Here is a 57,671-nt window from a genome sequence, read left to right on the forward strand (position 1 = left end):
TCTCAAAACTTCTTTTTCTTACTTTCCTTCCGAAAGCGGATGCAAAGGTAAGAAAACTTTCAACTAACTTCCAAAACAAATTTTCAAAAACTTTTCAGGAGGAAAATCAGATGATTTTGTGGATAACAAATTGCTCCAAAGAGCGTGTCCCATGACCTGAATTGTTGTGGCCTTCCGTTTGAAGGGGATGCAAAAGTGTAGGTATTTTTTGGATTATGCAAATGGAATAGTGCAATTATTCAGGGATATAATTATAAGAACAACTAACTCTCTCAATTAGTGGAACTTCAATGAATGTTAATATTAAATTATATTTTCTTTAACCTCAATTACAGCGTAAATAGTTCTATGCTGAGCTAAAAAATGCTAGATATAGTCATCTTATACAAATAAACTACATCTAGCATTTCTATTATAAAGACACTTTCCACTTACAAAGTGATAAAAGGTTTTATTCCTTCAGAGATGTGAACACTTAAACTATCTCCATCGGCATAAATAAGCAACACTTCTATTTCTGGATTCTCATCTGCAATCTTAATAGCCGTATCTACTCCTAATACCATAAATGAAGTAGCATATGCATCCGCTGTCATACAATCCTTGGCAAACACGGAGGCACTTAATAGGGAGTGCCTTACAGGATAACCTGTTCTAGGGTCAATCGTGTGTGCATATTTCTTACCATCCTTAATATAGAAATTACGATAATTACCTGATGTTGCTATCGCCTTATCATCTAATGCAACAATCGCCGAAGCTCTTTCTCCTCCCTTTTCATTATATAAAGGATTATCTATCCCTATTCTCCAAGGTTGCTTATTTTCATTGACTCCCTTACAAACAACCTCTCCGCCTATTTCCACCATATAATTTGTAATACCTAAACCCTTTAGGTAATCTGCTACTACATCTGCTCCATATCCTTTTGCTATAGCACTAAAATCTAGTTGCACATTAGGTTTAGCTGCTTTAACACTTTGTTCGTTATATTCTATATAATCAAAGCCAACCACATCCAATAATGAGTCTACTTTCTGAGTCGCTAAAGAATCACGGCGAGCAGGTCCAAACCCCCATGCCTGTACCAATGGCATTACAGTAGGGTCAAAAGCGCCATCAGTTACCTTATATACTTCTGCACTTTTTTCTAGAACAGGATAAAAATAAGGTAGCTCATAAGATAAATTTCCTCCTTTATTGAAACGACTGATTTCTGAAGTCGGAATATATGTAGACATTGATTGGTTAAATGTCTTTAATAATTCATCTATGTCCTCTTTTAGCTTACGACTTTCCTGATCAATATACTTAATATGGTAAGTCGTTCCCATCGTTTGGCCCTCTATATAAAAATGTATGGCTTTCTCTCCATAATATTGGCGATATAACCATACCGTCCCCATTAAACCAAAAAGTACGATTGAGTAAATGATATTTTTTGTGCGATTGCTCATCTTACAGTTATTTTATTTTTTGAATGAATTGCTGATTAGATTGTTTTTGTAAATATTTTAATATTCACGATATTAAGATGATCTGTTCAATGAATAATTCTAATATCAAAGTATCAGCTTACTTATACTTTTGTTCTATTTACATGCAATAGCAACTACATACCATGGGTATTCATGAACACTATTTTCTACTAATTCTTTTCCTATCGTGCAAAAAACACTGAAGGTCTTCCAAAAAAGGCTAACCCACTTAAATGGCCGAAATAAGTCAATCACTCTCTTAAGAACAAGTAAAAGTCAACACTTAGACTTCAAAGAGCTTGATTATGTTGGTGACGAGGCTGCAATGACAATGCTTTCAAAGCTTTTGTTCAAGCAGCAGCCCGTAAGTGTTTGTGCTATTTCGGATAGCCGTCATGCTCCCACCAACGAGATGAGTCAATACTTGCGGAATATCCAACGCACTAATAAAAGAATCGTAGAAGAAAGCGGACATCAAGACTTATTCTTGGGTTATCTTTTCGTTGAGGGTAAATTACATAATGGACAAATCATACGGTCTCCATTATTATTGATCCCTGTTCGATTATTTACTCAGGAAAATAACTGGTACTTGCAAAAAAGGGAAGACATTGATATGTCCTTCAATAAAACCTTACTTCATGCATATGCTTATCATAATAATATCCGATTGGAAGATGACTTTATAGATACACATTTCGGACAATTTCCCTCTGAAGTATTACCTTTTTTGACAGAGTTATATGAATACTTAGAAAACTCTTCCTTATCCATTCACTTCAATCAGAATACACTTAGTGAGTCCTTATTACCTTTTACCTCCTTACAAAAGGAAGATATCAATACAGAGTACAAAATAGGACAACTTAAAATACAGCCTCAAGCAGTCTTGGGGATATTTCCTCAAGCAGATTCTCACCTTATACCCGATTACGAATTTCTAATACAGCAGAAACAACTAAATGCCGTAGAGGATCTTGTCTCTACAGAAATAGATGTTGCGCCTCAAGGAGAAGAGAAGCTTTACAATCCTTACCCTATTGACACCTCTCAGGAAGAATGTATGATCAGGATTAAAGAAGGTAGTTCAATGGTTATACAAGGCCCTCCTGGTAGTGGTAAATCTCAGCTCATTTGTAATCTCGTAGCGGACTATATCAGTAGAGGTAAAAATGTATTAGTCGTTAGTCAAAAAAGGGTTGCACTGGAGGTTGTCCTTAAGCGATTACGTAGCAAAAACCTAGATAAATTCACGGCTATTGTACATGACCACAAAAATGACCGCCCTGGCCTTTATCATAAAATAGAACAACAAATTGAGGCGATAGATACCTATCAGCAAAGAAACAATAGCTTAGATAGTATCTTTATGGAACGTGAGTTTATACGTCTTTCGAGAGAGATACAAAAAAATGTAGAAACACTGGATGCTTTTTATGAAGGTCTCTACTCCACAACTGAATGTGGACGTAGTGTCAAAGAGTTATACCTCAATTCTTCTCTCAATGCGCCTCATATTGATCTAAAAAATCATTATCGACAGATTCACTTCAATGATTTTGAAAGCACTTGTCGGGTCATTAAAAAGTGGATTCGTTATTATCAAAGATTTGACAAGCCTTCCTATATATGGTCCAAAAGAAAGTCTTTTGCATTTCTTCAAGTCAAGGATTACAAAAAGATCACTTCTCTTCTAGAGCAAATCCCTGCCTATAGAGATCTTTTTATTCAAGAGTTTGAAGACCTTTTAAAAATTAAACTTACCATCAAGGAGTGTGAATGGCTTTTTGATAAAACACCTCTTATTGAAAAGTTTCTTGAACTGGTCAAAGACCAGGAGACCTTCCGATTATTCAAAGCTTGCTTGCCTTATTATACCTCAGAAAAGGAATTAGAGGATTATGGCTTTAAACTCATGATGGCTTTTGATCATCATGGAATAGAAAGTACACTAGACCGTATGGATCTAGACTATTGGATGGAACAGGTCTCTAAAGTATTAGGCACACATCATAATTGGCTCAATAAGCAAAAGTGGAAAATTCTAGGAAGCAAAAAGCAAGAGCTCCAAAGTCTATTCGAAAAAAATGAACTGGATATCAATAATGAAAAAGACTGTAAAACACTTATCCGGAGAATTGAGAATAGAGAGAACTACGAGCATTATGCCTCTGAGCGCTCATTAATTCCTTGGTTAGCTCCGCTACCTGAGGAAATCAATTATGTACCGGTTGAAAAATGGCTTGTCAAACATGAAAATGCCCTTGCAGCCCGAAATCTCTACGAAGAGCTACGCATAGGCTTAAAATTCATTGATATACGAAGTGTCTCTTTCGAAAGACTATCCCATATCTTTGAACGTATTATCGAAAGAGCTAAAGAACTGCATGTCAAAAAAACAGAATGGAAGCAGTACTTTAGTGACAATATGCTCTCTAAGCTTCTGGACAGTTCTATTAATACACAAAAACTCGAAAACACCTTAGAGAGTGACTTCGAGCAACTTTGTGAATACGATCAGCTCAAAAGCGATTACCCTACTTATGTTTCTGATATTATTGAGTTATTGTTTAACTATAAACAAGACATACAAGAAGATGAAGCCGTTGAGTTGTTTACCAATAGCTTACACCTTCATTGGATCAATGATATAGAAGCCAAATACCCTGCCCTTCGTATTGTTTCAGGAAATACACTAGAAGAAACCGAAGCACAACTTCAACAAGACCTGAAAAGCAAACGTGCACTCTGTGAAGATATCGTTCTCATGAATGCAAGAGAACGTACCTATAAGTATATTGAGTATAACCGTCTGCAAAATATGGTGACCTATCGGGACCTCAATCATCAGGTAAGCAAGAAGCGTATGGTTTGGCCTTTGCGGAAGTTAGTTTCTCAACATCTAGAGGAGCTTATGGATTTACTACCTTGCTGGATTGCTTCTCCTGAAGCCGTTTCTAATATTTTCCCGATGCAAAAGGTCTTTGATCTAGTTATCTTTGATGAAGCTTCCCAATGTTATGCTGAAAGAGGACTTCCCGCAATGTATAGAGGAAAACAAACCATTATTTTGGGAGACTCTAAGCAACTTTCTCCTTTTGACCTCTATCAGACAAGATGGGATACCTCCGAAGAGGATAGTGAAAGTATTCTGGAAGTTGACTCATTGCTAGAACTCGGTAGGTTATTTCTCCCTGAAAAAATGTTAAAAGGGCATTACAGAAGTGAAGCATTGGAGTTGTTAGATTTCTCCAATCAGCATTTCTATCAAGGGCAACTATCACTTATTCCGCATATTCAAACAATACAACAACGACAACCTGCCATCTCTTTTGAATATATACCAAATGCTATATGGGAAAAACAAACCAATCTGAAGGAAGCCGAAAAGGTGGTAGCTATTGCTGAAAGCATCTATTGGAAAGATGAGGTCAGTATAGGGATCATCACCTTTAATTACCATCAACAAGAACTGATTGAAAACCTTCTGGAAGAGAAAGGTATTTATACCTCTGAAAAGATTTTCGTGAAAAATATCGAAAATGTACAAGGAGATGAAATGGACTTGATTCTATTCTCCATTGGTTATGCTCCAAATGAAGAAGGAGAAATTAAAGCACACTTTGGCAGTCTTAATGCTGTAGGGGGAGAAAACCGTTTGAATGTTGCGATCAGTAGAGCTAGAAAAAAAGTAATTGTGGTGAGTAGCCTTATGCCTGAGGATCTAGATGTAGAGCAAGTCAAGAATGATGGTCCTAAACTTTTGAAAGCTTACTTGCAATATGCCTTAGATGTGTCCAAAGGGAAGTATCAAAGTGTTCTTACACCGTCTTCTGAAGTTCCTTTCTTGAAGCAGTTAAAAGATCAGTTCCAAACTATTGAGGATGCTAGTGCCAACCTCACTTCAAGCCTTCCTTTTGCAGACCTATCCATAGAAACCAATCGTATCGAAGGGATTGTCAATACAGATGACCTTTATTTCTATAAACAACCGTATGCCAAAGGGCGACACGCTTACAATATCATGGAACTGGAAGATAAAGGCTGGAAGCAAAAACGTTTTTACAGTAGAAACTATTGGAAGAATCCTGAAAAGCTGATCGCTAACGTAAGAGATTATGTCAATCAGGTTTGCTTGGTCAATGCGAATGGAGAAAAATAAAGTTTATTGCTTATCGCTTATCGTTTAAAACGATAAGCGATAAGCAATAAACGATAAACTAGTCTAATACCTTTGGTACTCTGAAATAATCAGAATCCTTACGAGGAGCATTCTTCAATGCTTGCTCATGAGAAATACTGTGCTTTTTCTCATCCTCTCTCCAATTATTCTCCTCCTCTGTCATATGCGTTAAAGGCTCTACTCCCTCTGTATCTACCTGCTCCAACTGAGCCACCCAATTGACTATATCGTTCATGCTCTTCACCATTTTTCCTTCGTCTTCCTCATTAAAGTAAAGACGAGAAAGGTGCGCCATTTTTTCAACTATTTCCTTATCGACATTCATATTGTACAGTTTTTTCTTTCGATTGAGCAAAAATAAAAAAAATCTCTTGCAAAGGTACAAGAGAATTCGGATTAAAATCCTTTGTCAGGATATCTTTATACCGGATAACTTTTCTTTTCTGCAATAAAATATTCCGGTGCGTATGTTTCTATACCTCCGGCAATTACCTGATATACTTTTTCCATCAATAAAGGAATATCTGCCTCCGTCATTCCTTTGGTTTCAATAGGAGCATGCTGTACTACCATTACGGGGCACCAGCATAAGTACGGTGCTAGCTTAGGCCATACCTTCCAATGATTAATAATAGAAACAGGTACGATCGGTACTTGGTGTTGTATTGCTATTAAAAAAGCCCCTTTTTTGAAACGGGCAGGCATAGGAGGTTTTTTATTCATGGTTCCCTCAGGAAAAACCCCTAGGCTATGTCCTCTAAGTATAGCTTCTCCTGCTGCCTTAAAAACTAACTCCCAGTTTCCTCTCTTCCCTCTATATACCGGAATATGCAGATTTCGGAACATCCACCCAAATAGGGGTGGTTTAGCCAGGTCATCTTTTCCTAAAAAAACCATAAAGCGGTTCGCAATCGTTGCTAAAACAGGAGTATCTAAATAGGACGTATGGTTGGCACAATAAATATATTGTTGTGTTCTACATAACGGCTTTGTCCTTACGATCTTTACAGGAATACCTATTAATATATAGATTAACCAAGAGTTGGCCCAATGGGTATAATAGGCCATAAAGTGGAGTTTCTTCTCAGGGAAGAAGATAATGAAGGCATTCAGGGGTAGAAAGACTAAAAAAAGTAGTCCAAAAACACTTAGCCCCCACAGAAGATATATTTTCTGCAGTAGTTTTTTCATGGATTTTTGATATTAGCTAGCACAATGGTCGGTTTGTCGGGTATATTACTAAAATACAAAAAAACATTCATATTCTTAAAGTATATACGAGCATTATTCATAGTCTTTATTCCACATAATCACTTACCTTTGTACAACATTACGATCCTATAAAGCACTAAAACGTATGTCTGTTACTGTTGAACATCTAGATCCCAAAGAATATATCATCGTTAAAGGCGCTAAAGTCAATAACCTGAAGGGTATTGATGTCGCTATTCCCAGAAATAAATTTGTGGTCATTACAGGAGTTTCAGGTTCCGGTAAATCCTCTCTTGCTTTTGATACGCTATTTGCAGAAGGACAAAGAATGTATGTCGAAAGCCTTAGTTCCTACGCTCGACAATTTCTGGGACGTATGGAAAAACCAGAAGTGGAATACATCAAAGGGGTATGTCCTGCGATTGCTGTTGAACAAAAGGTAACGACTAAAAACCCACGTTCTACCGTAGGAACCACCACAGAGATTTACGACTACCTGAAATTACTATTTGCTCGTATAGGGCAAACTATTTCCCCTATCTCCGGAGAAGCTGTGAGTAAGTCCAGTGTAACCGATATCGTCAACTTTATTCAAGAAAAGGAAGAAGGCACTCGCTTTATGGTGTTATGTCCTTTACCTATCAAAAGTGATCGTACCCTTCATGACGAACTCAAACTTCTTTTGCAAAAAGGATTTAGCCGTGTGGAGATTAATGGTGAGCTTTTTCTGATTGAAGAGGCACTGGAGAATGATGCTTACAAAAAAATCAAGCAAGACAATAAAGAGACCAATGTATTTATCCTGATTGACCGTAACTCGGTCATCAAAGAAGATGAGGATAATATTTTCCACATTGCAGACTCTGTACAAACGGCCTTATTTGAAGGTATAGGAGATTGCTATATTGAAATTATTGATCAAGATAGAAATAAACAAAGATATCATTTCTCAGACCGCTTCGAGGCTGATGGGATGATTTTTGAAGAGCCTAGCGTCAACCTTTTCAGCTTCAACAATCCTTATGGGGCTTGTAAAAAGTGTGAAGGATTTGGAAGGGTGTTAGGTATAGATGCTGACTTGGTCATTCCTGATAAAACCTTATCGGTATTCGAAGGGGCGATTGCCCCATGGAAAGGTGCCACCATGAGCAAATGGAAAGACACCTTGGTGAAAAGTGCTCATAAATTTGATTTCCCTGTACACAGACCTTTCGAGGATTTAAGTGAGGAAGAACAAGGGCTTTTGTGGGAAGGAAATGAATACTTTAAAGGAATTAATGCCTTTTTTGAACACTTAGAATCTAAAACCCATAAAATTCAATACCGGGTAATGCTTTCGCGTTACCGTGGACGAACCGTTTGTCCAAAATGTAAGGGTACCCGACTGAGAGAAGACGCCAGCTACGTCAAAATCAATGGAAAGTCGATTATGGATATCGTTCTACTTCCATTAGACGAAGCGATGGTCTTTTTTGAAAACCTTGAGTTAACACATTACGAGCAGCAAATTGCCAACCGCCTTCTTGCTGAGGTTCGTAACCGTCTAGGTTATATGAATCGTGTCGGCTTAGGATACCTTACACTAAACCGATTGACTTCTACACTATCAGGAGGAGAATATCAACGAATCAAGTTAGCGACTTCTCTAGGTAGTGCCTTGGTAGGTTCCATGTATATTTTGGATGAACCTAGTATTGGACTTCACCCTAGAGATACCGAAAACTTGATCAGTGTATTGCAAGAGCTGAAAAGAATGGGAAATACTGTTATTGTTGTGGAGCACGAAGAAGATGTAATGCGTGCTGCAGATCAATTGATTGATATTGGCCCAGATGCAGGTATCTATGGAGGGAAGCTAATTTATCAGGGAAGTATTGCTGATATGAAAGATCCTGAAACCAGTCATACTGCCAGATATCTTCACGGTATCGAGCGTATCCCGATTCCTACTATCCGAAGAAAATGGAATGAATACATTGAGGTAATCGGAGCTAAAGAAAATAACCTGAAGAATATCAGTGTTAAGTTTCCGTTGAATACCATTACCTGTGTGACGGGTGTTTCTGGCTCAGGAAAATCTACCTTAGTCAAAAAGTGTTTACAACCAGCTTTAGGAAAGCTGCTTGGTTCCTATAATGAGGAAACCGGAAAGATGGAAAGACTTGATGGTATGGTTAAATCCATTCAACATATTGAGTTTGTAGACCAAAACCCTATTGGAAAATCTTCTCGCTCCAACCCGGTAACCTATGTCAAAGCATATGATGCCATCAGAGAGTTATTCTCTAATCAACCATTATCACAACAAAGAGGGTATAAGCCTGCCTTCTTCTCCTTTAACGTAGATGGAGGACGTTGTGAAGCCTGTAAAGGGGAAGGAACCTCCAAGATAGAGATGCAGTTCATGGCAGATATCTATCTTCCATGTGAAAGCTGCCACGGCTCTCGCTTCCAAAAAGAGATCTTGGATGTTACTTATAAAGAAAAAAATATTTCAGATGTCCTAGCGCTCAGTATTGATGAAGCCATGGAGTTCTTTAGTGATCATAAGAAGATCATCGACCGCCTTCGTCCACTACAGGAAGTTGGTTTAGGATATATCAAGTTAGGGCAGTCATCCAACACTCTCTCAGGAGGAGAAGCTCAAAGGGTGAAACTAGCCTCTTTCTTAGTAAAGGGAACCATCAAGGAAAAGGATCGTGTACTGTTCGTTTTTGATGAGCCAACCACAGGATTACATTTCCACGATATCAACAAGCTTATGACTTCCATTAATGCTCTGGTAGAGAACGGACATTCTGTGATTATCATTGAGCACAATATGGAAGTTGTCAAAACGGCCGATTGGGTCATTGACCTAGGACCAGAAGGGGGTAAGAATGGTGGTACAGTAACTTTTGAGGGAACACCGGATGATATGGTGAAGCTGGAAGGGAATTATACGGCGAAGTACTTGAAGGAAGTTTTAGAGTTATAAATGATGAGTTATGAGTTATGAGTTTGAAATTTTGACTCATAACTCATAACTGCTCACTGCAACAATGCATTGACCATATGGAGCAAACAGAAAAAGCCTGATAAATACATCAGAAAGAAGTACAATAAGCCTATTTGATTGTTGTAACGTATTCGATTGGTATCGATCATGATACTAAAGAAGATATAGGCTGTAAAGAAGAAACTGAGATATACCCTCAAAAAGGCCTGATGACTTTTATAGAGTATCACCTGAGTGGGGGTAGGCTCTTTGGGAGCGGGCTTCACTAAAGCCAGGGTCATCTTCGTAATGCTATCCATTTCATAGACATCCCGTATCAGTAAAGGAAAAGCGAAAATATTGAAGCTAAAAAAGAATAGGAATAACAATGCCGTATTCTTAAAAATCAAGTCCTTTCTAAAACCATAGTCCCACCAATATCTACTGACAAAGTTTAATATACTTCCTAATAGCTGTCCATACTCTTCGGTATACATCAACTGCTTATACTCCCGCATTACTTTTTGAAGTCCTGTAGTAAAACCATAGTACTCCTGCATTTGTATAATCTGCCCGTAAATAGCCTTTTGCTTCTCAAATCTCCATTCAGGTAAGAAGGTCAGTTGGAAGTATTGATAATCCAGCTTGATCTTGCTCAAGTCTGTATTATGCAAATTGATATGACATTGTTCTTTTACTATCACATTACTTAGATCAATCACCTCCTTGGTTTTGACATTCTCCATATTGAGGTACTCTGGTAGATGTGCATCCGTAAAGTCTACTTTCCGCTCAAAACGAACGTTGGAATAATCTGCCAAGAAGTCAAACTTCACTTGAGAAAAATTAACGTACTCCTTAAAATGCGCTCCTTCAAAATAAGTAAGGGAATCGAAGAGTGCGCCAGAAAAATTCACTTCCTGCTCGAACTTGGTATTATAAAAATAGGCTTCCGACTCAAAGTGACTCTTTGCAAAGAAGGCTTCTCTTTTAAATACCGTATGATAAAAATAAGCTTGCTGCATAAAGGCCGTCTGCTCAAAGAAGGACTGCTCTTCAAAAATCGCTTTATTAAAATTCACCTGATTCTCAAAATGAGTCCCCAATAAGTACAATTTGTCACCAAATCGGGTAGAGTGAAAGGATACCAAATCATTAAAAATAGTACATGTCCCATGTACCTCTTTTTCAAAGTAAGCTTTTTCAAAACTCAGTTTAGAAGAATAATCGGTTGCCTTCAGATAGTACCATTTCACCGTTTTCTTATCTAGGTTCAGCCAATGAGTAGACTCCAAATGGGGGATAGGCAAGTGCTTTACGCCAAGAATAAAGGGTTTTCTGAAATGTACGGAATCCAATGAAACTTCCTTTTCTATTACTTTTTGCTCATGAAGGCGATAGGCCCACCAAGGGTCATACTTATACCCCTGTGCTTGCGTAAAGCCAGCCACGTAGAAGCATAAAGCTATTGCCATCATCAAACGATACAGTAAAGGGTCTCTCATCAGGGTGATTTGCAAGGTGTAATTTTGGTCATCAGGTTATCTTAATGGAAGAGCGCTTAATAAGTAAGTTCATCATCCATTGTGTACTTATTCAATATATAAAGTATTCAAAGGGAAGACAAAATAATGCTAAGCGAGACCTTACATCACCTTACACGAAAAAAGCCTATACACCAAGATGGCGTACAGGCTCTTATCAAAAAATGCTAATCAACTTATATTAGAATGATGTATCCGTAGCTACTGCTTTGGACTGACCATTACCATTCTGATAAACCGGAGTAGGCGTTGGCATTGATGCCTCACCTTCATTTATTCCTTCCTTGTTATTAGGAGAGAAGTGGTTTTTCATTCTGACTACGATCATATACATCGTTGGCACAACGACTAGCGTCAGGAAGGTAGCAAAAGTCAAACCATAAATTACAGCCTTCGCCATTGGTCCCCAGAAAATGGCATTATCACCACCGAAATAGATTTCTGGACTAAATGAAGAGAATAGTCCAACAAAGTCAATATTCAGTCCTACTGCCATAGGGATCAAACCAAGGATTGTCGTGATTGCTGTCAGCAATACTGGACGAAGACGGGTATACCCTGCCTTTACAATGCAATGGAAGGTTTCCTCATTTGATAGGTTATCATCTTCATCTAACCCTAACTCTTCCTTGCGACGCTTCACCAATAGATCCGTATAGTCAATCAATACAATGGCGTTGTTTACGACAACCCCTGCCAAAGAGATAATACCGATCATGTGCATGATGATCACGAATGGGTCTCCTGTAATGGTCAATCCCATAAATACCCCAACCAAACTCAGTACTACTGAAGTCAAGATGATGAATGGTTTCGAGAACGAGTTGAACTGTGATACTAAAATCAAGAAGATCGTAGACATCGCAATCAACATCGCTGTGGTCAAGAACTCCATAGACTCCTGTTGCTCTTCTTGCTGTCCGGTAAACTTATACTCTACCCCTTGAGGTACTTCGTAACCTTTCAATACTTTCTTCACGTTAGCCACTACCTCATTGGCATTGTACCCTTCCGTTACGTTAGAGCTGACCGTAATTACCTTGTCTAAGTCTTTACGTTTCACCTCACCTACAGTAGACGTATACTCAATAGTTGCTACTGAAGAAATCGGCACCTGATGCATACGTCCTTTATTATCCCTGAACGTAATACGTTGATCGGCCAATGATGAAATATTGTAACGGTAATCATCTTTCAAACGAAGCATAATCGGATATTCATCCTCTTTCTCCTTAAACTTAGAGATTTCCTTACCGTAGATTGCCGTACGCAATGCCATCGCTACCTGAGCAGTTGACAAACCATAACGACGTGCCTTATTTCTATCAATATGCATCATCAACTCTGGTTTGCTCACATTGATATCCATACCAAGATTATCAATACCTGTTACCTCAGAAGTTTCAATTCTTGCCTGAATATCATCCGCTACTTTAATCAACTGTGCATAGTCATCTCCAGAAACTTCGATATTCACCGGCTTTCCTTGAGGAGGACCGTTACGCTCTTTATCCGTTGTTACGGTAACTCCAGGAACTTCTTTCACAATCTGTGCGCAAAGCTTTAATACTTCCTGAGTGTTCACGCCATCTCTATCCTCAAACGGAACAAAGGCTACCGTAATCTTACTCTTGTGAGGAGTCGCTCCTCCACCTCCACTCATATCCTGAGGATCGTTGGTATTCTCACCTACGTTGGTTACTACAGACTCAATAATATTGCTATAAGGTTGTAGCTCCTTGTACAAGCGCTTCTCTAGTTCAACCGTCAATTTATTCGTTTGCAATACGTCTGTACCCAAAGGTGCCTCTACATACATATATACATAACGTGGCTCGTTATTCGGGAAGAACTCTACCAATGGTTTACTACCAAAGTATGCTGCAATAGAAACGAATAGTAGTACGATAGTACCCGCTACTGCGATATAAGGACGGCTGCCCACTAATGCGTATTTCAAGGTTACTAGGTATAACTTCTCAATACGTACCAATAATTTATCCTGGAACCAATATGCAGCTGTTTTCAAGAACGTTGCGTTTGCTAGTACGATTAAGCCCAGTACCATCATGATATTCGGGAATGTATAAGAAGCTACTTCAGTACCTTCTGATGTGGCATTCATCACGATCGTTACGATATAAGCGATCACTGCTAATCCTACACTCGCAAACCCGAAGAACAACTTAGATTTCTTACCACGGTTAGGATCTCTGTCATCCAATACCATAAAGCGCTGTGCGACTACTGGGTTAATTACCAAACCAATAAATAAAGATGAAGCCAATACGATAATCAGGGTAATTGGAAGATATTTCATAAACTCACCCATCATACCTCCCCAGAATGCCAATGGCACGAAAGCGGCCAATGTTGTTGCTGTAGAAGAAATAATCGCCATCGCTACCTCACCAGCACCTTGCTTAGCAGCTGCTTTATTACTAAAGCCTTCCTCTCTCAAACGGTAGATATTCTCAATAATCACAATCGCATTATCCACCAACATACCCAATGCCAGAATCAAGGCGAACAATACAATCATGTTCAAGGTAATCCCCATAAAGCTCAAGATCACAAATGACATCAGCATAGACAATGGAATCGCCATCCCTACGAACAAGGCATTTCTTAGCCCCATGAAGAACAACAGTACCAACGTCACTAGAATTACCCCTGTAATGATGTTGTTCTCTAGATTGGACAACTGGTTTTCCATATCTCTTGCCTGAGACTCCGTAATCGTGATATCCAAGTTGCTTGGTAACTGACGGCTTTCTCTCGCCTCTTCCAAAAGGTCATTAATCTTATCTGTTGCAATGATCAGGTTTTCTCCTCCTCTCTTCACAACCTTCAACGATACTACCGGATTGGCAATTGCCTTAGGAAAATCTTGTGGTCTAGCCAAACGTGCAAAACTCTTACGCTCTACGTAAGCGTCTTTTACCTCCGCAATATCTTTCAGGTAAATGGTATTCCCATCTTCTGACTTTACGATGATATTTGCCATTTCTTTGGCGCTCTCAAACTCACCAGAAACACGTAGTGAACGACGGTATCCATTCGTTAATACCTCACCTCCAGAGATCGTTACGTTTTCTGCATTGACTGCATTTTCGATATCCTGGAAAGATACCATCATTGCATCCATCTTGAAAAGATCTGCATTGATCTGGATTTCTCTTTCCAATGCACCTGAGATACTTACCTTAGATACCTCTTGCAATTCTTCAATCTCATCTTGCAGGTACTCTGCATAATCGTTCAATCGATCGATCTCAAAATCACCTGACAAGTTGATGGTCATTACCGGAATCTCCGTCATGTCCATCTCCATGACGTTAGGATCCTGATCCAAGTCCTTCGGAAGATCTTTCTTAGCCTTGTCTACCGCATCTTTGGTATCTTGAACGGCCTTGGAAACTTCAACATCGTCCTCAAACTTCAGGATAATCACAGAGTAATCCTGCGCAGAAGTAGAGGTAATCTCGTCGATTCCCTTAATAGATTTCAGCTCCTTCTCAATCGGTCGAGTCACCAGGTTTTCAATATCCTCCGGAGAGTTACCCGGGTACACGGTATTGATATAAACCATCGGAATACGGATTTCCGGAAACTGTTCCTTCGGCATCGAACTATAAGAGATAAAGCCGAAGATGACTACAATCGCCGTCAGGATGAAGATACTGGTGCTGTTGTTGATCGCAAAGCTACTCAGTCCAAACTCCTTTAGCGGCTTTTTATTTGACTTATTGTCCATTGTATATACGTTGGATGTAAATTCTTGATATTATTTATGGGGCGTGATGAATCACGCCCTTACACATGCTTCTTATTGTACATTCATGGAAAGCTGCTCTCTAGTAGGGTCTGCTACTACCTTCACTTGCTCTCCATTAATCACCTCGCTATAGCCTTTATCTACAACCACTACTCCGTTACTAATACCTGAAGTGATCATGGTGTTTCCATTGTAAGACTTTCCTGTAGTGATTGTCACCTTCTGAGTAACCTGCTTTCCTTCTTTACTCTCAACGATATAAAGGAACTTTGATCCATCGGAAGAATTCTGTACCAAGTTTGTTGGAACAACCAATGCTTGCTCTTTTACATAATCCTGAATACGTACCATGGCCATTGTATTTGGCTTAAGCTGTGCTTCACGGTTATTCATTTGCATCTGAATCTTAAAGGTTCTGTTTGCAGGGTTGATGTATTTTCCTACACGTTGTACCTTCAGGTCTTCTGATAGATTTAGCATTGGGAACGTTACCGTTACCTTGTCTCCTCTTTTCACTGCGCTGCTATAACGTTCAGATACATCAGCAGAGATTTCAACGTAGTTTAAGTTTACTATTCTAGCCAATGGTTGTCCTGCTGCAGCCATCTCTCCCAAGTTAGGGAAGATCTCATCAATCGTACCGCTAATTGGCGCTACCACATAGCCTTTACTCATCTGTGTCTGCAAGCTTTCCAAGTTTGCTTTCAATGATTTCACATTATTTTTAGCCTGAAGGTATTGTACTTCTGAGCCAATGTTCTGTTTCCAAAGACGCTCCTGCTTTTCGTAAAGCGTCTCCGCCAATGAAAGGCGCGTTTCCAACTCATTGATCTGCTTCTTGATCAGCTCTACGTCAATTGCCGCAATTTTTTGCCCTTTCGTCACATAATCACCCTCGTTGACAAAAGTCTTGATCAACTTTCCTGAGATCTCAGGAGCTACCATAATATTTTGGTTGGAAGTCACATCTCCCGGTACGTCTACGTAGTGAGCAAACGTTCCTTCCTTAATCGTCAAGGTCGTAATACGCTTTAGGTTATCGCTTACCTCTTTATTTCCTGCCTTGGCAATTGCAGTCTCCAACTCATCAATCTCAGCACGAATGGCAATTAACTCCGTTCTTTTCTCTTCCAATAATGCCTTCTTTTCTTCCAGTGTTGCTTCTCCTCCACAGGCTGTTAATGTTGCTGAGGCTGCAGCCAATACAATAAGACGATTTGCTATATTTTTCATTTCTGTATTTATATCTATTTCTATGATGTCTTCTCTGATAAATGTGCCAACCAAATATCTGTTGGCACGGACACGCCAGTGGCGTGTCCCTACGGGATTGTTCTTATACCAAGGTATAGGAATAGTTCGTGATTACTCTGTGTAAAGGACGCCGTTGGCTTTGTCCAGATTTACTTTAGCCGTTAGGGCATCATATATCGCTGCGAAATAGCTATTCGATGCTTGTGTATAGGCTTGCTCTGCGTTGGTCACTTCCAAGGAAGAACCAACTCCTTCTTTAAACTTCACCTGTGCTATATCATAAACTCGCTTAGCTACCTCCATGTTTTTTCGCTGAATGCGCAAGGTCTTCAAGTTAGTCTCATAAGCAATTTGATATTGGCTTCTTTCTACCTCAATCGACTGATTCAATAAGGCTCTGCTGTTTTCAATTTGTAAAGAAGCTAGTTTACTTTGCTGTGCTTTACGATACATCATCAATCCGTCAAATGGAGTCCATTTAATCGTCGCTCCTACCACTGCAAATCCAAACCAGTTATCACTATTTGAGAACTCACTAAAGTCAGCCTCAAAGGTCATTGGGTTTCTACCAAATCCCTGATACCCTGCAGAAGCAAATGCAAAAACCTTTGGCGCATATCCTAACATATGAGACTTACGCTCCATGTCATTCAGTCTATATTGTGTATCCAGAATATCAAGCTCAATTCTTCTGTTTACCTCATTATTATCCGAGCTAACAATCTTATCTCCTAATTGATATAGGTCTTCCGACAGGGTCAATTCGTCTTCCTGATCCATACCAATCTGTAGTTTCAGTAGATTCTTAGTCACCACAAACATCTGCTCTACACGCTCTTTCTGTACCTTAATATTATTGAAGGTCACCTCGATACGATCCTGCTCTATTTGCTCTACCATCCCTGCTTCATACATTGCCTTAGTTTCTGTATAAAGCTTTTCAATAGTAGTATAGTTTTGCTCGAGAATTTTGAGATTCTCTTGTGTAACCAATACAGTATAATAAGCAGATGCTACTGCAGCCACTCTCTCTACTTTTGATTGTGTTAATTGCTTACTTGCTAAATCCTTATATACCTGTGCAGCTTTTAACCCCAAGAAAAATGTCCCATCGAAAATCAATTGATTTGCCGTCACATTCACATCCGACTTGTACTTAGGATTGAATAATTCGTTGATATTTGGCCCAGCTTGTTCCTCTCCTGTAGCAGGTTGATCCGCACCACCAGCTCCCATACCTCCTAAAGCGGAAGAAGGAATTGTTTGAGGAATCACTGGATTCACCATCAGGTTTCCTTCTGCACTAATTTGAGGAAATCCTAGTCCTGAAATTTCCCGAACTCTTGCCTCTGCAATTTTTACCGAAAGCTCCGCATTCTTCACATCTGCCTGATGATTCAAGGCATACTCCACACACTCTTCTAGAGAAAATGCATTCGTGGCTGGTTGTTCCTGCGCTTGCAGGTATCCCCCCGATAGTAATAAGGCTAGAAGGGAGATATAAAAGTTTCTACTCATTTCAGATCGTTGTTTGCTATTGTTCTATTTATTCTGGAATAATACCATTGGGCGAATACGCCATTGGATAGTTCACCATACCTTTTACAGTATAGCTGTCTTACCATTTATTTTTATGGACGCACACATCAATGGCGTGGTCCTATTAATTCTTGTTCCTGATACCTTTGGAGAAGCTCCATCCCCTTTTCAGTAACCACTCCTCTGATAAAGTGCTCTATAAACTGAGATTGTACTTCTACCAGATTGAATTCTGAACTTGGATAAATGTCCTGATTGAACCCCATATCCACCATTTGTAGTCTTAGGCGAGCAATAATATTGGTGTTGATTTCGGGACGAAAAAGCCCTTCCCTAATCCCTTGCTCCAAAATCTCCTGAAAAACCTTGCAGTGTTTTTCTTTATTCTGACAATAGTGTTTCCAGGCTTCCGGATAGTACTTCTCCACATCCCAAAACACCACAGGGTTGATCGTCGCTAAAACTTTTTTCAGATAATCAGAAACTTTGACAAAGTTTTCGATTGCATTGGAAGAGTCCTCCATAATGCGCTCGATCACTTGTTCTTCTTCCTGAATCTTTACCAGCATCACTTCTTCTACCAAAGATTTCTTATCCTTATAAAACTGGTAAATGGTTTTTTTGGACATACCCAGTTCAGAGGCAATGTCGTCCATCGTCACTGCCCTTAGCCCATATCTCATAAAGAGGGACTCTGCTACTTCCTCTATTCGCTTTTTGGTATCCAATACTTGTTCTGCTTACTATTTCTTCACTCAATCCATTGGTATAGGCTTAGAGCTTGTTTGGAATACGTCTTCAGATAGAAAATTCCTCTAATCACTGTTCAAATCGACTCAAATTTTCAACAAATAGAACCACTATTCTTCTCAAATTTGAATCGATTTGAACAGGTTATAGAAATTTTCTCTATCTAAATCAGTATTCCAAACAAGCTCTTAATCGCTGTATCTATAGCAATATGATTTAGTGGCTTTTATTTACTTAGACGATAAACTTGGAAACTTAGAAAAATGTTTAAGTTTCCTGCATTTTGGACAAAAATATGGAAACTGTATAGTTTTTCAAAGTTTCCACAGAAAGAAAGTGAAGATATTTCAAGTTGAATCAGACATTTCTTCAACACTCATCAAATGATTGATTTTTAAGGGGAAAGGTGAGGGGAGATTATGAAGAAGGTTGAGGATATAACTATAGTAGTTAAGATTGAAACAGTCGTATCATTTAGGTTTATTGCTTATCGGTTATCGCTTATTATTGATGACCGATAAACTGTATACTATCCAATAGCCTTAAAAAAGTTGAGCGAAGACGCTCAATGGATGCTAAGGTCGTAGCGAGGACGCTACGACCAGATAGCAGTTAACCGTCATACTACTAAATGGCTTTGTTAAGGCGGCTTACACCGCCTCAACTGCCGGTTAATTATTCAACCTTAATAATATTATTGCTGAAATCCGTATTGTTGCTTTAGTTGCTCTTTGGAAACCTCTTCGACCGTAACGGTCATTTTGATATCTTGAACAGGACGATCTCCTCTTCCTGTCGGCATGGAAGCGATTTTATCGATAACTTCTAACCCTTCTACTACTTGTCCGAAGACAGTATAGTTATCGTCTAAAGCCGGGTAGCCACCGTCTTTCAGGTAACGGGCTTTCTGCTCTTCCGTTAAAGGCTTATCTAGCTCCACATTAAAACGTTGTTCACAAGTATCTTTATAATTCAAGATAAACTGCTGCATTCCTTCTTTATCCTGACGTTGCTGTAAATGATACATTTCTGTTTGTAAGCTGGCATATTCCTCATCTTGCGTTAACAAGCCAAAGTACTTATACAGACTATCCATTTTTACATACATATTCTCTAATACCTGAGGAGTTAGCTCCATACCATCGACAATATAGAACTGACAACCGCTAGACTTTTTCTCTGGATTAGTAGGTCCTCCTTTGCGCGCTGCCGCTATTGCACCTTTAAAGTGCTTTCGATTGGACGTCATCTCTGCAGGTATGAGGTACCCTATATCTCCACCCCCTAATTGTGCATAAGGAGAGGCATCTTTAGAGTCTGGATCGCCTCCCTGAATCATAAAGCCTTGAATTACCCGATGAAAAAGAAGGTCATCATAGAAAGTCTGCTTGGCTAGTTTGATGAAATTATCACGATGCAAAGGGGTGTCTTCAAAAAGTACTGCTTTCATCGTACCTGAGTCCGTATCTATCGTGATCAAGAAATCCTTATCAGAAGAGGAAACTTGAGTGGTCACTTCTTTATCCTTCTGCCAGACACTATTACTTTTTTCTTTTTGATCGGCACAACTCCAATACAATAAACTACTGATTACTAACAGACTAAATATTGATTTATTCATCTTAAAAATTTTTATTAACGACCAAACATTTATCGCATACACTTCCTTTACTCTACAACTTTATCAGGAAAACATCCTATTCTGCAAAATTATAAGTTATCACAGGATAAATAGATGCTATGCCCAAAAAATAGTAGTAAGTCCTAAAAAAGATGAATTATTTTTATATCTGTCTGAATAACGTATTTTTGTATGAATTTTAGTGAGATCTACACTTCTTAAAGACCTCCCTTAATTCACTGAAAACGAAAATTATAGAACGATAAAGGTTTTAATTTAAAATTATCGCTATGTCTGCAAAATTTGATGTAATTGTTATTGGCAGTGGCCCAGGTGGGTATGTTGCAGCTATTAGAGCTTCTCAACTAGGTCTAAAAGTGGCTGTAGTAGAGAAAGCTGAGTTAGGAGGTATCTGTCTTAACTGGGGCTGTATTCCTACCAAAGCACTATTGAAAAGTGCCAATGTGTATGAATATATCAACCACGCAAAAGACTACGGAATCAACGTAGGAGACCATACTATTGACTTCGATGCTATGGTACAGAGAAGCCGAGGTGTTGCTGGTGGAATGAGCAAAGGTGTTGAGTTCTTGATGAAGAAAAACAAGATCGAGAAAATCTTCGGTTTTGGTCGTTTGACTGCAGACAAGAAAGTTGAAGTTGAAGCTGAGGACGGAACAAAAACCGTATACGAAGCAGAACACGTTATTCTTGCTACTGGTGGACGTGCCAAAGAACTTCCACATATTCCAATCGACGGAGAGAAAATTATCGGCTATAGAAAAGCTATGACGATGCCTAAGCAACCTAAGAAATTGGTTGTAATGGGATCTGGTGCGATCGGTGTTGAGTTCGCTTACTTCTATGCAGCAATCGGTACTGAGGTAACCATCGTAGAGTTCCTTCCACGATTGGTTCCTAACGAAGATGCAGATGTTTCTAAAGAGCTAGCGAAAAGCTTCAAGAAAAAAGGTATCAAAGTAATGACAAGCGCAGCTGTTGAGAAAGTAGACACTTCAGGAGAAGGCTGTGTAGTTACTGTAAAAGATATTAAGAAAGATAAAGAAACAACCATCGAGTGTGATGTTGTTCTTTCTGCAGTAGGAGTAGATACCAATATCAAAGGTATTGGACTAGAAGATGCAGGTGTAGCTCACGATAGAGGAAAAGTATTGGTAGATGAGTTCTATCAAACCAACATCCCTGGTATCTATGCCATTGGTGATATCGTAGACGGTCCTGCATTGGCACACGTTGCTTCTCACGAGGCAATCATCACGGTAGAGAAAATCGCAGGAATGAACCCTGAGCCGATGAACTACAACAATATCCCTGGATGTACTTACTGTTCTCCTGAGATTGCTTCTGTAGGTTACACAGAGGAGCAAGCAAAAGAGGCTGGCTATGACATCAAGGTAGGTAAGTTCCCATTCTCTGCATCAGGTAAAGCAAGTGCTGCTGGTCACAAGGAAGGTTTCGTGAAAGTTATCTTCGATGCAAAATACGGAGAGTGGTTAGGTTGTCACATGATTGGTGCTAACGTAACTGAGATGATTGCAGAGGCTGTAGCTGCTCGTAAGCTAGAAGCTACGGGTCATGAGATCATCACTGCAGTACACCCTCACCCAACGCTTTCAGAAGCGGTAATGGAGGCTGTAGCTGAGGCTTACGACGAGTGTATCCACTTGTAAGCTGCGTTGAGACCGCTTAGGCGGTTTGTTGAGTAGAACTTCGTTCTGTTGAGATTCACCTCCGGTGAGTTGAGACCTTTTTTGGAACTTCGATCCAGATTGGGTCACAAGCAACAGAATAAAATATATAACCTTCTGGAGACATTGTTCTCTGGAAGGTTTTTTTTGTACCTTTTCCAGACAAATAACTTCAACACTATACTTATGAAATCAAGAATAATCACTGCTTTACTTTTAAGTATCGCCTTTCTAGCTTCTTGTGATAAAAAGACAGACACAGTCACTGTCAATATACAAGTAAAAGCACCAACACTATCTGAATCAGATAGCATTTACATTACAGGGAATTTGAGTGAACTAGGCAGTTGGCAAGCTGATGGTCGTTTGATGAAGCATATAGGAAATGGTATATGGAAAACACAACTACAGCTGCCTAAAGAAACAATTATAGAATATAAATTTACTAAGGGGAGTTGGGAAACAGAAGCCGCTCAAAGCGACGGAAAGCCTATGGAAAACGCTGTACTGACTGTAGCGGAAGATACCCTTACAACAACCTTGATCACTCACTGGAGAGCAGGAGAGGCGCTTCCTATTGAAGGACAAATCACAGGAGACGTAGCCTATCATAAACAAATGACTTATGAAGGAATTTTAGATAGAGATGTTATTGTATGGCTCCCTCCCAACTATAACAATAATCCAGAGCAACGTTATTCCGTACTCTATATGCAGGACGGCCAAAACATCGTTGACCCACTCACCGCTTCTTACAAGGTAGATTGGCAAATCGATGAAACAGCTACTCGTCTCGTTGAAGAAGGGCAAATAGAGCCCATCATTGTTGTAGGTATTTATTGTACCGATAAACGAACGTATGAATATACGCCTGGAGAAGGTAGTGACGCTTATATGGCTTTTGTTACTGAAAAGCTAAAGCCGTTCATTGATCAAACATACCGCACAAAAACAGAAAGAGAATATACCGCTGTAGGTGGTTCCTCTGCCGGAGGATTGATTTCCATGATGCTGGCTTGGGAGTATCCCGAAGTCTTCAGCAAGGCCATCTGTATGTCCCCTGCCTTTAAGATAAAAGGAGACAACATTACCATTGACTATGTAACGCCTGTTAAGGAAAGCTACAAGAAAGATCTACAACTATACATTGACAATGGAGGGGTGGGACTGGAAGCTAGATTACAACCTGGGGTAGATGCTATGATCAAGGTGCTCAAAGAGAAAGGTTTTAAGGAAGGTGTAGATCTATTCTATACGGTTGACCAAGAAGCCCAACATAGCGAAAAGTATTGGGCAGAACGTATGCCTAATGCGCTGCTATGGCTATTTGGAAAAGAGAAGTAATCGGCAACAGGGTAAAAGATGTAGCGATAGAGCAAAAAAAAGAGTTTGAAATTGGAAATCTCCATTTTCAAACTCTTTTGTGTTGTAGAGGATGAGGGATTCGAACCCCCGGTACCATCGCTGGCACAACGGTTTTCAAGACCGCCGCATTCGACCACTCTGCCAATCCTCTGAATGGTTTCGAAGTGTAATGCAATATACTATATCGTATATTATAAAAGACAATATGTTTATTGTCGTTGTAGAGGATGAGGGATTCGAACCCCCGGTACCATCGCTGGCACAACGGTTTTCAAGACCGCCGCATTCGACCACTCTGCCAATCCTCTAAATGATCTGTTGCTTTGTATTTATATCAAGAATAATTCATTCCCTTCGTTAAGAGAACATACTCTGAAAACTTGTAGAGGATGAGGGATTCGAACCCCCGGTACCATCGCTGGCACAACGGTTTTCAAGACCGCCGCATTCGACCACTCTGCCAATCCTCTAAATGATCTGTTGCTTTTGTATTTTATCAAGAATAATTCATCCCCTTCGTTAAGAGAATATACTCTGAAAATTTGTAGAGGATGAGGGATTCGAACCCCCGGTACCATCGCTGGCACAACGGTTTTCAAGACCGCCGCATTCGACCACTCTGCCAATCCTCTAGCGAACTATTTCGGTCAATAGCGGTGCAAATATGCACGATTAATTTATACTACGCAATATATTCTGGTATTTTTTTATGATTCTTTTGTTTTTGCTGCATCTGCTCCTTGGTCATATCCAATGCACTGTTTACTTGATACCCTAGCAATAGGACATAGGAAATCGCTAGTAGCCAAAACATTACCCCAATAACAGCTCCAATCGATCCATACAATTTATTGTACGTATTGAAGTTTTCTAAGTATACAGAAAATATTGAAGAGACTGTTACTCCCAGTACTGTTGCAATCACAGATCCCGGAGAAATCATCTTCCAACGAGATTCTTGTGTAGGTGCAAAGTAATAGATAGTTGCTGTATTCAGGAACATCAGAAAAATCATTACAATAAATCGCAAGACATAGATCAAGTAATACACAAAGAACGTATCAATAAATCCTTGCTTCACCAAGAAGGTTAAGATCACCTTTCCATAAATCAACAATATAATTGCTGAGAATAGTGTAAAAGCCAACAAGAATGTCAGTAGTAGGGCTATACTATATAGCTTCCAAATACTCCTTCTTTCCTGTTGGGAGCAACAACTATTAAACGCATCCATCAATGATCGCATACCACTGGTTGCCATATACGTCGCCAACACGAAACCAAAGGACATCAATCCGCTCCTTGGACGAGAGATTATATCCTCAATAATAATTTGTGCTGATTCCATCACATAGGTGGGGATCATTTCTTTAAGAAAATCAAAGATCATCTGATCAAACCCATCAATAGGAAGGTAAGGAATCAAGGTAAAAATGAAAATAATTGTAGGTAGGATCGCTAACGTAAAATTGAATGCTACAGCCTGTGCTCTTTGCAACGTATCGTCCTGATCCAGCTTATACAGAAAGACATTGATAATACTGTAGAGTGATGCACCCACACTCTTAAAACGAATGCTTTTTAGGTACTCCACAACAGATTCCCCTACCTTACTTTCAGATAGCCATTTATTCAATGTACTCATGGTCTTGAAGTTGTGTTATCAAAATGGGGAGCCAACAACTGTAGCAATGACTCAGGAGCCTTACAAGGTCGTTGTGTTTCTACACTCAAAAATACAAGTGTCGTATAACCTATATTTAGTAATGCGCCTTCCTCATCATATAACTCATACTCAAAGCGTACCCTCGTACTAGGCATCTCTTTGAGCATCGTCTTAATCGTCACCAGATTATCATATTTGGCTGGGCGGATAAACTTGGAGTAATTTTCCAAAACTGGCAGCATGATACCGTCTTCCTCCATTTTCTTATAGCTCATACCCATCGCACGAAGTGCTTCTACACGGCCGATCTCGTAAAATTTGGCATAATTGCCATAATACATAAAGCCCATTTGGTCAGTATCTGCATAACGCACACGTTCTTGAGTTGTATGTAAAAACATCGCTTATTCGTTTGTTTAGTCGTTATACCACAGGTTTTATGCCTTAAAAAGACGCCCTGTAAGAAAGTCATTTCAAAAGTAGAATATTAACTTTTATTAACGCAATAAAAAGTACACCAAGCGCTAAAGTACAATACTTTTCAGAAAAAATACAAAAATACATTTTTTCCTTCATGCAAGTTATTCCTTGAAACGATCATTGTAGCCCACCTCCTTCGTCCTTAGCTTTGCACAAAACCTACATAGCTCATTATACCCTAACTACTAACGATCACGCCACTATGACAATCCTCATAATAACCATATTTGTCATCGGTTATTTAACCATTGCTCTGGAACATAATCTTAAAATAGATAAATCAGCTCCAGCTCTAATCATAGGTGTACTTTGTTGGACTACCTATATTATTTTAGGCGACAAGGCTTCCCATTCTGTAGTTCACGAACTTTATGAATACCTAGGAGAAATTGCCGGTGTACTTTTCTTCCTTTTGGGTGCCATGACTATTGTCGAACTGATTGACGCCCACGAAGGATTCTCTGATATAACACGTTTCATAACAACTAATAAAAGAATAAAGTTGCTTTGGAGTATTAGTATACTCACATTTTTTCTTTCTGCAGCCCTAGATAACCTCACCACTACGATTGTGATGGTCTCTATCTTAAGGAAGTTGATCAAGGAACGGGAAGTCCGTATATTCTTTATCAGTATAGTGGTGATTGCCGCTAATGCTGGGGGAGCTTGGTCTCCTATAGGTGACGTTACCACCACTATGCTCTGGATTGGAGGGCAAATTACATCCAACAATATCGTACACAAGCTTATTCTTCCAAGCTCTATATGTTTGTTTGTTCCACTCTTAGTAGCCTCTTTCTCTTACAGGCATCAACTCTACAGAAAATTGGAGGCACCAACTCCTGACCCTGATCTGGAGGCAGAAGAGAATACCGTGTCTGCTTTAGAAAGAAGAATCGTACTCTTTATGGGTATCACAGCGCTTTTATTTGTTCCTGTCTTCAAAACCGTTACCCACCTTCCTCCTTTTATGGGTATCCTACTTGGACTAGGTGTTTTATGGTTAGTTACTGAGGTACTTCACAAGCATAAAGAGGATCACCATAAGGCAGAGTTATCCGTTATGGGGGTCCTCAAAAAAGTAGACGTTCCCAGCGTGCTCTTCTTCTTTGGTATTTTGGTCGCCATCTCCAGCTTACAAGCTACCGGACTATTACAGTCATTAGCTGACTTTTTGGATCGTGCCATCGGAGATATATATATTATCGGTCTAGCTTTGGGACTATTGTCTGCTATCGTAGACAATGTTCCATTGGTCGCTGCTACTATGGGAATGTATGACTTAAGCATCTTCCCTACAGATCATATCATGTGGGAGTTTATTGCCTACTGTGCAGGGACTGGAGGAAGTGCCTTGATTATTGGCTCTGCTGCAGGCGTTGCCGCCATGGGAATGGAAAAAATTCCGTTTTTATGGTATCTCAAAAAGGTTAGTTGGCTTGCGTTGTTGGGGTATTTTGCTGGTGCTGCTACATTTATACTAATGCAATACCAACTATAAAGTTTGTTCATGGTGTTTAGTTGAGCTTCGCTCGTTCATGATGTTTAGTTGAGTTGTTTGTTCAGGATGTTTAGTGACTCTGTTCCATTTCCTACTCAAATAACAAACAACTAAACATTTTGAACGAGCGAAGCTCTATTCAACTCATCACGAAGTGATGAAATTCAACGATTCAACAAAATTTATCGCATCAAGGGCTTAATGACCATACGATCTGCTTCCATCTCTTCTATTTCAAACGACTCTTCCGTTCCATCCTTAAAAGACAAGGTAACCACACTATCCTCTTTTTGATACTCCCAGGTTCCTTCTCTAAAAAGATACGCATCATTTCGCCCAGTTTCTTTCTTCATAAAAGCACCATTTTTTTCAAAGGTATATTGTGTTCGTCCTCCTCGAATCAAGGGTAAATCGACAGTCTCATCTCTAAACACCTCCAACTCTCCATCATACTTCTCATACTGCCACGTCTGGTAAAAATGACTTTCAGGATATGCGTTTTTCTTCTGGCAGGCTATCATCCCAGAACACATACCTATAGCAATTAAAAAAATGGAAAGGATACGTAGCATTTGTTTAGTTTTTAGCATTATTAAATGAATATTCCTGTCAACCGCTTACGATCTGTCTATTAATCAGTGGGAATAATACTCCTTAGTCTCTACCTTTGTAATAATTCTTATGAATTGTATCACAGAAACAAGCGTATAGAACTAAAAGAGTACTAACGAACTGAACAAACCTATACGCTTACGTGTTAACGCATTGGATAAATCTAAATTTCTATAAAAAATGTCAGATATAAAATACAACAAGGAGAAGTTATATCCTAAGAATGTGACTATATATACAGAGGCAAACCCCAACCCGAATTCCATGAAGTTTATGCTAAGCTTCTTGCTAATTGGTAACGGAGACAGCTTTGACTTTCCTGATTTACCAAGTGCTGGAAAGTCTCCTTTGGCTACTGCACTTTTCGAGAAATTTGACTACATCGAGCGTGTATTTTTGATGGCTAACTTTATTACCATCACTAAGAAGGAAAGCGTAGAGTGGATGGACGTTGTTCCTGAACTAAAAGGCTTCCTAAAAGAATTTTTCGAAACAGGAGGGGAGTTATTCAATGAGCAACAACCAGAACAACAGGTAATCATTGATACAGACTCTGAAGCGGTTAAGAAAATCAAAGGGGTATTGGATGAGTATATCAAACCAGCTGTTGAATCAGATGGAGGAGCTATTCAGTTTCACTCTTTCGATGAAGAAAGTGGTGTTGTAAAGGTATTGTTACAAGGAGCTTGTAGCGGTTGTCCTTCTTCTACCATCACTTTGAAAGCCGGAATCGAGAATATGCTAAAACGTATGGTTCCTTCTGTGAAAGAAGTTGTTGCCGAAGGCGTATAATCATAAAAGTCATAGTGAGCTATTCACTATGACTTTCTTTTTGCTTTAAGGCATCTATACGGGAAACATCCATCGTAAATCCGCCCTCATTATTCACCCTAAAAATACGTTCAAATTGCTCCTCCCACTGAAACTCAGTGATATGATAGGAGTGTCTCGTATAAAGGTTTTCCCTATAGGTATCATCATAAGCCTTGATAAGAATAATCAGTTCCGCTTCCTTCTCTAATAAATCTTTTTTACTCAAATTTTTCATCGGACTATCCTCATCAATAATATGGGTAATTGTCCACGTCAAAGGAAGAAAATGAATATCTGCGACTTCTAAAGGCAGCCTAAAATATTCTCTAAAATACGTCCCATCCTTACGCTTTCCTTCCAAGGAAAGGATCACCGTTGCCTCCAGCTCCATCAATACATTAGAACGTTTATTTGCAACTCTAAACTGTATGGACTTACGGTCTGTTTTCTTATAAGATGTATAAAGGGCAAAATTACTAAATAGTAATTTTGCATTGGGTCTGGAAAAACGGGCAAACAATAATCCCGTAGACAAAGCTGAGATCAATAACCCCAAAAGAGCCTCCAAACTGGACACCAAACTAGCACTTTCTCCTACCGGAGACAATGCACCATACCCCACCGTCGAGAATGTTTGTACACTAAAGTGAAATGCCGTCAGCAAATCCTTGTACCCATCATGAGTAACCATCGCTCCGGAAATATTCTCCAATCCTATCTGCAAATACAGGAGCGCAAATAATAAATTAAACAGGAAGATTACACTACCTGTCAATACAAAAAAAACACTCCACGATGTATCTACCAACCATTGGTATAATGTCCTGAAGCGTCCAAAACTCCCGATACGTTCCACATTAAAAGAACCATCTTGAAGAATTAGTCTTTTGCTCTTCTTATAGTAGTAGGTACCTGTTCCCGGATCTTGTTCTTTATAAGACATGTTATTGCGATAGTCATTAAGATCGATGTGCTAAGAGCTTGTTTGGAATACTGATTCAGAAAGAAAATTCCTCTATCTAAATCAGTATTCCAAACAAGCTCTAATTTATTGGCTATGTTTATCAACAAAAAAGGAGAAAGTGCAAGTCACATTGCTAATGCTCTCATACCTTCCCCCTTTTCTTCTATTATTTAATACTTACTTCCAAATCGCCTTCTTCCCAAGTAGTTTTTATCGTTATCATGTTTTTGTCTTCATGATACTCATATTCCTCTCTTGAAAGACTATTATTATTCACCTTGACAGACTTCGGTGCTTTCGTCCAGTTGTGTATCATCAATGTGATTTTTTGTGCTTGTGGCTTCCCTACATATTCTCCTCCTTCTTTACTCAATAGCATAGACAGGCGTTTCTTTCCTTTCTGTACTGCCTGCATCTTAATCAACATATACTGTCCTTTCTCATAAGCTCCTTTGGTACGGCCATCATCATCATATACTTCAGACGTCTGGTTCTTCACCATAGGATCATTATAATAATGCACCTCCATCTCATCCAGCTTATACGCTTCCGTATGCTGAATCAATGGCAACATTGGAACAAACCCTCTCACAAAAACAGGAATATGGTCCATCGTAAGATCTACCTGTATGGACTGTCCTCCTTTATACGCTTTACCCGTATAGAAGTCGAACCATGTATTTCCTTTTGGAAGATATACTTTCATAGACTTCTGCCCTTTCTTCAATACAGGAGCTACCAGGAAGTTATTTCCGAATAAGTAAGCGTCAGAGTAATTCAATAATTTCTTATTCTCCTCCTCCAAATACATCAACGGTCTCATTAATGGCGTACCCTTCGTATGGTTCTCATAAGCTAGCGTATAGATATACGGCAATAATTTATATCTCAACTGAATCGCTGCCTCTGCATACTCTCTGGTTTCCCCCTCAAAGAAAATTGCTTCGGAAGGAATATCCTCCTGTGCGTGCGGACGGAAAATCGGCTGGAATACTCCATACTGCAACCAACGAGCATACAGTTCCTCTACATCTTTCTGGGTTTGTCCTCCATTCGCAAAACCTCCCAGGTCAGAACTCATATATCCCAAACCACTCATTCCCATCGTCAAAGCGATATTCGGCTGTGCTCTCAGTCCTCCAAAGGTTCTATTCACATCTCCAGACCAAGGGAACATGCCAAAACGCTGAGAACCAGCAAACCCTGAACGCATCAAGAAAAATGGTCTTTCTTCTTCGTACTCTTCTGAGTACTTGTTGAACAATGTTTTTGCCCACTCGTGACCGTACGCATTATGTACTTCATCAGCACTTCCATTGACGTGCTGTAGCTCTTTTGGATGTACCTCAGGCTCTCCAAGGTCTCCCCACCAACCTGCTACACCTAGGTCGATTTGTTTCTTATAAAATTGCCAGAACCAATCCTTCGCTTCCGGTTTCCAAATATCTACCAAGCCTGTTTCTCCAAAGAAAAAGTTAAAGACAAAAGGATGTCCGTCTTTATCGGTACCCAATACTTTCTTTGCTACCGCATCATCCCAGGTACTAGAAGATGTTAGAATAAATGGCTCTGTAATCAATACGGTTTTCACGCCCATATTATCCAACTCATCAATCATCTGCTGAGGAGATGGAAAAGCTGCACTATCCCAATCCAGATTACCCATAAATCCTTGAACCTCTGGCCCAAACCAGTATAAATCCAGTACAATGGCATCCAATGGGATATTTTGCTCTCTGAACTTCTTCACGACATTCATAACCTCTTCCTGAGAGCGGTATCCAAAGCGAGAAGCAAAGTTTCCTAAAGCCCATCTTGGAGGCATAGGCTGATACCCCGTCATGTTCACATAGTTCTGTGTAACTTCTTTCATGGAAGGACCAGCAATCACAAAGTAACTCATACGTCCCCCAATCAACTCAAAGGATAGCTCATTCTTCCTTGTTTTGGCAATATCCAAAAACCCTACCTGAGGGTTATCCATCAACAACGCATAATTATTGGAAGACAGCACCAATGGAAGTCCAAAGTTCATTTGCTCACTATAATCCTCATAACCATAGTGGGCACGGTTATATAATGGAAAACGGTGACCTTTACGATCTAAGGTCATGGCACGTTCGCCAGCACCATAGATATGCTCTCCATCTTCTATCTGGAAACGGAAACCCTTCAAGGTATCCGCATTGAAGTAACCTGCCGATTCCTCCAGTATTTTCTGGCTTTCATAGAAGAACGTAATGCCAAAAGGCGCTTTCTTTATTCTTACGGAGATACCCTTATCAATCCCATATTCCAGAGCCTTATCCCCCTCGTCGAATGCCGCTTGTATCTTTTGTGGTGGTAGAATCACTGCATCCAATGATGCTTCATTGTCATGATCTCCTGACTTTGGCGTAAATTTCACCTCCATACTATAAGAAGTATATGGGATAAAATCTATCGTCCCGTCATTGGTTTCTACGGTTAATTTATCGCTCTGTAATTGGTGGCCCACATAATTACGTTGGGCAAAAAGCATATGCCCAGATAAAAGGCACAGTAATACTAACGTAAGACGCTTCATAGTGAATGATTTGTATAAAATGATTGGTTTAATCTTGCTATATGTTCAATGTGCTATTTGTAAAAATACAAGAGACTATGGTATAATCTAATGTTTTGCATCACCATTAAGAGAAATTCAATAAAATATTGAAGAATGGATTGGATATAAAAAACATGAATCATCCCATATTAACAAATAGCTTAGCTTTCTGAGAATTCATCACTTTACAGCTATCTCAAAAGCCCTTTATGAGCTTCTTCATTTTTTCCTTGATGAAAAAACGAAGCAAAAAAATCAAGGCTTTGAAGAATTTGCCTAATTTCTAATCGCAAAAGCTAAAAATTCCAAACTCGCTGCGCTCAAACAATGGAATTTTCTTGACGCTTTTACGATTAAAAATTTTAACGGCAATTCTTCAAGGCCATTTTTAGATATATAAAGGTACTTTTTAAAGAAAAAAATATGAGCCACCCCTTAAATGTTAATATGGGATGACTCATCTGGTACTTACTTGTTCATGTTGTTTAGGTGAGATAATGTTTTACTAGTTTTAAAACATAATAAACAACAAACTCAACTAAACAATGTGAACGAGCGAAGCTCAATTAAACATTATGAACAATCATTAGCCTCTTTCCATCATTTGAGTACGGTGTGCATCCAACTTGATAAAGGTGAACAGCAAAATCGTAAAAGCCCAAAGAGAGGATCCTCCATAACTAAAAAATGGCAGTGGGATACCGATCACAGGGAATACCCCTATCGTCATTCCCATATTAATCATAAAATGAACAAAGAATATCCCGGCAACACAATAGCCATACACCCGACTCCCCCGAGAGCGCTGTCGCTCTGCCACTGTAATCAATCGGATAATTAATGCTGCAAAAAGCCCTATCACCATCAAACTTCCAAAAAAGCCAAACTCCTCTCCTACGGTACAAAAAATAAAGTCCGTGCTTTGTTCTGGTACAAACTCAAACTTGGTTTGAGTACCATTCAAAAAACCCTTACCGGTAATTCCACCAGAACCTATCGTAATCTTGGATTGCCATCCTTGATATCCTACCCCCCTCTTTTCGATCTCAGGCTTAAAAAGTACCTCAATACGTTTGGTCTGATAAGGACGCAAGACATTCTCCAGAATATAGCCAATACTATAAACAAAGCCGGCACTCATCACCGTAAGTGCTATAATCAAAAATACTTGTGTTAAACTCTTTCGAAAAGCATAAACCATCAGTCCACCAAGAATACCCAAACCTAATAAGACATGCCAAAAATGAAAGTCCTCATAGAAGTGCATCGCCAAGGCGACAATAAATAACGCTACGAATGTCAATCCAGTAACCATATAATTACTGGAAAAACCCTCCCTATAGATAGCAAAAATAAATGCCGAGAAGACCATTGCTGACCCCGTATCTTTTTGTGCCAATACCAATACGGTAGGGATACCTATGATCGTCATAGCCGTGAAAAAGTTGGGACCAATACGGTCCAAACGGACACTGGTATCACTCAAATACTTACTTAACGCCAAGGCGACCGCAAACTTAGCAAACTCAGAAGGCTGTATCCGTATAAAGCCAATCTTAAACCAGGAGGTATTTCCTCCCGCCGTATGTCCTATCAATAATACCCCTACCAAAGCCAATATGATCGCCACATAAATGACATAAGAAAAGGTATCAAAAAACTTATAATCAATCACCATAATCGCCGTGATGATCACCCCTGCTCCTCCAATCCACATCAGCTGTTTTCCTGAGTTAAGACTTAAAGAAAAAATACTGGTGGGAGCGTCCGGCTGGTATACAGCTGCGTAAATACTAATCCACCCCAAAAACACTACCCCCAGATAAATAAATATCAAGGGCCAATCCACATTCTTACCGATACTATTCCTTCTTGGCTGCATAGACTAAAAAAAACGAGATATTATTCTTTGTAAAAGGCTTGAAATAATAAGCACTACTTAGGCAGTGTTCATCTCAAAAATAAGAAAATTCCTATACTTATCAGGACTTCCCCAAGGTTAAGAAAACAAAAAAAGTGCCTGAACACCATGGTTCAGACACTTTCATCTATCAGAATTTACTTGATATGTATTCCGTCAACCTACGCCAACATTTTCAGTAAGCTAGTCAACTTCGATTTCAGCTCTCTTCTATTGACAATAAAGTCCAAGAAACCGTGCTCCAATAGAAATTCTGCACTCTGGAATCCTTTTGGTAAATCTTTACCAATGGTTTCACGAATAACTCTAGGACCTGCAAAACCAATCAAAGCACCCGGCTCAGAAATATTGAAATCTCCTAGCATTGCAAAAGAAGCTGATACTCCACCAGTGGTTGGGTCTGTCATAAGAGAGATATAAGGGATCTTCGCTTCTGACAGCAAGGCTAACTTAGCCGAAGTCTTAGCCATCTGCATTAGAGAGAATCCAGCCTCCATCATGCGGGCTCCTCCTGATTTAGAAATCATCAGGAATGGAATTTTATGTTTCAAAGAGTAGTCAATGCCTCTAGCAATCTTTTCACCAACGACTGACCCCATGGATCCACCAATAAAACTGAAATCCATACAACACACAACAAGATCTTGACCGTTCATCTTTCCAACAGCTGTACGGGCTGCATCTTTTAAGCCTGTTTTGCGCTGTGCTGCTTCAATACGCTCTGGGTATGCTTTGCTGTCTACAAAAGTTAATGGATCTCCTGCCGAAAGGTTGGCATCCAGTTCCTCGAAAGTATTATTGTCAAATAGAATCTCAAAATACTCCTGCGACCCTATTCTCACGTGGTATTCATCGTCTGGACAAACATAAGCGTTCTCCTTTAATTCTTTGATGTGAATGATCTTGCCACTAGGAGTTTTATACCATAGGCCATCCGGAGAATCTTTTTTCTCACTAGTTGGAGTAGTGATTCCTTGCTCTTTTCTTTTAAACCAGCTCATATTCTAAAAAACTGTGATACAGTAATGGTTGAATGGGTATCGTATTTACCCTTTCTCCTCCATATTAAGGTTTAGGAGGAAAACTAATTAATGACAGATGGCTCTGTTGTGAACCATCAAATAGATATAAGTTGTTAATCGTTCAAATGTAGAACTACAACGAGAAGTTATAAAAAGTACAAAAATCATACATTTTTCTACTTCTTTCAAACCTCCTTTAGGTATTATAGTCCGTAAAGATATTATATAATTTTATATTTTATAAGGGATCATATAGGAGTTTTCATTTAGTAAATTGATAAATATCATTTAAATGAATATTTCTTTTTTTAATAGGATTCCTTCCTCCTAAATAATTGAAAGTTAAGTGAAAAATGTAAGCAAATCTTGAATTTAAGAATATTGTTATTAAACGTAAAAATTCATTCCCTGAAACTATAAAACATACCACAGATTCTTATCTTTGTTTCACATTCACTTTATTATTTAAACCTTACACTTAATTATGTCCACTGATATTAGCAACATCAAGCCAGGGGTAGTTACTGGAGAAGACGTAGAGAAAATCTACCAGTATGCAAAAGAAAAAGGATTTGCACTACCAGCCGTTAACGTAGTCAACACTAACTCTGTTAATGCAGTATTGGAAGCAGCAAAAGAAGCGAAAGGTCCTGTGATCATTCAGTTCTCTAACGGAGGTGCTTCTTTCTTCGCTGGTAAAGCGCTTAGCAACGAAGGAGAGAAAGCCGCTATCCTAGGAGCTGTAGCAGGTGCTAAATATGTGCACGAAGTAGCAGAAGCATACGGCGTACACGTAATCCTAAACACAGACCACTGTGCGAAGAAACTATTGCCTTGGATCGACGGTATCATGGAGGCCAACGAAGCGTTCTACGAAGCACACGGTAAGTCTTTGTTCTCTTCACACATGATTGACCTTTCAGAGGAGCCTTTGGAGGAAAACATCGCGATCTGTAAAGAGTATTTCAAAAGAATGGCTAAGATCGGTATCACACTAGAGATCGAATTGGGTATCACTGGTGGTGAAGAAGATGGTGTAGACAACACTGACGTAGATTCTTCTAAGCTTTACACTCAGCCTTCAGAGGTAGAGTACTCTTATAACGAACTAAGCGAAGTAGATCACAAATTCTTGGTGGCTGCAGCATTTGGTAACGTTCACGGGGTATACAAGCCAGGTAACGTAAAACTTACTCCAAAAATCTTGGATAACTCTCAAAAGCACATCGTTGCTGAGAAAGGACTTTCTGAGGACAAGCCAGTGAAATTCGTATTCCACGGTGGTTCAGGTTCTTCTGTAGAGGAAATCAGAGAGGCAATTGGCTACGGTGTAATCAAAATGAACATTGATACAGATACACAGTGGGCTACTTGGGACGGTGTAAGAGCTTACGAAGCGAAATACCACGATTACCTACAAGGACAAATCGGTAACCCTGAGGGTGACGATGAGCCAAACAAAAAATACTATGACCCTCGTAAGTGGATCAGAGAAGGTGAAAAATCAATGGTTCAACGTTTGTTAAAAGCATTCGAAGACCTAAACAACATCAACACGATTGCTTAATTTCAATCTGTTGTAGTTTATATACAAAACGGCCATCTAGAAAAAGATGGCCGTTTTTTTGTTCATATTGTTTAATTGAGCTTCGCTCGTTCATAATGTTTAGTTGAATAATTAATGACCTCTTCGAGGTCATCAAGGCCTGTTGAGGGCATATAATGATCAATACGAAGTATTGATAAAAATACTCAACTAAACATTATGAACGAGCGAAGCTCAATTAAACAGCATGAACAAAGCTATTGTGCAGAAAGCTGCTCAATCTGCTCATCAATTACTTTGACCGCTTTATGTGTAGATGCTTTCGCGCTATTCATCAGTATTTTGGCTTGCTTATAGTGTGCTAAGGCTTCTGAGGCTTTCTTTTTTCTTTTCGCATCCCCTAGCTCCTTCACAGATAAAGCATATTCTAGAGAGTAGCTCCCGTAAAAACGCTTTTTCATTTTTGAGGCTTGCTCCAATAATTGATAAGCCTCTTCTTCTGTGCCTTCTTCTTGTAGCTTAAACCAAGCAGAACATGCCAGGTTTTCAGCGTATAAACCATGATCCTTACCCAAAGACTTCATCACACCATCTGTCGCTACTTTATGCAGAGGCTTTGCTTTCTCATACTGCTGAGTATCGGTATACAACCTTACCAACTTCGTAACTCCTTCCAAATATGCTGGATGAGACACTGATAAGTGCTTCTCCATCATATTGGTTGCCTTCTGGTAATATTCTTCCGCCTGAGGGATGTTATCGATGGCTGCCGATAAGTCCGCTATTTCCATCAAGGTTTGCATATGAGGCAGGCTAGATTCCTTATAGATCAAAAGTCCTTTCTGATAAAAGGTAATTGCTTCTTCCTGACGATTACCCTTGATCAAGTTTTTGGCAATATGCTCATATTGCTTGGCGATTTCCTCGCTTTCCTCTCCATGCGCCTTTTTCAATAATTCCAACTCTATCAACTGGAAATCATAAATTGCATCATACCCTTTAATTGCTTCCAGTTTATGAATGCTGTATTGTAATGCTTTTTGCTCCTTGGCGATATTATCGGCTGAGTGCTCCACATAACTCTTCAAGTCCTGAGTCATCTGCTCCTGATTTTTCAGGTGCTCGTAAATCAAAGCTCTCTGCTGATAGGCCATCGATAACCACCCATTCAAAGAAGCCTTGCTCAATACCTCAATTGCCTCGTTACTATAAGCTAATGCTTGCTCTTGCTTTTTGATATGAACATACAAGTTTGTTGCTTCCAGCAAGACTTTTGCGTATTGCTCTCCAGCTCCCTTGTATACTTCTTTACTTAAAGGAATCAACTTCTCATAGTGCGATAGTGCCATATCATATACTTGCATACGGGAATAAATCATAGAAGCATTCTGCAGCGCCGTAATGTATAGCGGAGATTTAATACCTTTTGTTCCTTCTATAATTGGAAGTGCTGCAGTAAATATCTTTGCTGCCTCTTCATAACGTCTCATGTTCATTAACACCTCACCCATATTTACTTGCAATTCTGCATAAGGTGCTGTTCTATCATTCCCGGTTTGTGTCAACTTGGTTGACAAAGAAGTATAATAGGTATAAGCGTTATTGTAGCGCTTCAGCTTTTCATACGATTGTGCCAAGTAGTTCAGTGTTTCAAAAAACTCTGGAGTATTACTTTGGTCACTCCCCATCATACGGGCATCTTGGAGTAACTTAATGGCATTTTTGTAATTACCACTTTGAAAAGCGGCTTTTCCTTGTTGATAATTGGTATTAAAGTCTTGGGCGATTAACACGTTGAATGATAAACTACACGCAATCAGTAAAAAAGCTTTTTTAAGATTCATAATCGTATGATTTTCAGTCTAGCAGGATACTCTTGTGGTGATGTTGGACAGCATAACACTATTTTGGACTTTACGCCTAATAAATCCAAATAAAAAATATTAATAGTGATATTTCGCTCTTTTGTATATACTTTATTTAATAGTAAACGATATCTTTTTTTAGATATTACTTATTTTTATAGCAATATACATTCCAAAAATAATTTAATCTTTGGGGTATCCTATTGTATTCAAGTAATTTACTTTACTAACACTAATCATCATACACTTTTAAATATCTAGAATAATATGCTTAAAAAAGGATTAAGCTTACTACTAGTAGCTTTGCATGTTTCTGTGGCACTAATGGCCAGCAGTCCCAAAAAGCCATACGACGAAGGAATGTGGCTGCCAATCTTACTCAATTACGATGAAATGAAAACTTTAGGATTGAAGTTATCTCCTGAAGAAATCTATGACGTCAATAACTCCTCTCTAAAAGATGCCATCATTAACTTCGGTGGATTCTGTACAGGTGAAATCGTATCTGACAAAGGAATGATTTTCACAAACCACCACTGTGGATATGACGGGATTCAGTCAGTAAGTACAGTGGAGAAAAACCACTTGAAAGATGGTTTTTGGGCTTCTAGCTATGAGGAGGAGATTCCAATCGAAGGGCTTTTCGCGAAGTTCCTTATCCGTATTGAGGATGTTTCTGACAAAATCAACAAAGAGCTAGGTGACCTGAAAATGCAGGATCGCTCTAAAAAAGCTACGGAGCTAATGAAGCAGATGGAAGAAGAAATGTCAAAAGACAACGAAGGCTATGAGGTAGATGTAAAGCCTTTCTTTGACTATAACCAGTTCTTCCTGTTTGTTTATGAGAAATATGACGATATCCGTCTGGTAGGTACTCCTCCAGAGGCGATTGGTAAGTTCGGTGGAGATACTGACAACTGGATGTGGCCAAGACACACCGGTGATTTCTCTATCTTCAGAGTATACGCAAGCAAGGATAACAAACCTGCTAAATACAGCAAAGACAACGTTCCTTACCGCCCAAAACACCACCTTCCGGTATCAATTAACGGAGTGAAAAAAGGTGATTTTGCGATGGTAATGGGTTACCCAGGGTCTACAGACCGCTACCTATCTTCTTACGGGGTAGAGCACCAAATCGAGACATTCAACCCATTGTTTGTAGAAATGAGAGATGCTCGTCTGAAAACATGGAGAAAATTCATGGATGCCGACCCAAAAGTTCGCCTGCAGTATGCTTCTAAGTTTGCTAGCACAGCCAACTACTGGAAATACTTTATTGGTCAAACGAAAGGACTAAAAAGGCTGCACGTATACGAGCAAAAACAAAAAGAGGAAGAGGAATTTGAAAATTGGGTAGCAAAAGACGCTTCACGCCAAAAAGAATATGGAGAGGCGATGGACATGCTAGAAAAAGGCTATAAGGACAAAGAAACATTGACCAGAGGGCTTATTCTCTTCACCCAAGGTGCCAGAGCAGTAGAAGCAATGACATTGGTAAATATGTTGAGTGCTTATGCACAAGGACAAGTGCCTGCAGAAAATGTACAGGAAACGATTGAAAAGCACTTCAAGGACTACAATAAAGAAACCGATCAGGCGCTTTTCGCAACAATGCTGAAAAAGTACAAAGAAGTGTTGGATCGTCCTGAGAACAGCGTACTGCCAACGCCTTCTATTTATACCATGATCGATACGGCTTACAATGGCGATTATGAAAAATTTGCTCAGGCCGCTTATGACAGCAGCTTCCTAACTTCTAAAGAAGGAGTCGAAAGTATGATGAAGAGCATGGATCAGCAGAAAATGGGAGATGATCTATTGGTACAATCCATGAATTCCTTTACACAGGCATTTCTGCAGGTGAGAGCTTCTGGTGCGGAGTCACAAGCAATCATCGATGAAGGAAACCGCTTGTACGTAAAAGGTATTCTGGAAAGAAATACTGCACTACCAGAAAAAGAACAGCAAAAATTCTATCCAAACGCCAACTTCACCATGCGTTTGACTTATGGTACCGTAAAAGACTACTTCCCTGGAGATGCTATGTTCTATAGCTACTATACGACTGCTCAGGGACTTCTTCAAAAAGAAGATCCTAAAAATCCTGAGTTTGTTTTGCCTAAAGAGGTAAAGGAAAAAGTCGTAGCAAAAGACTATGGAAGATATGCTGACGTTAACGGACAGCTAAGAATCGGTTTCCTAACCAACAATGATATTACTGGTGGTAACTCTGGTTCTCCAGTAATCAATGCCAACGGTGAACTGATCGGATTGGCATTCGATGGCAACTGGGAAGCGATGAGTGGTGATATTGCTTTTGAGCCAAACTTACAGCGTTGTATCAACGTGGACGTTCGTTACCTATTATGGTTGATTGATAATGTATACGGCTGCAAGCACATTATCAACGAACTGGATATTGTAGAAGGCAAAAAGGCTAAAGGAAAGCCTTACGAAGCACTAATGCCTAAGAAGTACTAAGCTTCTGTTGAATCGTTGAATTTCTCCTTCGGAGAGTTGAATTGAGCTTCGCTCCATTACATGGCGTCTTGATTTGAGTTGATTCGTTGATTGATATATACTACACTCGTCCAACAATTCAACTCGAATCAACGATTCAACAAACATTCCTATTAGAGGAGTAAAGAGAAAGGATATTTACACCAATCTCTTTACTCCTTTCTTTTTGAAATACATGTTTATAACTTTCGTTTTATTTTCAGCTAAACATTAAACCGTTTAGTGTTGATCAAGTTATATTTTTATCCATAGTATTTTTCTAGTCACAAAGTATATACAAATGAATAAGACATTTACACTTAAGGTAAAGGAGGTTGTTAAAGAAACTCCTGATACCATCACGATAAAATTTAAACAGCCATTATTCAAAAAAGTCAAGTACCAACCAGGACAGTTCTTGACTCTTGTCTTTGATGTCAATGGCCATAAGGAAAGAAGGTCCTATTCGATGTCTTCTGCACCTAATCTGGATAGTACTATTGATGTAACCGTAAAACGTGTAGAGGGAGGTTTGATCTCTAACCATATTAATGACAACCTACAAGCAGGAGATAGCGTAGATGTAATGGAGCCTATGGGACTATTCACCTTAACTCCTGAAAAAGACAAAAGTAGACATGTTATTCTGTGGGGAGCTGGAAGTGGTGTAACCCCTTTAATGTCTATTCTAAAATCCGTCCTATTTTTTGAATCGAACAGCACAGTTTCTTTGATTTATGGAAGTCGTCAAAAGAGTGATATCATCTTCCATGATCAATTGGAACTACTAAAAAATAAATTTGGAGAGCGATTGAACGTTGTGCATTGCCTCACACAACCCGATGCCCAGTGGGGAGGTCTGACAGGACGTATTGATGATGTTAAAGCAGTCAATATCATGAATATGCTTCCTTCTGTTGAGGATAGTATTCATTATCTATGTGGTCCTACAGGGATGATGGAAGCCATAGAAGCCGGATTAAAGCGATTGAAAGTCAGAAAAAGCAATATCTATAAAGAGAGCTTTGTTCCTAAGCACGAGGATGCTTCTGATGATATTAAAACACAAAAAGTGAAAATTATCCTGGATGGAGAAGAAGAAGAGTTTGTGGTTAACCCTGAGCAAACCATTCTGGACGCAGGCTTAGATAGCGGCATCGACATCCCTTACTCTTGTCAGAGTGGTGTTTGTACCGCTTGTAGAGGAAAATGTGTAGAAGGTAAAGTCGAAATGTTATCTGCCGATGCACTCTCTGCCAGCGAGATTGCCGAAGGCTATGTCTTGACCTGTCAGGCACACCCTGCCTCTGAGGATGTAGTCATCGAGATAGGATAATCTTTTTAATGAAGAATGAAAAATGAGGAATTAATAATTATTCTTCATTTTTCATTCTTCACTCTTCATTTATTTGGCAACTGTTTTCACGCTTATGCGCTGGATATTCCAGTTTGTCGGTAAGGCTTTCCCATCTCCAGCCCCTCGATCACTCCCCACCACTGATCCTTTTATTAGCTCAAATAAAGGAGACATGGAAGAAGCCGCACGCATCTTTTGATGGTCCTGCATTACTTCTGGATTATCGATAGGATCTTCTGTACTAATTAACATAAAGGAATCTAATCCATAAGGAGGGGTAATCTCAAACAATCGTTCTTGTCCGAGCATTACCCGGTCTACAAACTTATTTTTCTGATACGTTAATGTTTTCGTGTTGTTCTCTACGCTACTGCCGAACAGTGGAAAGTACAACTGCAGTTCTCCTGAGTTATCGATTCCAAAGACATAGATATATCGGTGCTTTCGATTCCACTCCTTAAATAATTCGGGGTTCTTTACTAAGGCTAATCCATATACATCTCCTTCTTTTACTTCATCACCATTGTATACCTCTTTCTGGGTAGCTGCATTAACCAGTGCCAACTCATAAGGAAAAGAAGCTGTATTGGGAGGGTTAGGAAGATTAAGCCATCCACTAATACGTCCCAAGCGCATTGCTTCCTTATACAAGGATTCATACAAATCACGACTCTTTTTATTTCCATCCACGAAACTACTTCGGACAGGGTAAGGAGAATCTTCATTTCGATTGGGTTGTACCCAAGCGTAACGGATTCCTCCTTGTTCATCAGGAAAAGCTCCCAACAAATAATCCGATGTTTCATCCTGATCATATGTCACAGTACTGTTGAGTGCCCCAAAACCTTGACTTAGCAAATCACTTGTTTCCTTGGCCAAAGGGAGCGCCAAAAGCAAGTACTCTTCACTGTCCTCTCCACAGGATTCCTTCTTCAACTCTGCCAAAGCATCTGAAAGTACCTTTTCCTCTATAGAAGTGATCTTAATAGCTTTCCCACAACTATTTTTAAGCACCCATTGCTCTTTAGTAGGGAGTAAACTATAGGTTGGTAACTGCTCCATCGGTTCCTTTATCAGGGTAATATTACTCTTCTGACAAAACTGCTGTACTTTGGTATAATGATCTTGCAGTTCTTCAGTACTCATGGCCATAGGAGAAAACCATACATTTAGATTAGGTGAGTTACCAGCACTCCAAGCTTCCAATTGAAAAAGGCTCCCTATCCGTAAATCATCAACATTCCCACTCACCATTTCACAAACACTACGATTAATGTTGGTCATTTCCTTGACAATTAATTTTACCCCTGCCTCTTTTTGTCCATTCTCATTCACTTTTACCAATATAGCTCCAGGCTGTACCCCTAGCGCAAAGCCTCCATCCAACAACACCTTTCCTCCATCTTTCTGATAAACTACCAGTTTATTGTTAGCGTCCAGCTGTCCTATCTTTGTACCAAAAAGAGGACTGCCTAAACGTTTAGCATTTCCTTCAATAACCGGATCCTGTTTGGGTACATTATTATAAAGCATGATAGACTTGGCTTTCTGGAATATTTCCAAAGCCGTATTGGCAGGGGAGGAGGCTTGCATCGCTTTCAACAAGCAAAAAGTAAAAGCTCCGTACTTTGTTCCTTTCTTATCCGTATATTCTTTCGCTAACTGAAAATCCTGAGAGGCTGAAATAAACAAAGCCCCTTTTTCTTTCAAATTGACAAATGTCTTGACATGATGAGGGTCTTTCACATCGTCCTCTTCTCTTAATAAAGGCTGCACCATTCTTACCTTAGGTGCGTTGGGCTGCAACAACTCCCTGTTGGCAGAACCACTATTACAACTGTCAAAAATGATGGTGAGCAATATCCCTTTCTGTATCAGACGACTGTAAATATCGTTCAACTCTTTATCGCGAATATCTGCTACCCCCTTATAGGCATCGGAAGGTACAATAGTTTCATCCCGTTTATCGACCTCTGGAGAAAGAGAGTTTTTTACCTGAGAGCCATGTCCAGCATAATAGATAAAAACAATGTCTCCTTTTTGGGATTGGGCCACCAAATTTTCAAATGCATGCAATAACGCTGCTCGCGTAGTTTGATCACGCTTCGTGACAAACTGAATATTATTACGTTCAAAGCCGTATTTGGAAACCATCATTTCCATCATACTTTTAGCATCGTTCTGGGTACCATCAAGGTTTATCCACAGCCGTCCATTAGGGGCTACCTTTTCTCCCTTGGGAGGTTCATAGTCACTAATGCCTATAATGAGTCCTCTTTTGGTTAAGGCAATGCCTTCAGGTATCCATAGGAAAAAAATAAGGAGTAATAGAAGTATAGAAGATCGCTTTTTCATAACCTGTATAGGGTTAAGGGGAATCCATAGGAAATGACAAGGAAACTATAAATTACTTCCTTTTTCCTATCATTCGGTACAGCATTCTTTTCTCAAAATTCCAGAAAAAATGAAACTGCCCCAGCAATGTTCCCCACATCAGTAATAGAATTTGATATATCGGTAATCCTAGAACAAAAAAAGCGACTATTCTTATCCATAACTGACTATCTTTCTGTACCCCGAACCATTCATAGACCGGTGTTTTTACGTACAAAAAAGACGTTCCCGTTATCGCAAAAGTCAGCAATATGATGGCTACCTGCCACCCTGACTTCACATTCCATCGTTGCTTGAGTTTATCGATCCAATTGTTCATCCTCTTATGTGTTTATTTGTTGAACAGTATGCCTCTCCAAATGTTTTAGCTCATATTCACTATGTATATGCTCCTCCTCCAAATCTGCCAACTGCTTTAATCTAAGAAACACTCTTGCTGTCGTCACGACATCCTGATTACAATAACGCGCAATTCGTTGTAGGTTCTTCTCTTCGTAATATACACGTCCCACCTGACTCCCATCAATATCATCTTTGGGACTAGGAATATTAAAAATCTCCGCCAATAAGGCCAAAGGCGTATAATGCTTATGGTCTCCAAACTTCCAAAGCTCCAGCGTATCCAAATGAGGATGCCCCCAGGGTTTCTTTCCCGACAACTGTAAGCAAGGAGGAAGTTCTATTTGGTGTACCAGCATTCGTCTACATAGGTAAGGATAATCAAATTCTTTTCCGTTATGTGCGACAAAAGTGATATTTCCCTGATTAAACTTCTCTATCAACAACGTTTGAAACTCCTGTAATAATAGCTGTTCGTCATGGTGTGCATAGGCCTTTACTTTAAAATGCCAGACACCCTCCACCTGATAGAAAAAACCAAGACTAATACAGATCACCTTACCAAACTCTGCATATATACCAGCCCGTTCCCGGTATAGTTCTGGAATCGGTAAATCTTCATGTTGGTTTAAAGAAAGTGCCTTCCGTATCCACTGTTGTTGCATCCCTAACGAAAGGGTTTCCCAAGTGGCTTCAGCCCGGACGGTCTCTATATCTATAAAGAGAAGCTGTTTAAGAAAAAGGTCTTTTTTCAAAGAAGTGTATGTTTTGATAAATATTGGTTCAAAGATTTTTCTACCTCCTAACTCAGGATCTCCCACACACAATATTACTATCAACCCTTACATAAATAACGCATAAACAAATAGATAACCTCGTGTACCTTTTCATGGGTATTCTCTTTTTTTTATATAGAAAGGAGGTACTATTCAGTAAGGTTTTTATGTAGTTTTAGCATTAAGCTAATAAATATGTAGCATTATTTCAATCCAAAAAACATTTTACACTATGGCCTTATACTTAGGAGATATCGCTCCCAATTTCACAGCAAACACTACTGTTGGGGAAATCGACTTTCATGAATGGTTAGGATCTAGCTGGGGAGTTTTCTTTTCACACCCTGCCGACTACACACCCGTATGTACCACCGAACTAGGCAAAACCGCCAAACTCAAGGATGAGTTTGATAAAAGGGGCGTAAAGGCCATTGCTTTGAGTGTTGATGGACTAGAGGATCATCATGGTTGGATTAAAGATATTAATGAAACACAAGGGTGTGATGTGAACTTCCCTATCGTTGCTGATGAAGACAAAAAGGTCGCTAATCTATACGGTATGATGCATCCAAAATCATCTGAGACCTTTACCGTTCGCTCCGTCTTTATTATCGATCCTAATAAAAAGATCCGACTAATGATCACTTATCCGGCTTCTACAGGAAGAAACTTCGACGAAATTCTTAGAGTCATTGATTCTCTACAACTTACTGACAAGTTTAGCGTGGCGACCCCTGTGGAGTGGAAAAAAGGAGAAGATGTTGTCGTTGCCCCTGCTATTCCTACAGAGGAAGCGAAAGAGCGTTTTCCTAAAGGAGTTAAAGAAATCAAGCCTTACTTACGTATGACTCCTCAACCGGAATAAGAAGGAATCCTCTGGTCGTAGCGTCCACGCTACGACCGACCCTATGCTTTCTGATATGCCTTTCTCTATAATAAAAGTAGTTCACCTATCGCAATACTCCCCCTCTTGTTTTTTAGCTTGAATAGATCTTGTATTTTTAGAAATGAAAATTGACCAATATCTTGTTTTGGCAGACTGATTGCTGCTTAAAAGTACACTATAAAAAGCCTGTACTCGTTATATCCTTGTAAAAAGAGCAGAATTTTTATAACTATTTTTGGCATTTTCCATAAGGATGCTTCTATTTTTACTGAACAAAACAATTTACTTGTATATATATCATACTAGATAATTACAGATCCATGAAAAAAATATCTACACTATTATTCCTAACTGCTTATCTCGTATTAGGAGGTAGTTTCACCCTCAATGCCCAAGATTACAAGATCTTCTTTGATGAAGGGGAAGCAGAAAGGAAAAATAAAAACTACGCTCAGGCTATTGGAGAATTTGAAAGTGCCTTGCTACTTGCAAAGCTCCCTGAAGCAAAATCAGAGATATACTATTCTAAAGGGCTTTGCCATATCGGCTTGAAACAAGACGAAAAGGCCATTGAATCTATGAAGGAAGTGATTAAACTAACTCCTTCTAATAAAATGGCTTACAATCAACTGATTCGTATCTACCGCACCAAGCAACAGTTGCCTAAAGTAATTACAACAATGGATGCTTTGGCTAATTCAGAGGAAGATATTCAGGCAAAAGCTAAAGGAAAAGTAAGTATTGTTGAGCTATTATATCAAGAGCGTATTTATTCCAAGGCACTTACCTATGCTAAAGAAGCTTATAATTTAGATGCAAGTAATCTGGGAGCCATCTATTATGTAGCCGTATTGAGCAACAAACTTGATCAGTACACTGAAGCAGTAAACATTTTAACAACAGAAGAAAGCAAATACAGTAGCCTTAGTCAAGATGCCAATGCTCCTTACTATTATGAGCTTGGTTATGCATTATTTGCTTGTGAGAAATTTGAAGAGGCTTACACAGCTTTCCAAAAAGCTAACTTCGGACAATTCAAGCCGAAAATTGCGCAGTTCCAGCCTGATCATTTCGTGGCTGTAGCCAATACCTATATGGCTCTATATCAACTAGGCGAAGCGGAACGTCTACTGAATATGGTCTTGAAAATTGATCCAACGCACGCCAACGCTAATCTTAAAATGGCAGAAGTACAATTGGCTAAGAAAAACGATCAAAATACAATTAAGCTTTACGAACAAGCATTGACTAATGCTTCTGCTGGAGAAGCTTTTGCATCCGTTTTTCATCAGTTCTATACGGCATCTTTCGCTATCAACGAGAACGATAAAGCGCTTACATTTGCTCAAAAAGCCATTGATCTGAACATTGCAGGAATCGATGGGCTTATTGCCAAGTCTTATGCTCTTAGCAAACAAAAAAACGAGGAAGCACTTAAGTTGTTAGAAATGGCCTTAACTGCCGAGCGTATGCCTATGAGCGAAGAAGGACGTATCCGATTAGCTTTAGCCGAATACTATATCGGTGTAAACAACAATAAGGCTATGGATCACCTAAAGAATGTTCGTTTTTCAGCTTATCGTGGCACAGTATCCTATATGATGGATAAGGTAGAAAAAGCGATGGGAGAAAAAACACTTTAATCAAACCCCTAAAGGAATCTTACGATTAAGTGAGAAAGAAAAAAGGGCGGCCATAAAGGCCGCCCTTTTTTCTATAGGTCATACGGGAAATCCCTAGGATCTGCATAAATAAACGTATACGGTAAATTTTCTATCAGCTTGGAAGAGTCTATCACTTTATAAGGTGTTTGTGTTGGCTCTTGCGCAAACTTTGGCATTTGGAAATCATACTGCTCAGACTGTATTTGGCATAACTCTTTTCGAGTAGGGTGTTCCGGTGCTGATGCATTAAATATTTCACCCCAAATATCTTGTTGGATGACGGTCCATAATACATTCACAGCATCCTCCTGATGAATATAGTTTACGGGAGTTTTCCCATCATCTAATCCTTCTTTGTGTTGCAGGTATTTACACAAAATCCGTTGTCCTCCCATCAATCCTCCAAAGCGTATTATTGTTGTGGGAATGCCAGAAGACGTTAAGGCATCTTCTGCTTTCAGTAACATCCGTGCATGATCATTATCAAGCAACGGACTCTCTTCTGTTGCTAATTGATTATGGGAAGGATAAACTGCCGTAGAGCTACAGGAAAGTATATGTTTTACTCCTTTTTCCCGTGCTACAGTGATTAGCTGTTGCATCTGTTGAGCCGGGCGTTCTACATCCTTAAAAGTCCTATACCTGGGAGGAATACAAATCACCAAGGTGTCTGTATCTTCCAGAAACTCCTCCAATACCTTCTCTTCTTTATCTTCAGGGGATAAGGATATTAAGTAAGGTGAGATATTAGACTCTTTCAGTACTGATAATTTCTGTTCCGTTGTTGTAGATCCCTTTATGTTATAACCTGTTGAGGCCAATTGTTTTGCCAGTGGAAATCCTAACCACCCACATCCCAGAATGCTAATATTTTTCATATATCATTAAAAAAGTGTTTTATATAAAAGTATATGTCTCTATCGTTTTCCAAGCTTTTCCCAAGTAACTGACCACATCTGAAGCGATCATAGCCTGTACTCCAACTTCTTCCACTGCCAGATCTGCAGACAGCCCATGAATATACACTCCAAGTACAGCTGCCTCTACAGGAGCATACCCTTGTCCCAATAACCCGGTAATAATACCCGTCAGTACATCACCACTTCCTGCTGTTGCCATCCCTGGATTTCCTGTACTATTAAAAAATACAGTTCCCAATGGAGTCGTGATACAAGTATGAGCCCCTTTAAGGACCACGATAACATTATATCTTTTAGAAAAAGCCAATTGCAACTCTAATCGCTCAAACTGATTGCTATACTCTTTATCCCCTAACAAACGCTCAAATTCTTTAGGGTGAGGAGTCAGAATACTGTTTTCAGGAATCTTATCCAATAACTCCGGATCTTTCCCCATCATATTCAACGCATCAGCATCCAATACCATAGGGTTATCATATAAAGTCAAGAAATCTTTCAGTGCCTCCTGACTTTCTTTTTGAGTTCCCATGCCAGGTCCCATCCCTATACTACTAAATTTATTCAGGACCACCGGAACCTCCGTGATACAGTCAAAATCCGGATCTGTGATACACATGGCCTCCGGTACTGCTGTCTGAAAAATATTATACCCACAGTAGGGAACGTAAGAAGTTAGCAATCCTACACCTGCCCTTAAACTCGCTTTAGAGGATAATACAATGGCTCCTATTTTTCCTTTGCTTCCACCTACCAGCATAATATGTCCATAAGTCCCTTTATGCGAGTACTGCTTACGACGACGATACATAGGTGCTATATGATCGGGGGTTACATAGGTATATGTTGTATGTACCTGCTCCAAATAATTAGGATGTAAGCCTATATTCAATATACTCACCTCTCCAGTATAAGGGGCATTTTCTGCAAACATGAAAGCTACCTTTTGTGCTTGAAAACTAACAGTATAGTCCGCCCGAACAGCTATAGCTTCTTCCGGTAGGGCCTGATCTGTAAATAATCCAGAGGGCATATCCATAGCGATCACCTCCGTCGATTGACTGTCATTGATCCACTGTACGGCAGACAAGCATAAACCTGAGGCTGGGCGATTGATTCCCGTTCCCAGCAAAGCATCAATTACAATACCCTGTGATGGAATCTCAGGAAAATCCTCTTCCTCTGTGATGGTTATGAGTGGTTTTAGCTTTGATAATCGTTCTTCGTTCACCTTAAAATCTTCTGATTTTTTCGGTGTAAAAAGTACTGCATAAGTAAATACCTGATACCCTCTTTCCAATAGCAATCTACTGACCACCAAACCGTCTCCTCCATTATTTCCTGGGCCACAAATAATATAAATTGGTCTTTGTTGATCTGGATAAAAGCGTAACGTAAACCAATCAACAAAGCAGCTTGCAGCTCTTTCCATTAAATCAACCGAAGCAATCGGCTCCTGCGCAATCGTATAAGCATCCCATGCTCGGATTTGTTCAGCACTAAGAAGAAGCATCATAAGAAGTAAAAGGTAATAAGTAAAAGGTAAGGACGCCCCTTGTGGTCATCCGAACGAAAGGGTATAATTATAACGTAAATGAAGACCACTATAAATCGTCACCCTTCCTAAAATATAAAGTAAGAGGTAAAGGGTAAAAATAAAAGGTATGTGGTTAAAACAAACCACACACCTTTTAAGGCGAACCAAGTCGTCACCCCTACTTTTACTTCTTACCTTTTACTTTATACCTTTCTTAGTTTTATATCCTTCTACAGCAAAGAAGAATAAATAGGCATAACAGAATAGTGGCAATAAGAAGCTCCATTTAAATCCAATAGATTCTTCCAACATACCTTGAAATAGCGGGATAAAAGCTCCTCCAGCTACCATCGCTACCATAACACCCGATCCTAAACTCGTCAATTTCCCCAATCCTTTGATTCCTAGCGGGAAGATTGATGGCCACATGACAGAGTTAAATAATCCACACAATACCAGGAACAATCCTGCATATGGAATATGTACATCCTCAAAATGTAAGGACACACCTTCTGAGTAATCAAAAATCATTACCAGTACATCTACCCAATTATTCATCGCAAAGCCCGTAAAACTCAAGGCTACCATCAAAAGGGCTCCCGCTGTTACTACACGAAGTAATATTTCAGGACTAATTTTCTGTGTGATCGCACTTCCAATGAATCGTCCAATCATCGCGCTACCCCAGTAATACGCCAATAGGGAAGAAGCGTGTTTCTCTTCGATACCTCCCATTTCAGTAGTTGCTAAGTAAAGAATCAATAGAGAACCAATCGCTACCTCTACGCCTACATAGAAAAAGATAGCTCCTGCTCCAAAGATAAGGTTACGGTGATTAGTCAATTTGTCGTTGACTTCTTCCCCTTCTGCTACTTCAGAGTCAATCTTCGGAAGTTTGATAAAGTAAAGAACGGCTCCAATCGCAATCGTAATCAATGCCAAGATCAAATAAGGCCCCTGTACAGCATCTGCTTTAGCCTGAACTAAGGCTTGCACTGTCTCAAAATCTTCTGCCTTAAATTCTTTTAGAATAAATGCACCTCCTAGAATAGGCCCCAGGAATGTAGCGGTAGAGTTCAATGCCCCTCCAAGGTTCAAACGAGATGCTCCTGTTTCTGCTGGTCCCAATGCAATAATATAAGGATTGATTGCTACCTGAAGTAATGCCAACCCACTACCGATGATAAATAATGCCGTAAGGAACAACCAATACTGTACAAACATCGATGCAGGAATAAATAATAATAATCCTACCCCAATAATGCCTAACGCCAAAGCTAATCCTTTTTTATAGCCAATAGCATTGATAATTTTTCCTGAAGGAATGGACATTACCCCATAAGCACTAAAAAAACAGAACTGAATCAGCATAGCCTGCCAAGTATTCAAGGTAAATACCCCCTTAAGACTCGGAATCAGGACATCATTCAATACTGTGATAAAACCAATCATAAAGAACAGGGTGCTCATAAGAGCCAAAGGAACCATATAGTTCTTCTTTTCTCCTGGCTCAGAAGTAGTCGTTTTGCCTACCTCAACATTTGTTGCGACTTGTGCCATTGTTAAAATGTATGTTTTGTATAAGTGTTAGTTATCTTTTGTTGCCAGTGTATAGAATGATGAAAAAATAAAGACGGTGTTATCGATTCAAAATTGTACTCTGAGCGGTTACAAAATAAGATTTTTGAGAATGTAATTCAAACGCTATCATCACTTCTCTTGTAAAATATACACTTCCTACAATGCTTTTTCATACCTTCAGTAGACGGTTGATAACCGTTGAACCCTTAATTGCTGCTGTTGGTCTAAAAAAAATATTTTTCGCATTACACCATGTTTTTCCCTCCATCTTATATAAAATAGGAAGTCCATATCCTTTTTCATGTCGCCCTTTCCTTTCTTAAACCAAGTCAGACTACTATAAATCAGCTGGTTAAATAATAGGCATTAAGCTTGATTATTTTGTGTTTTCTCAATATTTCAAGTACCTTTGCGGTGCATTTAAATATCGACTAAACTATGGAATTACTTTCAATATTACTTTTCGGATTGCCAGGAGGCCCTGAATGGTTGATCATCATTTTGGTAATTGTCCTGCTATTTGGCGCAAAGCGTATTCCTGAATTGGCTAGAGGTCTAGGAAAAGGTATCAGAGAATTTAACGATGCCAAAAAACAGATTACTGACGAGCTAGAGGAAGGATCGAAAGGCGATAGCAAGGAAAATAAGGCATAAGGAAATTTTAGATGCTCTACCTTGACAGCAAAATATTCCTATCAGAGTAAATTTGTTGTGTAGAAGGGAAGAGACAAATTTCATTTAATAAAGGAGAAGTTTATCTTTGTTTTTGAACATTGGATAGACTTCTTTTTTCCGTTAAATGAGAAGACCAAATATTCTTAGTTTTTGAGGAGCAGAACGATATATTTTTTATGAACAGTGCTTCTGCTTCAATGGTATCATTTTTAATCTTGATTTGAGCTGTGTATTCATCTTACAAAGATATTTCGGCAGCCATTGCTAATGGCGAAACTAGCTGCAAACAACTGGTAGATCACTATCTGAAACAAATTGAAGCCAATAAACACCTGAACGCCTTCCTGGAGGTATATGCTGAAGAAGCACAGCAACGAGCAGAGGAAATCGATGCCAAAATTGCCGCAGGAACAGCAGGCAAGCTTGCTGGAATGGTCGTAGGAATCAAGGACGTTATTGCGCACAAAGACCATGGATTACAGGCTTCCAGTAAAATTCTGGATGGGTTTGTATCACAATTCTCAGCAACCGCTATTGAGCGTCTATTAGCAGAAGATGCTATTATCATCGGACGTCAAAGCTGTGATGAGTTTGCTATGGGATCTTCCAATGAGAACTCTGCCTTTGGCCCTGTTTTAAACAACATAGACAATAGTCGTGTACCGGGAGGTTCTTCTGGAGCTTCTGCAGTAGCAGTATCCGCTGATATGTGTTTGGTGTCTCTGGGATCTGATACTGGTGGATCCGTTAGACAACCTGCAGCATTTACAGGTGTCGTAGGACTTAAGCCTACTTACTCTCGTATCTCAAGATGGGGATTGATTGCTTATGCCTCTTCTTTCGATACCATCGGAGTACTTTCTAAAAATGTTGACGATGCAGCCCTAACACTAGAGGTGATTGCAGGAGCTGATGACAACGATGCCACGGTATCTAAAACACCTGTACCTGCTTACTCTGAAGCGTTAGAATTCGATACAGATAAAAAACTGAAAATCGGATATATCAAGGAAACTGTAGAAAGTGAGCACCTTCGTCCAGAGATTAAAGAGCAAACGTTTGCAAAAATCGAAGCCCTAAAAGCGGCAGGACATGAGGTAGAAGCAATCGAGTTTCCTCTATTGGACTACTTGTTGCCAACCTACTATATCTTGACAACTGCCGAGGCTAGTACTAACCTTTCTCGTTACGACGGAGTTCGTTACGGTATGAGAAGCGAGAATGCTACGGATCTGGAGTCTATGTATAAGCTGACACGTTCCGAAGGATTTGGAGACGAAGTAAAGCGTCGTATCCTATTGGGTACCTTCGTACTGAGTGCAAGCTACTATGACGCATACTTTACAAAGGCTCAAAAAGTAAGAAGGTTGATTAAGGAAGCTTCTGAGAAAATGCTCAGCAACCATGATTTCCTAATCATGCCTACAACAGCCAATACAGCTTTTGAGATCGGAAAGTACAATGAGAACAACATCCTGGAGATGTATCTTGGTGACTTATATACGGTACACGCTAACTTGGCTGGTTTACCAGCGATCTCTGTTCCAAATGGAGTAGATAGCGAAGGACTACCAATTGGTTTGCAAGTAATGGCCAATCGTTTTGAAGAAGAAAAAATGCTTGCCTTTACAAAATACCTTCAGTCTTTGTAATCAGGTAGGCGTATCCGTTCTCTGGAACGTTTAATGGAGGAATATACTCCTTAAAAACGGTCTATTTCTAGCTACGTTAAGCAGCCCGGAAGTAGACTGTTTTTGTATGGCTTGCATCCTACATTGAGTCTGTTGACAGTTATTGATTCAATGAATGTAAAGGTCGCGAATGATCTATCATTGTTTGGAGTTACAAGACTGTGCAAATAGTGCAACTATTAACTAAAATAATCCAGCAGATAATATAAGATTTTGTGCATTTTCTGCCTTATGGAGCAGAATCATTAGCACTTTTGGTACGTGTCTTGTTTTAAGTAACGTGCAAAACCACTATAGAAGAAGAAACTTGTTAATCAAAGAAATTCGATCAAAAGGACATAGCCTATTGCTTTTCCCTTTCAATCAATTTCAAACAAAAAATATATGCGCTCAATAAAAAAATGGCTTGGACTGTGTGTTGGAAGTATACTTGTCACTTCTGCACCTACGATGGCTCAGGAGGAAGAGTTTACTTGGATGGACAGTATTTATACCGTACCACCACCGGTAGGATATGTGATGCCTTTTGATACCATGGATATCATAGAAGCGGCCTCTTCTTCATTCTCTCCCTGGACAGAAGACGCCTTGGACGAATTTGATACGACGGGCGTTTTATCCTCTGAAATGTTGGAGGAAGTATTAATCAACTACGACTATATCCCTGCGGTATCGGATGAGGTGATCAAAGATCGACTTATTGCCTTGGAACAAGACGTTCCATTGAACTACCATGAAAGAGTCAGACGATTCATTGATTTTTTCTCGGTAAAAAGAAGAGCTTATACCTTAACGATTCTACAGCGAAAGAATATTTACTTTCCAATGTTTGATCGCATCTTCAAGGAAGAAGGTGTACCTACAGAGTTGAAATACTTGGCCATTGTAGAATCTGCCTTCAAACCTAGAGCCGTTTCCAGAGTAGGGGCTAGAGGCCTTTGGCAGTTTATGCCTCGTACTGGTCGAGCTTATGGACTAAAACAGGATTCTCATATTGATGAGCGCATGGATCCTGAGCAAGCCACCAGAGCAGCAGCGAAATATCTAAAGTTTTTATATAAATATCATGGTGACTGGGAACTAGCGATTGCAGCCTATAACTGTGGTCCAGGTAACATTCGTAAAGCACAACGTAGAAGTGGAAAATATCATTTCTGGGATATCTACCACAAGCTACCAAGAGAGACACGTTCTTACCTACCACAATTTGTAGCCATGATGTATGTCCTTAATTATGCCGATGAACACAACTTACATCAGGCTGCCCCGGACTATGACATTCCTGCAGCAGAGATTTTTGTCAGCCAATCGGTAGACCTGAAAAAATTAGGAGACCAAATTGGTGTATGTGAGGAAGATCTTCTATTGATGAATCCTAAACTACGTTGGGGGTATGTACCGGGTGGTGTGAAGAACTTTGGGGTAAAGATTCCTGAGTCTCGATATAAAATGTTTGAATCCAACCGAGACAGTATTCTTGCCAAGATAAAGTATACCGGACAAGGAGGGAACTATAAAGATGGTTTCTACTACCATGTTGTTCGACGTGGAGAGTCCTTAGGGCTTATTGCCAGCAGAAACAGGGTAAAACTATGGGAGCTGAAATCATGGAATAACCTGAGAAGCAATACGATTTACCCAGGGCAGAAACTAAAGATTTATGGACAAGGCTATAAAGCTCCTGCTCCAAAATCAACGGCAAGCTCTTCTTCTAGTAGATCATCGGTCACTTCCAGTAAGTATCATACCGTGAGAAGAGGAGATACTGTGGGAGGAATTGCAAGACGCTATGGTATTTCAGCTAGCAATTTGAGAAAATGGAATGGTCTCAATGGTAACTTGATCAAGGCAGGGGAACGCTTAGCTGTCGCTCCTCCTACAAGCAAGTCGTCTACCACAAGTAACGTAACCAAGAAAAGTACTTCAGGTGCTACCAAGTACCATATCGTTAGAAAGGGAGATTCTCTCTGGGAGATTGCCAAGAAAAATGGTGTCACCGTCAGTGAACTGAAAAAGTGGAATAACTTGAAAAGTAACAGCTTGAGACCTGGACAAAAATTAAAGGTTAAGTCTTAAGCACTCTGACAGTCGATCATTCTATTCACAAAAAGGTCACTTTCTCTCTTATGAAAGTGACCTTTTTTATCAATGAAATATTTTGGCAAGAGGCTTACAATTATTCAATTATTGAATTACTCAATTAGTGATTTAATCCTTATCTTGCCTTTTTTAGTACAGAAAAATAACCTTAGAATACAAATGTCTGAGATAAATAAGAACTTGGTGGAAGAATTGAAGTGGAGAGGTATGATCCACGATATGATGCCGGGTACGGAAGAGCAATTTAATAAAGAGATGACTACGGCTTATGTAGGTTTTGACCCTACTGCTGACTCTCTACACGTAGGACACTTAGTGTCTGTTATGATTTTGAGACACCTTCAAAAGGCAGGACACCGTCCATTGGCCGTGATTGGAGGAGCAACAGGAATGATCGGAGACCCATCATTCAAGTCAGACGAACGTGTACTATTGGACGAAAACTCTATTGCAAAGAATATTGCAGGGGTAAAGGTTCAAATGGAAAAGTTCTTGGACTTTGACTGTGGAGACAACTCTGCTAAGATCCTGAATAACTACGATTGGTTAAAGGAATTTAGCTTTATAGATTTCGCTAGAGAAGCTGGAAAGCATATCTCTGTGAACTATATGATGGCCAAAGACTCTGTAAAGAAACGCTTGGAAACAGGACTTTCTTTCACAGAATTTACTTACCAGTTGCTACAAGGATGGGATTTCTACCATTTGTATACTAATGAAAACTGTAAAGTACAGATGGGTGGATCTGATCAGTGGGGTAACATCGTTACCGGTACTGAGCTAGTGCGTCGTAAGGCTAGAGGAGAGGCATTTGCTGTAACTTGTCCATTGATCACTAAATCTGATGGAACCAAGTTCGGTAAAA

The 57,671-nt window shown here is 39.5% G+C and carries 38 protein-coding genes and 4 tRNA genes (1 of these 42 running past the window's edge); 15 read left to right on the forward strand and 27 right to left on the reverse strand.

What is annotated here, in order from left to right; genetic code table 11:
* Positions 1 to 431 precede the first annotated feature (431 nt).
* A complete protein-coding gene (locus ABD985_RS07815; protein ID WP_345370674.1) occupies positions 432 to 1,457 on the reverse strand; it encodes an FAD:protein FMN transferase in 1,026 nt (341 codons plus the stop codon).
* Between the two features lie 352 nt (positions 1,458 to 1,809).
* On the opposite strand from ABD985_RS07815, the gene ABD985_RS07820 reads away from it, so the two are divergent.
* Positions 1,810 to 5,640, forward strand: a complete 3,831-nt coding sequence (locus tag ABD985_RS07820) for an AAA domain-containing protein (RefSeq protein ID WP_425550439.1) — start codon at positions 1,810 to 1,812, stop codon at positions 5,638 to 5,640.
* Positions 5,641 to 5,698: 58 nt separating this feature from the next.
* Here ABD985_RS07820 and gatC read toward each other — a convergent pair whose 3' ends face one another.
* Together gatC and ABD985_RS07830 are read right to left on the reverse strand one after the other, a co-directional pair.
* Positions 5,699 to 5,986 carry an Asp-tRNA(Asn)/Glu-tRNA(Gln) amidotransferase subunit GatC gene (gatC, locus tag ABD985_RS07825; RefSeq protein ID WP_345370678.1) on the reverse strand — a complete coding sequence of 96 codons (288 nt, stop codon included), beginning with the start codon at positions 5,984 to 5,986 and terminating at the stop codon, positions 5,699 to 5,701.
* Positions 5,987 to 6,081: 95 nt separating this feature from the next.
* On the reverse strand, positions 6,082 to 6,852 hold the full coding sequence (locus ABD985_RS07830) for a lysophospholipid acyltransferase family protein (RefSeq protein WP_345370679.1): 771 nt from the start codon (positions 6,850 to 6,852) through the stop codon (positions 6,082 to 6,084).
* A gap of 166 nt (positions 6,853 to 7,018) precedes the next feature.
* Between ABD985_RS07830 and uvrA the strand changes: the two genes are divergently transcribed.
* Positions 7,019 to 9,850 (forward strand): excinuclease ABC subunit UvrA, encoded by a 2,832-nt coding sequence (gene uvrA / locus ABD985_RS07835; RefSeq protein WP_345370680.1) that lies wholly within the window; start codon positions 7,019 to 7,021, stop codon positions 9,848 to 9,850.
* Between the two features lie 53 nt (positions 9,851 to 9,903).
* On the opposite strand, the gene ABD985_RS07840 is transcribed toward uvrA, so the two are convergent.
* From ABD985_RS07840 to ABD985_RS07865, 6 genes are all read right to left on the reverse strand, one after another.
* Complete coding sequence (locus ABD985_RS07840) at positions 9,904 to 11,355, reverse strand: pentapeptide repeat-containing protein (RefSeq protein WP_345370682.1); 1,452 nt, start codon at positions 11,353 to 11,355, stop codon at positions 9,904 to 9,906.
* Between the two features lie 220 nt (positions 11,356 to 11,575).
* On the reverse strand, positions 11,576 to 15,151 hold the full coding sequence (locus ABD985_RS07845) for an efflux RND transporter permease subunit (protein ID WP_345370684.1): 3,576 nt from the start codon (positions 15,149 to 15,151) through the stop codon (positions 11,576 to 11,578).
* A 72-nt stretch (positions 15,152 to 15,223) separates the two neighbouring features.
* Positions 15,224 to 16,405 (reverse strand): efflux RND transporter periplasmic adaptor subunit, encoded by a 1,182-nt coding sequence (locus ABD985_RS07850; RefSeq protein ID WP_345370685.1) that lies wholly within the window; start codon positions 16,403 to 16,405, stop codon positions 15,224 to 15,226.
* 132 nt (positions 16,406 to 16,537) lie between these two features.
* Positions 16,538 to 17,944, reverse strand: a complete 1,407-nt coding sequence (locus tag ABD985_RS07855) for a TolC family protein (RefSeq protein ID WP_345370687.1) — start codon at positions 17,942 to 17,944, stop codon at positions 16,538 to 16,540.
* 128 nt (positions 17,945 to 18,072) lie between these two features.
* Complete coding sequence (locus tag ABD985_RS07860; protein WP_345370688.1) at positions 18,073 to 18,693, reverse strand: TetR/AcrR family transcriptional regulator; 621 nt, start codon at positions 18,691 to 18,693, stop codon at positions 18,073 to 18,075.
* A gap of 716 nt (positions 18,694 to 19,409) precedes the next feature.
* A complete protein-coding gene (locus ABD985_RS07865) occupies positions 19,410 to 20,336 on the reverse strand; it encodes a peptidylprolyl isomerase (protein WP_345370689.1) in 927 nt (308 codons plus the stop codon).
* Between the two features lie 290 nt (positions 20,337 to 20,626).
* Here ABD985_RS07865 and lpdA point away from each other — a divergent pair, with 290 nt between their 5' ends.
* Positions 20,627 to 22,027 carry a dihydrolipoyl dehydrogenase gene (lpdA, locus tag ABD985_RS07870; protein WP_345370691.1) on the forward strand — a complete coding sequence of 467 codons (1,401 nt, stop codon included), beginning with the start codon at positions 20,627 to 20,629 and terminating at the stop codon, positions 22,025 to 22,027.
* A gap of 204 nt (positions 22,028 to 22,231) precedes the next feature.
* Positions 22,232 to 23,389 (forward strand): alpha/beta hydrolase-fold protein, encoded by a 1,158-nt coding sequence (locus tag ABD985_RS07875; RefSeq protein ID WP_345370693.1) that lies wholly within the window; start codon positions 22,232 to 22,234, stop codon positions 23,387 to 23,389.
* Between the two features lie 85 nt (positions 23,390 to 23,474).
* Here the strand turns inward: ABD985_RS07875 and ABD985_RS07880 are convergent.
* From ABD985_RS07880 to ABD985_RS07905, 6 genes are all read right to left on the reverse strand, one after another.
* Positions 23,475 to 23,561: transfer RNA gene (locus ABD985_RS07880), tRNA-Ser, on the reverse strand.
* A gap of 70 nt (positions 23,562 to 23,631) precedes the next feature.
* A tRNA-Ser gene (locus ABD985_RS07885) sits at positions 23,632 to 23,718 on the reverse strand.
* 75 nt (positions 23,719 to 23,793) lie between these two features.
* Positions 23,794 to 23,880: transfer RNA gene (locus ABD985_RS07890), tRNA-Ser, on the reverse strand.
* Positions 23,881 to 23,955: 75 nt separating this feature from the next.
* Positions 23,956 to 24,042, reverse strand: a tRNA-Ser gene (locus tag ABD985_RS07895).
* A 50-nt stretch (positions 24,043 to 24,092) separates the two neighbouring features.
* On the reverse strand, positions 24,093 to 25,055 hold the full coding sequence (locus tag ABD985_RS07900; protein WP_345370695.1) for a YihY/virulence factor BrkB family protein: 963 nt from the start codon (positions 25,053 to 25,055) through the stop codon (positions 24,093 to 24,095).
* Entirely contained in the window at positions 25,052 to 25,477 is a 426-nt protein-coding gene (locus tag ABD985_RS07905) for an acyl-CoA thioesterase (RefSeq protein WP_345370698.1), read from the reverse strand. Before ABD985_RS07905 ends, ABD985_RS07900 begins: the two co-directional genes overlap by 4 nt.
* A 281-nt stretch (positions 25,478 to 25,758) precedes the next feature.
* Here ABD985_RS07905 and nhaD point away from each other — a divergent pair, with 281 nt between their 5' ends.
* Positions 25,759 to 27,057 (forward strand): sodium:proton antiporter NhaD, encoded by a 1,299-nt coding sequence (nhaD, locus tag ABD985_RS07910; RefSeq protein WP_345370700.1) that lies wholly within the window; start codon positions 25,759 to 25,761, stop codon positions 27,055 to 27,057.
* A 182-nt stretch (positions 27,058 to 27,239) separates the two neighbouring features.
* Here nhaD and ABD985_RS07915 read toward each other — a convergent pair whose 3' ends face one another.
* Entirely contained in the window at positions 27,240 to 27,647 is a 408-nt protein-coding gene (locus ABD985_RS07915) for a lipocalin family protein (RefSeq protein WP_345370701.1), read from the reverse strand.
* A gap of 202 nt (positions 27,648 to 27,849) precedes the next feature.
* Between ABD985_RS07915 and ABD985_RS07920 the strand changes: the two genes are divergently transcribed.
* Positions 27,850 to 28,461: a NifU family protein gene (locus tag ABD985_RS07920; protein ID WP_345370702.1), complete on the forward strand. Its 612-nt coding sequence runs from the start codon at positions 27,850 to 27,852 to the stop codon at positions 28,459 to 28,461.
* A 19-nt stretch (positions 28,462 to 28,480) separates the two neighbouring features.
* On the opposite strand, the gene ABD985_RS07925 is transcribed toward ABD985_RS07920, so the two are convergent.
* The 4 genes from ABD985_RS07925 to accD all read right to left on the reverse strand — a co-directional run bounded on the left by ABD985_RS07925 (position 28,481) and on the right by accD (position 34,955).
* On the reverse strand, positions 28,481 to 29,425 hold the full coding sequence (locus tag ABD985_RS07925; RefSeq protein ID WP_345370704.1) for an ion channel: 945 nt from the start codon (positions 29,423 to 29,425) through the stop codon (positions 28,481 to 28,483).
* Between the two features lie 187 nt (positions 29,426 to 29,612).
* Positions 29,613 to 32,012, reverse strand: coding sequence for a TIM-barrel domain-containing protein (locus tag ABD985_RS07930; RefSeq protein ID WP_345370706.1), 2,400 nt, complete (start codon positions 32,010 to 32,012; stop codon positions 29,613 to 29,615).
* 607 nt (positions 32,013 to 32,619) lie between these two features.
* Positions 32,620 to 33,915, reverse strand: coding sequence for a rod shape-determining protein RodA (gene rodA, locus ABD985_RS07935; RefSeq protein ID WP_345370707.1), 1,296 nt, complete (start codon positions 33,913 to 33,915; stop codon positions 32,620 to 32,622).
* A gap of 200 nt (positions 33,916 to 34,115) precedes the next feature.
* The gene (gene accD / locus ABD985_RS07940; protein WP_345370709.1) at positions 34,116 to 34,955 is read right to left on the reverse strand and encodes an acetyl-CoA carboxylase, carboxyltransferase subunit beta; all 840 of its coding nucleotides are present in this window, start codon (positions 34,953 to 34,955) and stop codon (positions 34,116 to 34,118) included.
* A 505-nt stretch (positions 34,956 to 35,460) separates the two neighbouring features.
* Here accD and fbaA point away from each other — a divergent pair.
* Complete coding sequence (gene fbaA / locus ABD985_RS07945; RefSeq protein WP_345370712.1) at positions 35,461 to 36,543, forward strand: class II fructose-bisphosphate aldolase; 1,083 nt, start codon at positions 35,461 to 35,463, stop codon at positions 36,541 to 36,543.
* A gap of 236 nt (positions 36,544 to 36,779) precedes the next feature.
* Here fbaA and ABD985_RS07950 read toward each other — a convergent pair whose 3' ends face one another.
* Positions 36,780 to 38,366 (reverse strand): tetratricopeptide repeat protein, encoded by a 1,587-nt coding sequence (locus tag ABD985_RS07950; RefSeq protein ID WP_345370713.1) that lies wholly within the window; start codon positions 38,364 to 38,366, stop codon positions 36,780 to 36,782.
* 288 nt (positions 38,367 to 38,654) lie between these two features.
* Between ABD985_RS07950 and ABD985_RS07955 the strand changes: the two genes are divergently transcribed.
* On the forward strand, positions 38,655 to 40,871 hold the full coding sequence (locus tag ABD985_RS07955; protein ID WP_345370715.1) for a S46 family peptidase: 2,217 nt from the start codon (positions 38,655 to 38,657) through the stop codon (positions 40,869 to 40,871).
* A 319-nt stretch (positions 40,872 to 41,190) separates the two neighbouring features.
* Entirely contained in the window at positions 41,191 to 42,225 is a 1,035-nt protein-coding gene (locus ABD985_RS07960; protein ID WP_345370717.1) for a 2Fe-2S iron-sulfur cluster-binding protein, read from the forward strand.
* Positions 42,226 to 42,294: 69 nt separating this feature from the next.
* On the opposite strand, the gene ABD985_RS07965 is transcribed toward ABD985_RS07960, so the two are convergent.
* Genes ABD985_RS07965 through ABD985_RS07975 form a run of 3 tightly spaced genes read right to left on the reverse strand, consistent with a single transcriptional unit; the run spans position 42,295 to position 45,734 of the window.
* Positions 42,295 to 44,601 carry a caspase family protein gene (locus ABD985_RS07965; RefSeq protein WP_345370719.1) on the reverse strand — a complete coding sequence of 769 codons (2,307 nt, stop codon included), beginning with the start codon at positions 44,599 to 44,601 and terminating at the stop codon, positions 42,295 to 42,297.
* 52 nt (positions 44,602 to 44,653) lie between these two features.
* Entirely contained in the window at positions 44,654 to 44,959 is a 306-nt protein-coding gene (locus tag ABD985_RS07970; protein ID WP_345370721.1) for a DUF6787 family protein, read from the reverse strand.
* Between the two features lie 4 nt (positions 44,960 to 44,963).
* Positions 44,964 to 45,734, reverse strand: a complete 771-nt coding sequence (locus tag ABD985_RS07975; protein WP_345370723.1) for a 3'-5' exonuclease — start codon at positions 45,732 to 45,734, stop codon at positions 44,964 to 44,966.
* Between the two features lie 253 nt (positions 45,735 to 45,987).
* On the opposite strand from ABD985_RS07975, the gene ABD985_RS07980 reads away from it, so the two are divergent.
* Both ABD985_RS07980 and ABD985_RS07985 read left to right on the forward strand, forming a co-directional pair.
* Complete coding sequence (locus ABD985_RS07980) at positions 45,988 to 46,620, forward strand: peroxiredoxin (RefSeq protein ID WP_345370724.1); 633 nt, start codon at positions 45,988 to 45,990, stop codon at positions 46,618 to 46,620.
* A 341-nt stretch (positions 46,621 to 46,961) separates the two neighbouring features.
* Positions 46,962 to 48,284, forward strand: a complete 1,323-nt coding sequence (locus ABD985_RS07985; RefSeq protein WP_345370726.1) for a tetratricopeptide repeat protein — start codon at positions 46,962 to 46,964, stop codon at positions 48,282 to 48,284.
* A gap of 71 nt (positions 48,285 to 48,355) precedes the next feature.
* On the opposite strand, the gene ABD985_RS07990 is transcribed toward ABD985_RS07985, so the two are convergent.
* The 3 genes from ABD985_RS07990 to ABD985_RS08000 form a co-directional block, all read right to left on the reverse strand.
* A complete protein-coding gene (locus ABD985_RS07990; RefSeq protein WP_345370728.1) occupies positions 48,356 to 49,183 on the reverse strand; it encodes an NAD(P)H-binding protein in 828 nt (275 codons plus the stop codon).
* Positions 49,184 to 49,202: 19 nt separating this feature from the next.
* On the reverse strand, positions 49,203 to 50,738 hold the full coding sequence (locus tag ABD985_RS07995) for an NAD(P)H-hydrate dehydratase (protein ID WP_345370729.1): 1,536 nt from the start codon (positions 50,736 to 50,738) through the stop codon (positions 49,203 to 49,205).
* Between the two features lie 219 nt (positions 50,739 to 50,957).
* The gene (locus ABD985_RS08000; RefSeq protein WP_345370731.1) at positions 50,958 to 52,319 is read right to left on the reverse strand and encodes a sugar MFS transporter; all 1,362 of its coding nucleotides are present in this window, start codon (positions 52,317 to 52,319) and stop codon (positions 50,958 to 50,960) included.
* Between the two features lie 459 nt (positions 52,320 to 52,778).
* Here ABD985_RS08000 and tatA point away from each other — a divergent pair, with 459 nt between their 5' ends.
* The 4 genes from tatA to tyrS form a co-directional block, all read left to right on the forward strand.
* Positions 52,779 to 52,994, forward strand: coding sequence for a twin-arginine translocase TatA/TatE family subunit (tatA, locus tag ABD985_RS08005; RefSeq protein WP_345370732.1), 216 nt, complete (start codon positions 52,779 to 52,781; stop codon positions 52,992 to 52,994).
* A 248-nt stretch (positions 52,995 to 53,242) separates the two neighbouring features.
* Positions 53,243 to 54,667 carry an Asp-tRNA(Asn)/Glu-tRNA(Gln) amidotransferase subunit GatA gene (gene gatA / locus ABD985_RS08010; RefSeq protein WP_345370734.1) on the forward strand — a complete coding sequence of 475 codons (1,425 nt, stop codon included), beginning with the start codon at positions 53,243 to 53,245 and terminating at the stop codon, positions 54,665 to 54,667.
* 423 nt (positions 54,668 to 55,090) lie between these two features.
* On the forward strand, positions 55,091 to 56,782 hold the full coding sequence (locus ABD985_RS08015) for a lytic transglycosylase domain-containing protein (protein ID WP_345370736.1): 1,692 nt from the start codon (positions 55,091 to 55,093) through the stop codon (positions 56,780 to 56,782).
* Positions 56,783 to 56,965: 183 nt separating this feature from the next.
* Positions 56,966 to 57,671 carry the 5' portion of a tyrosine--tRNA ligase gene (gene tyrS / locus ABD985_RS08020; protein ID WP_345370738.1) on the forward strand. It continues 587 nt past the right edge of the window, so only the first 706 of its 1,293 coding nucleotides appear in the window; its start codon is at positions 56,966 to 56,968; its stop codon lies off the right edge, out of view.

Source organism: Algivirga pacifica, from assembly GCF_039543525.1.
Classification (GTDB): Bacteria; Bacteroidota; Bacteroidia; order Cytophagales; family Flammeovirgaceae; genus Algivirga; species Algivirga pacifica.

Excerpts from the sequence above, each read along its gene's own strand:
- tatA (WP_345370732.1), top strand. The coding sequence starts at position 52,779 with ATGGAATTACTTTCAATATTACTTTTCGGATTGCCAGGAGGCCCTGAA.
- ABD985_RS07960 (WP_345370717.1), top strand. The coding sequence starts at position 41,191 with ATGAATAAGACATTTACACTTAAGGTAAAGGAGGTTGTTAAAGAAACT.
- lpdA (WP_345370691.1), top strand. The coding sequence starts at position 20,627 with ATGTCTGCAAAATTTGATGTAATTGTTATTGGCAGTGGCCCAGGTGGG.
- ABD985_RS07875 (WP_345370693.1), top strand. The coding sequence starts at position 22,232 with ATGAAATCAAGAATAATCACTGCTTTACTTTTAAGTATCGCCTTTCTA.
- ABD985_RS07930 (WP_345370706.1), bottom strand. The coding sequence starts at position 32,012 with ATGAAGCGTCTTACGTTAGTATTACTGTGCCTTTTATCTGGGCATATG.
- ABD985_RS07990 (WP_345370728.1), bottom strand. The coding sequence starts at position 49,183 with ATGAAAAATATTAGCATTCTGGGATGTGGGTGGTTAGGATTTCCACTG.
- ABD985_RS07900 (WP_345370695.1), bottom strand. The coding sequence starts at position 25,055 with ATGAGTACATTGAATAAATGGCTATCTGAAAGTAAGGTAGGGGAATCT.
- ABD985_RS07925 (WP_345370704.1), bottom strand. The coding sequence starts at position 29,425 with ATGTCTTATAAAGAACAAGATCCGGGAACAGGTACCTACTACTATAAG.
- ABD985_RS07915 (WP_345370701.1), bottom strand. The coding sequence starts at position 27,647 with ATGCTAAAAACTAAACAAATGCTACGTATCCTTTCCATTTTTTTAATT.
- fbaA (WP_345370712.1), top strand. The coding sequence starts at position 35,461 with ATGTCCACTGATATTAGCAACATCAAGCCAGGGGTAGTTACTGGAGAA.
- ABD985_RS08000 (WP_345370731.1), bottom strand. The coding sequence starts at position 52,319 with ATGGCACAAGTCGCAACAAATGTTGAGGTAGGCAAAACGACTACTTCT.
- ABD985_RS07995 (WP_345370729.1), bottom strand. The coding sequence starts at position 50,738 with ATGATGCTTCTTCTTAGTGCTGAACAAATCCGAGCATGGGATGCTTAT.
- ABD985_RS07845 (WP_345370684.1), bottom strand. The coding sequence starts at position 15,151 with ATGGACAATAAGTCAAATAAAAAGCCGCTAAAGGAGTTTGGACTGAGT.
- ABD985_RS07955 (WP_345370715.1), top strand. The coding sequence starts at position 38,655 with ATGCTTAAAAAAGGATTAAGCTTACTACTAGTAGCTTTGCATGTTTCT.
- ABD985_RS07815 (WP_345370674.1), bottom strand. The coding sequence starts at position 1,457 with ATGAGCAATCGCACAAAAAATATCATTTACTCAATCGTACTTTTTGGT.
- ABD985_RS07950 (WP_345370713.1), bottom strand. The coding sequence starts at position 38,366 with ATGAATCTTAAAAAAGCTTTTTTACTGATTGCGTGTAGTTTATCATTC.
- ABD985_RS07905 (WP_345370698.1), bottom strand. The coding sequence starts at position 25,477 with ATGTTTTTACATACAACTCAAGAACGTGTGCGTTATGCAGATACTGAC.
- ABD985_RS07865 (WP_345370689.1), bottom strand. The coding sequence starts at position 20,336 with ATGAATAAATCAATATTTAGTCTGTTAGTAATCAGTAGTTTATTGTAT.
- ABD985_RS07850 (WP_345370685.1), bottom strand. The coding sequence starts at position 16,405 with ATGAAAAATATAGCAAATCGTCTTATTGTATTGGCTGCAGCCTCAGCA.
- ABD985_RS07920 (WP_345370702.1), top strand. The coding sequence starts at position 27,850 with ATGTCAGATATAAAATACAACAAGGAGAAGTTATATCCTAAGAATGTG.
- gatC (WP_345370678.1), bottom strand. The coding sequence starts at position 5,986 with ATGAATGTCGATAAGGAAATAGTTGAAAAAATGGCGCACCTTTCTCGT.
- ABD985_RS07820 (WP_425550439.1), top strand. The coding sequence starts at position 1,810 with ATGCTTTCAAAGCTTTTGTTCAAGCAGCAGCCCGTAAGTGTTTGTGCT.
- ABD985_RS07985 (WP_345370726.1), top strand. The coding sequence starts at position 46,962 with ATGAAAAAAATATCTACACTATTATTCCTAACTGCTTATCTCGTATTA.
- ABD985_RS07980 (WP_345370724.1), top strand. The coding sequence starts at position 45,988 with ATGGCCTTATACTTAGGAGATATCGCTCCCAATTTCACAGCAAACACT.
- uvrA (WP_345370680.1), top strand. The coding sequence starts at position 7,019 with ATGTCTGTTACTGTTGAACATCTAGATCCCAAAGAATATATCATCGTT.
- ABD985_RS08015 (WP_345370736.1), top strand. The coding sequence starts at position 55,091 with ATGCGCTCAATAAAAAAATGGCTTGGACTGTGTGTTGGAAGTATACTT.
- ABD985_RS07965 (WP_345370719.1), bottom strand. The coding sequence starts at position 44,601 with ATGAAAAAGCGATCTTCTATACTTCTATTACTCCTTATTTTTTTCCTA.
- ABD985_RS07855 (WP_345370687.1), bottom strand. The coding sequence starts at position 17,944 with ATGAGTAGAAACTTTTATATCTCCCTTCTAGCCTTATTACTATCGGGG.
- ABD985_RS07830 (WP_345370679.1), bottom strand. The coding sequence starts at position 6,852 with ATGAAAAAACTACTGCAGAAAATATATCTTCTGTGGGGGCTAAGTGTT.
- rodA (WP_345370707.1), bottom strand. The coding sequence starts at position 33,915 with ATGCAGCCAAGAAGGAATAGTATCGGTAAGAATGTGGATTGGCCCTTG.
- accD (WP_345370709.1), bottom strand. The coding sequence starts at position 34,955 with ATGAGCTGGTTTAAAAGAAAAGAGCAAGGAATCACTACTCCAACTAGT.
- ABD985_RS07970 (WP_345370721.1), bottom strand. The coding sequence starts at position 44,959 with ATGAACAATTGGATCGATAAACTCAAGCAACGATGGAATGTGAAGTCA.
- nhaD (WP_345370700.1), top strand. The coding sequence starts at position 25,759 with ATGACAATCCTCATAATAACCATATTTGTCATCGGTTATTTAACCATT.
- ABD985_RS07840 (WP_345370682.1), bottom strand. The coding sequence starts at position 11,355 with ATGAGAGACCCTTTACTGTATCGTTTGATGATGGCAATAGCTTTATGC.